The sequence below is a fragment of the Skermanella aerolata KACC 11604 genome, from assembly GCF_000936425.1.
GTDB classification, from domain to species: domain Bacteria; phylum Pseudomonadota; class Alphaproteobacteria; order Azospirillales; family Azospirillaceae; genus Skermanella; species Skermanella aerolata.
This window is the reverse complement of record NZ_AVFK01000024.1, coordinates 1-55,524: the sequence shown is the minus strand read 5'-3', so window position 1 is coordinate 55,524 and position 55,524 is coordinate 1. Positions and strand designations below refer to the sequence as shown.

Here is a 55,524-nt window from a genome sequence, read left to right as displayed (position 1 = left end):
CCGCCGAGGCGGAGGTCGCCGACGCTCTCTACGGTTCCACCCGCGACGCCCTGCTCTCGGCCAATTCGTGGAGTTTCGCGACCACCCAGGCGACGCTGGCGTTGCTGGCCGATCCGCCGCTGGGCGATTACGACTACGCCCATGCCCTGCCGGTCGATTTCCTGCGGGCGCTGTCCGCCGGATCGCCCGGCCATGGCCGCGGGCTGGGCTACCGCATCGTCGGCACGACGCTTCAGACCGATGCCGATCAGGTCACGCTGACCTATGTCTATCGCCCGGCGGAGGCGGCGTTCCCGCCGTTCTTCGACCAGGTGGTGATCGCCCGGCTCGCGGCGGAGTTCTGCCTGCCGCTGACCGAGAACAGCAGCCGGGCGGAAGCTCTAACGAAGCTGGCCGAACTGGAGTTCCGCCGGGCACGGCTGATCGACAACCAGCAGGACAGCCAACTCGGGTTCGAGGACTTCACCCTGATCGAGGCGCGCGCCTGATGACCCGCGTCCGCATCCTGACCACCAACTTCACCAGCGGCGAAATCTCGCGCCTACTGCTGGGGCGCGGCGATCTCCGCGCCTACGACAATGGCGCGCTGACCCTGCGCAACCTGCTGATCCACCCGACCGGCGGGATCACCCGGCGGCCAGGGATGGCGTATTCGGCCAGTGCGCGCGGTCCCGGCCGGCTGGTCGCGTTCGAGTTCAGCATCGAGCAGACCTACCTGCTGGCGTTTTCCGAATACCGGGTCGACGTCCATCACGGCGACGATCTGGTCGCGACGGTGAATACGCCGTGGACGGCGGATCAACTGGGCCAGATCACCTGGACCCAGAGCGGCGACACGCTGCTGGTCTGTCATCCCGACGTCGCGCCGCGCAAGCTCAAGCGGACCGGGGAGACGGCTTGGTCGCTGGAGGAATGGGCGTTCCTGGTCGAGGGCAACGCGATCCGGCAACCCTGGTACCGCTTCGCGCCCGTCGGCGTCACCGTCACACCGAGCGCCGTGACCGGGACCGTCACCTTGACGGCGTCGTCGGCGGTGTTCGTCGCCGGCCATGCCGGCGTCAGGCTGCGGGTGGCGGGGAAGCAATGCACCGTCACCGAATATGTGTCGGGCACTCAGGTCAAGGTCCTGGTCAACGAGGACTTCGCCAATACCGACGCGGCGGCGGTCTGGGACGAGCAGGCGTTCTCGCCGCTGCGGGGCTACCCGGTCTCGGCGGCGTTCCACCAGGACAGGCTGGTGATCGGCGGATCGCGGGAGCTGCCGAACCGGCTTTGGCTGTCGCGGTCCGCCGATATCTGGAACTTCGATCTCGGCACCGGCCAGGACGACGAGGCGATCGAGTTCGGTATCCTGTCGGACCAGATCAATGCGATCCGGGCGGTGTTCTCCGGCCGGCACCTTCAGGTCTTCACGTCGGGCGCCGAGTGGATGGTTACGGGGGAGCCGCTGACGCCTCAGACGATCCAGCTCAACCGGCAGACCCGGATCGGCTCGCCGACGGATCGGTCGGTGGCGCCGCGCGACGTCGATGGCGCCACGTTGTTCGTGTCGCGTAACGGGCGGGAAGTCCGCGAGTTCCTGTATGCCGATACCGAGCAGGCCTATCAGGCGACCGATCTGGCGCTGCTGGCCCGGCATCTGGTGGTGCGGCCGCTCGACCAGGATTACGACCAGGGCCGCCGGCTGATGCTGGTGGTGATGGACGACGGGACCCTCGGGGCGCTGACCGTCTACCGGACCGAGCAGGTCACCGCCTGGACCCGGATCGATACCACCGGGACGATCCACTCGGTCGCCGTGGTCGGCGACGACGTCTATCTGCTGGTCCAGCGGCCGGAAGGCTTTTCGACCCGCTGGAACATCGAGCGGCTGGACGACGCGCTTCATCTGGACGCCGGCCTCTATGGCGAAAGCGAAACGCCGGTCGCCGTCTGGTCCGGTCTGGACCACCTGAACGGCAAGACCATCGCCATCGTCGCCGACGGGGTGCTGCGGCCCGATGTCACCGTATCGGGCGGGTCGATCACGCTCGACCCGCCGGCTTCCACGGTCGAGGCCGGGTTGCCGTTCACCCATGTCGTCGAGCCGCTGCCGCCCAACCCGCTGAATTCCGGCGGCGGCAGGGGGCTGGCGATGCGGCTGGTCGAGGTGGTCTTCCAACTGGAGGATACCGCAGCATTGCGCGCCGATGTCGGGGCCGGACTGACCGACTATCCGCTCCGGCGGCTGGGCGGGCAGGCGCTGGGCGACGGGGCACCGCCGCGAGTCAGCGGCCTGCGGCGGCTGCGCTCGCTCGGCTGGGCGCGGGATCGAACGCAGCCGCTCTGGCGGGTCGAGCAGTCCGCTCCCCTGCCTTTCACGCTGTTATCCGTCACAACTGAATTGAAGGTGAACGACTGATGGGTGGTGTTGCAAACCTGGCCCTACAGGCCATACCGGTGATCGCCAGCGCGCAGAAGACGGTCAGCGGTTTCCAGAGTGCCGGCGATGCCCGGTATGCGGTTCAGCTCGAAGCTCAGCAAAGAGCCGACGCGCTCGCCTTCGAAAAACAGAAGGCGGCCGACGCGCTGGCGCTGGAGCGCGAGAAGATCGCCGCCAGCCAGAAGGAAGCGGCCGACCAGAAGAAGCACGCCGAGGACGTGCTGCGGGAAACCCAGTCCTTGCAGCGGCGCCAGTTGCTGGAGGGGCAGGCGAAGTCCGATCAGGCGCAGCAGGAGGACGTGGCGCTCCGGCGGGCACAGATCGACTCCAGCGCCGCCAGCGACGAGGCCGCCCGCCTGAAGGCCCTGCGCAAGACGGTCGGCCGCACCAGGGCAAGCCTGGGCACGCGAGGCGGCGGAACGTCCGATGGCTCGGGCGAAGCGGTCTTGCTGGGGATGGTGGCGGATACCCACCGAAACCAGCAGGAGGCGGACGCCACCGACCGGCTGCGGACGCAGGCGCTCGCCCAGGAAGTCACCGCGACGCAGAAGAGCAACCTGCTGGAGCGGTCGCAACTGGCGGAGAAGCAACGGCTGGAGCTGTTCAGCAACGCCTACTGAACCGACTGATGAAACAGGAGGCTCGTCCGGGATTGGATACATCATGACCGAACACATCAAGATCGGTGCGGTCCCTCCGCGCCGGCATTACATCGCCGACGGCGCCCAGCGGGCCTTCGCCTATCCGTTCCCGATCTTCGCGTCGGAGGACATGCAGGTCCATCTGGACGCGGCCCTTCAGACCGGCGGTTATACCGTGTCCGGCAGCGGGCAGACGGCGGGCGGAACGGTGACCTTCGATCAGCCGCCCGACGAAGGAGTCCAAATAACGCTGCTTCGACGGCTGCCCTATGAGCGGGTGACCGACTTCCTGGAGAGCGGGGCCTTGCCGGCCCGCTCGCTGAACGACGAGTACGACTACCTGACGGCCTGCGTGCAGCAGCTTGCCGACGACGCGCTGACGGCGCTGCACTACGCCCCGACCGACCTGCCGGCATCGTCCCTGCTGCCCGGAAGGGCGGCGCGGGCGAACCAGTTGCTCGCGTTCGACGGCGGCGGCAACCCGACCGTGACGCCAGCGGTCGACAGCGAGGGGCTGAGCAGCTTCGTCGGACCGGGAGCGGGCGCCGTCAGGCGGTCGATCCGCGACAAGCTGGCGGATGTCGCCTCGGTCAAGGACTTCGGCGCGGTCGGCGACGGCATTGCCGACGACACGCTGGCGATCCAGGCGGCGCTGACCGCCGCGACGGCCGTTTTCGTGCCGCCCGGCATCTACCGGGTCACCGCGACCCTGCCGGTCGGCTACGGCCAGAGCTTCCATGGATCGGGGGCGGGATCGATCATCCGGGCGGATGGTAACGACTTCCCGGTGATCCTGCTGCCGGACAGCTACGCCAGCCTGCATCACCTGCGGATCGAACAGGGAATGGTCGGAATCAAGCTGACCGGGCGGGATGGGCCATGCGTCCAGAACGCCGTCCACGACATCGTCGTCTGGGACACCGCGACCGGCGTCGTGCTGGACGGCGGCGACAACCCCGACCGGCCCTGCTACTGGAACAACTTCGCCCGCGTGCTGGTGGTCCGGCATACCCTGCACGGCGTCCATCTCGTGCGGACCGGAGCGGGGGATACGCCCAACGCCAACAAGTTCCACTGCGTCCGGGTCTATTCGCTGGGGGTGCCCAGCACCGGATCGGGCTTCTACGTCCAGCACGGGCGGTTCAACAACGCCTTCGTCGATTGCGAGGCCAACCTATCGACCACGGCCCATACCTGCTTCCGGATCGGGCCGGACACCGACAAGAACCTGCTGATCAACCTCTACACCGAGTCGGTTGGCGGCGTGCCGAACGTCTACCTGGAGGCCGGCTCGCAGGAGACCTCGATCACCAACCTGTTCTCCGCCAGCGGCGGGCCGGCGATCTGGGACCAGTCGGGCGGCCAGTTCACTGCCTACAACGCCGGCTACCCGGCCAAGAACTACCTGAAGCCTACACGAGTCACCGACCTGACGGTGGAGGCGATGCGGTACGAGACCCGCTTCGTCGATCCCGTGGCCGGTGGCGTGGTCGTGCCCGACATGACCCGGTCGGTCCATCTGGTCAGCGCCTTCAACGGGCCGGTCGAGTTCCGGCTGCCTGCTCCCGGCAATGCCGAGGGCCGGGCGCTGACGATCAAGAAGATGGACCTGAGCGGCAATGCCGTAACCGTCACCGACGCCTCCGGCTCGGGGCCGGACGGCAGGCCGTTCCCGCTGGGCAGCCGCTACGACTTCGTCACCGTCGTTTCCAACGGGGCGTCGTGGTGGATCACGGCCGCCCACATGCTGCCCGGCAATGCCGGCTTCTTCGAGGGCGGCGCCCTCTTCGAGCCGGACCTGAGCCGCACCTTCTATCTGGTCAGCGCCTATGGCGGGGCGACCGAAGTGAGGCTGCCCAGTCCGTCCGCCATGCTGGCGATCGGCCGGACGGTGACGATCAAGAAATCCGATGTCAGCGCCAACGCGGTGACCGTCACCCAGAGCGGTGGCGGCGGTCCCGACGGCGAGGCCATCGTGCTGAGCGAGAAGGGCCACGCGGTCACGGCCCTGTCCAACGGTGCGGCTTGGCACATCCTGGCCCGAAATCCATGACGACCCAACCTACTGCAAAAAGGAATTTACCATGTCTGAATGCGAGCGGGAGGTGTCTGCCGACCTGCTGTCGGTGATCCTGCCGACGGCGGCGCGGCGCGCCATCGGGGCTTACGAAATCTTCTCCAGCATCCCGCCGGACGGGGGAGACGCCAAGGAGTTCGGGGCTTTCCAGACCGCCTGCAAGGCGGCTGTCGGCCATCTGACGGCCCTCTACCAGCTTCAGCGGCTGGTGGCCGCGGCCGTGGCGCCGAAACCGGGGACGGGAGCCACGTCGAAGGCCGACGAGTATGCCGAGATCTACGACCGCGCCCGTGCCCGGATCGCCCTGCTCGACGGCCCCGATCCCCTGGACGAGGCCAATCCTTCGGAAGAGGACTAGGAGGTGGAAGGCGAATTCGGAAGCTTCAGAAACTTCCTCGTTCTCTGGAACACCGTGCAGGACCTGAAGGACCCCGTTCACCATCTGGAAATCGCCGACTGGCTGTCCGCCGGCTGGCTTGGCCGGGACCGGCGGCTCCTGCTGATGGCCTTCCGGAACAGCGGCAAATCGACCGTGGTCGGGCTGTTCGCCGCCTGGCTGCTGAAGACCAACCCCTCGCTCCGGATCATGGTGCTGTCGGCCGATCTGGCATTGGCGAAGAAGATGGTCCGCACCGTCAAGCGGATCATCGAGCGCCACCCGGAAACCCAGGGCCTGAAGCCCGACCGCGCCGACCAGTGGGCTGCCGAGCAGTTCACCGTCAACCGGCAGATGGAACTGCGCGATCCCAGCATGCTGGCGCGCGGGATGGGGGCCAATCTGACCGGCAGCCGCGCCGACGTCGTGATCTGCGACGACGTGGAAGTGCCGAGGACCTGCGATACTGCGCCGAAACGGGAGGACCTTCGGGCACGGCTGAGCGAGATCGACTACATCATCGTGCCCAGCGGCATGCAGCTCTACGTCGGGACGCCGCACACCTACTACACCATCTATGCCGACGAGGCGCGCCGCGAGGTCGGCGAGAGCGCTCCCTTCCTCTCCGGGTTCCAGCGTCTGGTCAAGCCGATCCTGGACGATCAGGGGCGGAGCGCCTGGGGCGAGCGTTTCCCGCTGGACGCCATCGAGCGGATCAGGCGGGCGACGGGGCCGAACAAGTTCAACAGCCAGATGATGCTGCGGCCGGTCAGCATCGCCGACGGCAGGCTCGACCCCGACCGCCTGCGCCCCTACGAGCAGGAGTTGGAATACCGCGAGGCGCGCGGCATGCCGGTGCTGACGCTGGGGGGCCGGCGGATGGTGTCCGCGACCTGCTGGTGGGACCCGGCCTACGGCGTCAATGCCCGACAGGGGCTGGCGTCAGAGGGCAAGACCGGCGACGGTAGCGTCGTGGCCGCCCTGTTCTCCGACGGGGAGGGCGGCTACTGGCTGCACCGGCTGCGCTACCTGTCGGCGATCCAGGGAGAGGACGAGGACGAGGCGTCGCAGCAATGCCGCCAGGTGGCCGAGTTCCTGCGGGACTTCCACCTGCCGGCGGTGACCCTGGAAGTGAATGGTCTTGGCCGCTTCCTGCCGGCACTGCTGCGCCGCGAGCTTGCCCGGACCGGCGTATCCGCGACGGTGCTGGAGGCGCATTCGACCGTACCCAAGGACCGGCGCATCATGGAAGCCTTCGACGCCGTGCTGGCCGCCGGCGCGCTGCACGCCCATCGCAGCGTTTGGGACACCCCCTTCGTCCGCGAAATGCGGGAATGGCGGCCGGAGGGCCGGCACAAGGGCCACGACGACGGCCTCGACGCCGTGGCAGGGTGCCTGAGCGCCGAACCGGTCCGCTTCGGCTCATGGCCGCGAGCGGTGCGGCACACCGACTGGCGCGGCGCGCAGGCAGCGCGGGCAGTCACCGACTTCGCTGTTTAGACCACCTTACGACATCGATCGTTTCGAAGGCCGTCCCAGTATCCGGGGCGGCTTTTTCTTTGCCATTTATTCTAGGAGAAAACCAATGTCTGACGCTTCCGGGATCAATCTTTCCTGGTGGATCACCGTTGTCGAACTGCCGATGCTGGCCGCCCTGTTCTGGCTGATCTGGCATGTCCGCCAGGAATCGGAGGAGGCGCTGGACCGCCTGCACCACCTGTCCGAGACGGCGCTGACCCAGATGCGGGAAAGCCTGTCGGCCTACAAGCTGGAAGTCGCCAAGACCTATGTGTCCGTCGGCTACCTCAAGGATATCGAGCGCCGGCTGACCGATCATCTGCTTCGGATCGACGCCAAGCTGGACGGCGCCGCCCTGATCCAGTCCGAGCGGATGGGGGACCGGCGATGAGCGGGCGCAGGCTGACGCCTCAGCCCGATGCCGAGGCTACGGGCGGTGCCGGACCTGCCGGACCGGGTGCCGACATCGAGCTGTTCGCCCGGACTCTGTGGAGCGAAGCGGCGGGAGAGTCCCTGCGCGGGATCGAAGCCGTGGCCGCCGTCGTGATGAACCGGGCCGCAACGCTGACCGAGGGGGCGATCGACGATGCCTGCCGGAGCTTTGCCTGCTGGAGCCCCGACAATCCCGATCTGGCGCGGATCGCCGATCTGAAGGCCGGTGCCGGTTCGGCGGCGGAACTGCTGTTCACCACCTGCCTGCGCATCGCACGCCGGGCCGTGGCGGGCCTGCTGGAGGACTTGACGGGAGGCGCCACGCATTATCATGACCGCTCGACCCTGCCGGACTGGACGACAGGACGGGAGATGGCGGCGGAGATCGGAAGCCGGCTGTTCTACAAGGGTCTCCCCGACAAGGGGCTCCCCGACGATGAAGGCGGCAAGGATAAGGGCGGCGGGCCGAGGGTGCCGTCATGACCGCGCCGGAGAGAACGTCCGAAGATGCCTATGTCAGCCGGATGAGGCCGACCTTCGGCTATGTCATGGCGCTGACATGGCTGGCTCAGATGGGGGCTATCGCCTGGGTCATCGTGGCCGATCCGGTCCAGGCCAACCTGATCATCACGGCGATGGCATCGCTCGGTACGATCTGGTCGGTCGGGCTCAGCGTGCTCGGCATCTATGTCTACAGGCGCTCTGGGGACAAGCGTACGTCGGCTCGCAGACCGGAGCGCTGACAAGTAAAACCGGACTATAAATAGAAGTTGAGAAAATTTCCCGTCCCCGGCCGTCACGCCGCCGGGGGCGGGAAATACATTCTGCATGTCTTGCGGAGCGAGTAGCCGGCGTGCCCGGCATCGGCCGCTCAGTTCTCCTCGTTGATCATCGCCTGGTAGATCTTCCAGGCAGTCTCGACGCTGACATGGCCGGAGCGCGCGCCGGCGGTCAGCATCGCAGTCGTCGGCTTGATCGGAACCGTAGTCAGTCCCTGTTCGCCCATCGTCTCCACTACCGTCAGCGCATAGTCCATGGCGTTGCTCGTGGGGCGCTTATCTTCGACCGGTAACCTCAGTACTGAATCCATAGTGTCCTCCGTTGGTTTGATATCCAATAGGCAAGATCAATGCCAACTTTCGGGGAAATTTAGTTACCGAGGCTGCGACTGGAAAAAGCCCTGCCGATCAGCCACTTATTGAGACATTCAGCCTTTTGGTTTAGATCGTATGTCATATAAGAAGATGCCGCCGCTAAATTAGCGTCTCGCATCGATTTGCAAATTGCCGATGGCTCGGCACGTTGCTTCTCGCATTCTGCGAAAAATTGCCTTCGCAACGAATTTGGGACGCCCTTCGCGTAACGAATGGCCGCAGGTGCTTCATCAAGCTGTCGCGGCCTTTAATGCGGGAGCGGTTTCGGCTAGTGTCCCGGCCATGATCAGCGACACCGTCATCCATCATATGTGCCGGGAGGAGGAGTGGGCGGCAGCCCGGCTTTCCGGCAGCTATCCCGGCTCCTCACAGGATGCCGCCGACGGCTTCATCCATTTCTCGACAGCGTCCCAGATCGTCGAAAGCGCCGCGAAGCATCGTGCCGGCCAGACCGGCCTCGTGCTGCTGAGCGTCGACGCGGCCCGGCTCGGCGCTGCCCTGAAGTGGGAGCCGTCGCGCGGCGGCGAGCTTTTCCCCCATCTTTACGGACCGCTTGCCGTCGGCGCGGTGACGGCGGTGGACCCGCTGCCGCTCGGCCCCGACGGCAGGCACGTCTTCCCCCCATCAATCCAAGGCCGTCCCGATTGATCGACCTTTACCCGATCGCGGGCCCGCTGCTGCGCCGGCTGGACCCGGAAACCGCCCATGGCGTCACCGTTGCGGCATTGAAGAGCGGCTTGGCGCCGCGTTCCCGGATGCCCGACGACCCGATCCTGCGATCCACGCTCTGGGGGCTGGACTTCGCCAACCCGGTCGGTCTGGCCGCCGGGTTCGACAAGAACGCGGAAGTGGCCGACGCCATGCTGGCGCAGGGCTTCGGCTTTGTCGAGATCGGCAGCGTGACGCCGCGTCCGCAGGCCGGCAATCCGCGTCCGCGCGTCTTCCGCGTGCCGGAAGCGGGAGCGCTGATCAACCGCTACGGTTTCAACAACGACGGACTGGATGCCATCGCCGGACGGCTGGAGGCTCGGCGCGGACGGCCGGGACTGGTCGGCGCCAATGTCGGCAAGAACAAGGAAACGGCGGATGCCGCCGCCGACTACGTCATCGGCATCCGCCGGCTGGCTCCCCTGGCGTCGTATCTGGTGATCAACGTCTCCTCTCCCAATACGCCGGGCTTGCGCACCCTTCAGGGGCGGGAGCCTTTGGCCGAACTGCTCGGCAGGTCGCTGGACGCGCGGGAGGAGGCGGTTCCGGCACCGGCCAAGGCGCCGCCGCTGCTGCTCAAGATAGCGCCCGACCTGACCGAGGAAGACAAGCGCGACATCGCCGAGGTGGCCCTGTCCAGCGGCATCGACGGGCTGATCGTATCCAATACGACCCTTGCCCGCCCGCCCGAACTGCCGGCAGCCGTTGCCGGCCAAGCCGGGGGGCTCAGCGGCATTCCCGTCCGGACCGCATCGACTGCCGTGCTGAAGGACATGTACCGCCTGACCGGCGGCAGGATACCGCTGATCGGCTGCGGCGGAATCTCGTCCGGGCGGGACGCCTATGACAAGGTCCGCGCCGGTGCATCGCTGGTCCAGCTCTATACGGCGCTGGTCTACCATGGTCCGCGCTTGGTCGAGGAGATCAGGCGCGATCTCGCAACACTGCTGCGCGCCGATGGTTTTACCTGCTTGCGGGATGCCGTGGGGGCCGACCACCGCCAGGGATGAGCCCAAGCTTTTCCCCAGATCAAGGGACGACATGACTTCGCAGGACACTCCTAAAACGCTTCCGGTATTCAACGGCATTTCCGGGCTGGCGGATCGCTACGACGGCTACATCCTCGACTTGTGGGGCGTTCTGCATAACGGTGTCGAGCCGTATCCGGGTGTCATTGACTGCCTGGATCGGCTCCGGGCCGCCGGCAAGCGCGTTTGCCTGCTGTCCAATGCGCCGCGCCGCTGCGCCTCGGTCACGGAAAAGCTTTCCGGCATGGGCATCACGCCGGATCACTACGATCACTTGATGACGTCGGGCGAGGCCACCCACGAGGCTCTGATCGATCCGCCGGACGGTTGGCATGCGGCACTGGGCAAGCGATGCCTGCATATCGGGCCGCCGCGCGACAAGGACGTGTTCGAGGATATCGGGCTGGAGATGGTCGAAGACCCCGCCGATGCGACCTTCGTGGTGAACACCGGGATCGACGATTTCGACGAGACGATCGCCGACTACGATCCGGTCCTGAAGGCCTGCGCCGCCCGGTCGCTGCCGATGGTCTGCGCCAATCCAGATCTGGTCGTGGTCGTCGGCACGAAGATGGCGATCTGCGCCGGAATGCTGGCGCAGCGCTACGAGGAATTGGGCGGATCTGTCCGTTACCATGGCAAGCCGCATGCCCCGGTCTACCGGCGCTGCTTCGACCTGCTCGACATCCATGACCGGCAGCGGATCGTCGCCGTCGGCGACAGTTTCCGTACCGATGTCGCGGGGGCAAATGCCGCCGGAATCGACGCTGTGCTGGTCACCAGCGGCATCCACCTGGAAGAACTGGCGACGGCTTGGGGCGAGCATCCGGACCCCCGGAAGCTCGCAGCGGCAGCGGCAGCCAGCGGCCATATCCCAGTCGCGGCGATCCCCCACTTCCGCTGGTAAGTGAGGGGCGCCGGTAAGTGAGGGATGCCGGTAAGTCACGGCCAGCCGGTCATGCCTCCACTTGCATGACCTGCCGGCCCCGAGGCGGTTGCCGGAACGGCAACCTTTCAGCGGCTATTGCTTGAGGGCACCGACGGTGTCCAGAGCGGCGCTCATCAGGGAACTGGGTTCGATCGTCTCCAGGGCCCTCGGCTCGGCCAATGCGTCGAAATCCGACTCCTCGGCAAAACCGCATTTGGCGACGTTGTTCTGCGCTGCGTCGCGATAGTAGCAGATGATGAACACGCGGATGGCTGCGGTCAGGTTGGTGTCCGCCCGCTTTTCGTCAATGATCGTAATGATCTCATTGATCGTATGGTCTTCGCGACGGCAGATGTCCGTCAAGGAAGTCCACATGACCTGTTCCATTCGGATGCTTGTCCGGCGTCCTGACACCGTAACATTGCGGCATATCAATGCCGTATTCAAATTAGCTTCATGCATTGGTACCACCACCGCCTCGTTGACGACTATACATACGGCAACATCGATATTCCTTTGGTACTATGCACACGTCCGTATGGCAATCCGGAAAGTTCTATGCGGAAGCAATATCCCTAAAAATGACACAGGTAGATCGCCATCAGGATAGTTGACGAAGCACGTAAACGGATCTGCCGGGCGACTCACTCTCGGAGTGCCCGGTTCATCTGCTGCTTATTCCGACTTCGGCCGATGCGGGTGCCGGTGACATAGACGGCGGAGCCGGTTCGGACGTCGAGAAGCCGGATCAGGGTTCCAGAACGGGAGAAGGCGATCGGGGATGGATGAAGCCGTTGGTCGCGTAAGGCTTCCCGAAGCTCATGCTCGGCCTGTGCATGACGCGGACGGAGGTCCAATCGTTGTTCGCGGAGATGTCCTCGACCAGATCGGTCGATATGCGCCCTTTCATGCCGTCGCGGGGAGCCCAGTTGGCATGTTCGATCCGAATGGTCCGGCGGTCGACGACATCCCGCACGACGGCGACATGGCCGGCCGGCATCGCCTTGGTCCGCTGGAACACCAGAACGGAACTCCGCTGGGGTCGGTGGCCCATGTTGTAGCGGCCCTTGGCGTTGTTCCACCACATCCAGGCATTGCCTGAAATAGCGATCGAACTGACCTGTTTGACGTACTGAACGCAATTCACATAGCTGGCGAAAGCGGCAGGTGTCGGCAGTACGAACAGAAGCAATAAAGCCGCTGAAACCATGCGTGCAATCCGGCTCATGCGCGTCGTCACTCCGTCCCTTGTCTTCGCGGCGAAGTTAAAATGAAAGCGGGCCGATATCCAATCAAAAAGTCACAGCAGCGACGATTTTCATGTGGATAACTTTAGTTAATTAGAATTTTGGAGATACAAGTAATTTTGCCGCACATATACATACTGATCTGTATATGGATCTACTGATTGTTCGTATTGCTATACTAAGTTTTTCCGATCCAGCTTTGTCTAGTCTGCCGAGAAAATCGGGTTTTGCTATAAACGGCGAATGCGGGAGGATTGCATCGGAACCTTTGCGCACGGCCCCGCGTTGATGCCCCGCCCGCGCCCTTTCGGGTTCAGGTTCCAAGGTGTGAATATCATGACTGTCCTCAAGGTCAACCACGTGACCGTCTACCGCTATGCCAAGCCGGTCCGGCTGGGAGACCACAGGCTCATGTTCAGGCCAAGGGACAGCCACGACATGCGGTTGCTCGATACCCGCATGGTGATCAGTCCGCCGGCGAAGAAGATCCGCTGGATGCACGATGTCTTCGGCAACTCCATCGCGATCTGCTCGTTCGACCGTTCCACTACGGAACTGCGGTTCGAAAGCCGGATACGACTCGACCATTTCGGACTGTCCAACCCGGATTTTCCGATCGAGGAATATGCGCGGACATACCCGTTCTCCTACTCCTCGGACGAAATCCCGGACCTGGGCCGGACGACAGAGCGTCATTTTCCCGATCCCGACCACAAGGTCGACGAATGGGCCAAGCAGTTCATCCGTACCGACGGGCCGACCGAGACCCAGGAAATGCTGGTCGCAATGACCCGCACGATCAAGGACAGCTTCGAGTACAAGGGGAGGACCGCCGCCGGCACCCAGTCGCCGGTCGAGACGCTGGAGAAGAACACCGGGTCGTGCCGCGACTTCGCCCTGCTGATGATGGAGGCCGCCCGCACGCTGGGTTTCGCGGCGCGGTTCGTTTCCGGCTATCTCTACGACCCCGCCGTCGACGGCGATCCGGAAAGCAGGGTTGGCGGCGGCGCCACCCATGCCTGGGTGCAGATCTACCTCCCCGGCGCCGGCTGGGTCGAGTTCGATCCGACCAACGGGATCGTCGGCGGCGCCGGCTTGATCCGAGTCGCCGTCACCCGCGACCCGGCGCAGGCCGTCCCGCTCAGCGGCGACTGGTTCGGCGCCGCCGAGGACTTCCTGGGCATGGACGTCGAGGTGATGGTTACTTCGGAGTGACCTGCGGCTCGACCTGCGGAGCGAGCAGCGGCTGAAACTCCGCGACCACCGCTTCGTAGATCTCGCGCTTGAACGGGACGATCCGTTCGACGAGCTGGCCGGGTTCGACCCATTGCCACGCGTCGAACTCCGGGTGGTCGGTTGCGAGGTCGATATCGGCGTCGGTGCCGGTGAAGCGGGCCAGCACCCATTTCTGTTTCTGGCCGCGGTACTTGCCTTTCCAGACCTTGCCGATCAGGTGGGCCGGCAGGTCGTAGCGCAGCCAGCCCTCCGTCTCGCCGACGATCTCGGCGGAATTGGTGCCGATCTCCTCCAGCAGCTCCCGCAGGGCCGCCTGACGCGGCGATTCGCCGTCGTCGATGCCGCCCTGCGGCATCTGCCACGCGTCCGGCGTGTCCAGCCTGCGGCCGACGAAGACGCGGCCTTGGCCGTCCGTCAGCATGATCCCGACGCAGGGCCGGTAGGGAAGCTTGTCCGCTTTGCTCATTGGTTCTTCCTTACCGGTCCGCCTGCTTGTTGACGAGGGCCGTTATGGGGGCCAGCACGATGCCTTTGGCCTCCAGGGTTGCGATCCATTGGCTCAGTTGATCCAGCGTGACGGGATAGGCCGAGGCGATGCCGACGGCGGCGCCGTCCAGCCTTGCCGCTTCTTCCAGATTGCGAAGCTGAGCCTCGATCGCCGCCTTCGACGGGACTTCGTCGATGAAGCCGTCCCCGATCGCCCTGGGCAGGCCGATCTTGGTCGCTTCGCGCGCCGCCGGGCTGCGGGCTCCGGCTTGGGCGTCCAGGAACATCAGCCCGCGCCGGTTGATCTCATTCAGGATGGGGCGGATGCTGTCGGGCGTTCCGCCGAAGCGCGATCCCGACAGCGAGGTCACGCCGACATACCCGGATACACGGCCCAGCGTGCTCAACAGCCGCTGCTGGTTACGGTCGGGGTCGAGCGATACCAGCATGGTGTTGGGACCGGGGTCGTTGCGTGGGAAGTCCGCCGGTTCCATCGGCAGTTCCAGCATGACCTCGTGTCCAAGCCGGCGCGCCTGATCGACCCAGACGCCGAGCTGGTCCGCCGACGGCGAGAAGGCCAGCGTCACGGCACCGGGAAGCCCTTCTATCGCGCGGGATGTCGCATTGGCGGAAATACCCATGGGGCCGACCACCATGGCGATGCGCGGCCGCTTGTCGTCGTGGAAGAACGGCCGGGCATAGGTCTGCCACGGCGTCCGTCCGTCGGCGCCGATGCGGGGCAGCGGGCCGCGCGGCGAGTCCTCGATCAGGCCGGCCGCCGGGGCCGGGACCATCGGCACCGGATCATAGGGGGAGTTGACGCTGGGCGCCGCCGCCTTCGCCGTATCGTTGTGGACGATGCCGCCGCTGTCGGGAGAGAGCACCGGGACGACGATCCGGGGGATCGCCGCCTCGAGCTCCCGTTCCGTCTCCTCGGCGCCGGTATATAGCCAGGCGGCGATGCCCGCCATGCCGAACAGCGGCAGGACCATGGCCACCGCCATAGCCGCCTTGCGCAGTCGCTGCGATTTCGCTCCGGCCTTGGCCTTTCCCACGGCGGAGCCCATGACGGTCTTGATCCGCCGGGTGACCAGATTGCGCTCGACCCCGGTGTCGATTTCGGTCGACAACGTCCGCTCGCCGTCGATCGGTGCCGCCAGACCTTTCTTCCGCTTGGGCTTCAGCTTTTGGAAAGCCTGCACCACGGAGCGGCGGATGGCGGCGACGTCGATGGCGAACTTGGCTTTCGAAGGAGCCTTCTTTGCGGCTGCGGTTGCCATCGACGCTCTTCGGGCCTCAGTTGGCGGCGCGCGTGTTGAACAGGGAAACGCCCCGGATCAGGTCGAGCGCGCGGGCGAGCTGGTAGTCGAACTGATCGGCTGCCGCCGCCGTCGCGGGATCGCCTTCCTGTCCCTGCGGAGCCTGGGCGCCGGGAGCGGGCGCAGGAGTGGGAGCCGCACCGGGAGCGGCGCCCGGAGCAGGGGCGGGCGGCACGGCCTGCGGGGCAGGACGGGTGGGCTGGCTGTTCACCGTGTCGTTGCGAAGGGCGCCGCGCAGATCGGCTTCGCGGCGCCGTATCCCCTGTGCGATCTCCTCGACCTTGGCCGGCTGGACCTCGATATCCGGGCTGATGCCGAGCGCTTGGATCGAGCGGCCCGACGGCGTGTAGTAGCGCGCCGTCGTCAGGCGCATGGCGCCGTGGCCGGGCAGCGGGATGATGGTCTGGACGGAGCCCTTGCCGAAGCTCTGGGTGCCCAGCACGATGGCGCGGTGGTGGTCCTGGAGCGCTCCGGCGACGATTTCCGAGGCGGAGGCCGAGCCGCCGTTGATCAGCACGACCATCGGCTTGCCCTTGGCGAGGTCGCCGGCCTTGGCGTTGTAGCGCTGGCCGTCTTCCGGCTTGCGGCCGCGGGTGGAGACGATCTCCCCCTTGTCCAGGAAGGTATCGGACACCGAGATCGCCTGATCGAGCAGGCCGCCGGGGTTGTTGCGCAGGTCCAGCACATAGCCGGTCAGCTTATCGCTGCCGATTTCCTTCTGGAGCCGGTCGACCGCCCGTTCCAGGCCGGTCTGGGTCTGTTCGTTGAAGGTGGTGACCCGGATATAGCCGACATCGCCTTCCTGGCGGTAGCGGACGGACTGGATCTTGATGGTGTCGCGGGTGATCGCGACGTCGAACGGCTCAGACGCCTCGCCGCGCCGGATCGTGACCTTGATGTCGCTGCCGACAGGCCCGCGCATCTTCTCGACGGCATCGGCGAGGCTCATGCCGGAGATCGCTTCGCCGTCCAGATGGGTGATCAGGTCGCCGGGCTGGAGACCGGCGCGGAAGGCCGGGGTGTCGTCGATCGGCGACACGACCTTGATCAGGCCGTTTTCCATCGTGACCTCGATCCCCAGGCCGCCGAACTCGCCGCGCGTCTGGACCTGCATGTCCTGGAAGCTCTTGCGGTTCAGGTAGCTGGAATGCGGGTCGAGCGCCGTCAGCATGCCGTTGATGGCGGTTTCGATCAGTTGCTCGTCGGTCACCGGCTCGACATATTCGGACCGGACGCGTTCGAACACATCGCCGAACAGGTTGAGCTGCCGATAGGTTTCCGAAGTGTTGGTTTCGGCAATGGCGCAGGCCGGCGCTAGGAACAGAACGCCCGCGAGGGCGGCAGCACTGATCGTCTTCATCATCTAACCTTGTCCTTTGCCATCGGAAGCGGGGAGACCGCGCTGCGGATTGATGGGCTGACCGTTCCGTCGCAGCTCGAAATAGAGATCCGGGTTACCGTCCGCCGGGGTTCCCATGATTCCAAGGGGCTCCCCCGCCAGTACGCGTTGACCAACCTTGGTGTCGATACGGCCAAGTCCTGCGATAAGACTATGATATCCATTGGGATGTTCAACGATCAAGATCAGCCCGTAGCCGCGGAACGGCCCGGCGAACATGACCGAACCGGCCGATGGCGCCACGACCTGGGCGCCCGGACGTGAGGTGACCGTCAGTCCCCGGCTGGTGACGCCGAACTTGTCGGCCTCGCCGTAGCGGGTGGTGACCTGTCCCGCCACCGGCAGGCGCTGAACCTCGTCCTTGGAGTCGGGTGGGGCTGGAGGACGGGCGGCGGCTGCAAGTTCCCGCTCCCGCGCTTCAGCCGCGGCGGCTTCGCGCGCCGCTTTCTCCCGCTCGGCCTTTTCGGTGGCGGCTTTCTCGCGGGCGAGTGCGGCCGCCTTGGCGGCGGCTTCGGCCTTGCGGCGCTCCTCCGCCTTGCGGCGTTCCTCGGCCTCGCGCTTCTCGCGCTCGATCCGCTCCCGCTCCATCTTTTCCAGCAAGGTGCGCAGGTCCTTGGCCTCGTTGCCGAGGCTTGCCATGCGGTCCGCCACCTGCTCGCGCTCGGCCTGGGTCCGTTCCTGAAGCTCCTGCCGCCGCTCGACCAGCTTGGCGATGTCGCCCTGGCGCGACCCAAGGTCCGCGCGGGCCTTCTCGGCCTGGGCGCGGCGCTCGGCCAGATGGGTACGGAGATCGGCGAACTGCTGGAGCGCGCCGGCCAGCGCTTCGGCGCGGTCGCGCAGGATAGGGACTGCGGAGCGGAGCAGCAGCGCGCTGCGCAGCGTGTCGACCGGCGACTCCGGCCGTGCGATCATCGCTTCGGGGGGAATGCGGGACAGCCGCTGAAGTGCTCCCAGCAGCTCTGAGATCTGCGCCTTGTCGGCGTCCAGCTTGGCGGCCTGAACGCGCTCCTCCGCTTCCATCGCGCGGAGCGTTTCTTCCAGGCCGGACAATTCGTTTTCCAGCCTGGTCGCCTCGTCGGCGGTCTGGACCAGACGGGTACGGAGCGAAACCAGTTCCTGCTCCAGCGCCTCGGACGAGCGGGCCAGTTCCGCGTCGCGCTTGCGGCTGGCTTCGAGCTGGCGCTCGACCTCCGTCAGGGCGTTCTGGGATTGCTGCTGGGCCTGCGGCTGCTTCTGGGATTGAGCCCAGGCCGGCTGAGCCCATGCCGCAGGGGCCGCCAGGGCGCCGAGGAGGGCAGCCGTTGCCAATGCTGCCCTCCTCATGCGCCTATTCCGCGGCGCGCCGCGCGGAATCGCGGCGGATCAGGGTTTGGCCGGTCATTTCCACCGGCTTGGGCAGGCCCATCAGGTCGAGCATGGTCGGTGCTATGTCGGCCAGCTTGCCGTCGTTGATCGCGACCACATCCGCCGGGCCGTTGACGAGCATCAGCGGCACGAGGTTGAGGGTATGGGCGGTGTGCGGGCCGCCGGTGACGGGATCGCGCATCATCTCGCAGTTGCCATGGTCGGCGGTGACCAGCAGCACACCGCCCTGGTGGGTGACCGCCTCGACCAGCCGGCCCAGACATGCGTCCACCGCTTCCACCGCCTTGATCGCGGCGGACAGGATGCCGGAATGGCCGACCATGTCGGGGTTGGCGAAGTTGATCACCAGCATGTCGAACTTGCCGGTCTCGACGGCGGCGACCGCCTTGTCCGCCAGTTCGGGCGCCGACATCTCGGGCTGGAGGTCGTAAGTCGCGACCTTGGGGGAGGGCACCATGATGCGCTCCTCGCCCGGATAGACCTTTTCCTCGCCGCCGTTGAAGAAGAAGGTGACGTGCGGGTACTTCTCCGTCTCCGCCATGCGGAGCTGAGTCAGGCCGGCATCCGACACCACCTTGCCCAGCACGTTGGTCAGTTCCTTGGGCGGGAAGATCGCGGTCAGGTACTCGTTCAGGGCGGTCGAGTATTCGACCATGCCGGTCGCGGCGGCGAAGCGGATCGGGTTGCGCCGGTCGAAGCCCTTGAAGGCGGGATCGAGCAGGGCCGTCAGGATCTCCCGCGCGCGGTCGGCTCGGAAGTTGACCATCAGGAGGCCGTCGCCGTCCTTGGCGCCGGTGTAGGCGCCGATCACGGTCGGCAGGACGAACTCGTCGCCGGTATCGGCCGCATAGGCCTGGTCGATCGCGGCGATCGGGTCGGGCGCTTCCAGGCCCTGGGCGGCCACCATGGCATTGTAGGCGCGTTCAACCCGTTCCCAGCGCTTGTCGCGATCCATCGCGTAGTAGCGGCCGTCGATCGTGCCGAAGCTGACGCCCGGCAACCCTTCGATGTCCTTCAGGAAAGCCGAAACCTGCTCGCGGGCGCTGCGCGGCGGCACATCGCGGCCGTCCAGGAAGCCGTGGATGACGACTGGCACCTGGGCGGCGCTGAGCGCCTTCGCCAATGCTGCGAAATGGGACTGGTGGCTATGGACGCCGCCGGGCGACAGCAGGCCCATCAGGTGCGCCGAGCCGCCGGACTGCTTCAACGCGGCGATGAAGCCGTTCATGGCCGGGTTGTGGTTCAGTTCGCCTTCGGCGAAGGCCCTGTCGATCATCGGCAAGTCCTGGAACACGACCCGGCCGGCGCCCAGGTTCATGTGCCCGACTTCGGAGTTGCCGATCTGACCATGGGGCAGGCCGACATCCTCTTCCGAGGCGTGCAGGAAAGCATGGGGGCCGGCCGCCCAGAGACGATCGAAAACGGGGGTGTTGCCCTGAGCCACGGCGTTGTCGGCCGGGTCCTCGCGATAGCCCCAGCCATCGAGAACGCAGAGAACGACGGGACGGGGGCGTTTTTTATCGATCATGGCGGCCATAGCACTATCCCAGTTTGGTAAACGTTCCGTTTCAGCGGCGGAAGCCCTGGCTAGTTTATGCCCGATGATAGGGGTGTCCCGCCAGAATCTGTTGAGCCCGATATAGTTGTTCCGCGATCATGGCACGGACCATCAGGTGCGGCCATGTCATGGGACCCAGCGCCAGCATCAGGTCGGCCCGCTTGCCGACCGCGTCGCCGTGGCCGTCGGCTCCGCCGATCAGGAAGGCGACGTCGCCCACTCCCTGGTCGCGCCAGACACCCAGGCGTTCGGCAAACCGTTCGCTGGACAGGGTGGTCCCGCGTTCATCGAGCGCCACGATCATGGCAGCATTGGGGACGGCTGCCAGGAGGAGGTCCGCCTCCAGGCGCTTGAGTTCGTCCGGCGGCGCGCGTTTCTTCGATTCGACCTCTTTCAGCGTAAGAGGCCAAGTCATGCGCCGGGCATATTCATCGTAAAGGTCGCGCGCCGCCCCGGCCCGCGCCCGCCCGACGGCGGCGAGCCAGATCTTCATAAGGCTTCGGATCCCGTCAGGCGTACAGGGCAGCCTGTTGGGACGCTGCCGGCGGCTCGACGCCCCACATCTTCTCCAGATTGTAGAAGGTCCGGACCTCCGGGCGGAACAGGTGGATGATGACGTCTCCGGCATCGATCAGCACCCAGTCGGCCTGCGCCATGCCTTCGACCTCGACCGCCGGAGCGCCGGCGACCTTCAGCTTCTCGCGCAGGTGTTCGGCCATGGCGCCGACCTGCCGCGAGGAGCGGCCCGACGCTACGACCATGTAGTCCGCGATGGAGGTTTTACCGGCCAGGTCGATAACGACGATATCTTCGGCCTTATCGTCGTCCAGCGACTTGACGGCGAGTTCGCTGAGTTGCTTCGGCAATTCCTCAGAGAACTGTTTGGAGAGCTTCCCGGCGATTGCAGTTGCTTCGGGAGCGTGTTGGGTTTGCGTGGTTATGGCTCTCACCTCTGTTAAACCGGTTGACCGCCGGAAGCCGCCGCCGCTGCCTGCGCGCGTCGTTTCCGGATTTCCGTCGCCGATGCCGGATGCAGCGGGTTCTGGAAAAATACCCAGGCTGGCGGCTCCATCGCTGGAAGCCCCCGCGCCCGGTTTTGGCCGACCCGGCGACACCTGTAGCGTTGCGCGGCTTTGCCATGCAACGCACTTAAAGAATATGGAGGCCGGCTGAAGACTGCAACGGGTGTGCTGGCAAAGATTCGCGTCCAGTTCTGCCAGCGCGGTATTTGCGTCAGGTTGTCCGCCCCCATCAGCCAGACGAAACGGGTCTGCGGGAAGTGCCCGTGGAGCCCGGCAAGTGTCTGTGCCGTAAAGCGCGTGTCCAGTTCGCACTCGATATCGGTGACGACGATCCGGGGATGACGGGCGACCAGTTGGCCGCTGACCAGCCGCTCTTCCAGCGACGCCATGTCGCGTGTCGATTTGAGCGGATTCTGCGGGCTGACCAGCCACCAGACGTAATCGAGGCCGAGCAGCTTCAGCGCCAGCAGACTGATGTGGCGGTGGCCGTCATGGGCCGGGTTGAAGGAGCCGCCGAGCAGGCCGACCTTGCGGCCGGCCCAGAAACGGCCGCTGTAGAGATGGACCCGCTTCACTCTGCCGCCGTGCTCCCGGCCGCCTGCAAGGCGGGAGTCATGGGCGGATCTGCCCGGAGCCGCGCACCTGATACTTGTAGCTGGTGAGCTGTTCCGCCCCGACTGGGCCGCGCGCGTGCAGCTTGCCGGTGGAAATGCCGATCTCCGCGCCCATGCCGAATTCGCCGCCGTCGGCGAACTGGGTCGAGGCGTTCCACAGCACGATGCCGCTGTCCACGTGGTTGAGGAAGGTTTCCGCCGTGGCGGCGTCCTCTGTCACGATGCTGTCGGTGTGGTGCGAGCCGTGACGGTTGATGTGCTCGACGGCGGCGTCGATGCCGTCCACCACGCGTACGGAGATGATGGCGTCGAGGTACTCGGTATCCCAGTCGGCCGGTGTGGCCGGGACGACGCGGTCGTTCAGCGCCCGGACCGTCTGGTCGCCGCGAACCTCGCAGCCGGCCTCGATCAGGGCCTCGACCAGTCCGGGAAGCTGAGCCTGGGCGATGCTACGGTCCACCAGCAGAGTTTCGGCGGCGCCGCAGACGGAGGTCCGGCGCATCTTGGCGTTGAGGACGATGTCGCGCGCCTTCCTGGGATCGGCGGCGGCATCGACATAGACATGGCAGATGCCGTCCAAGTGCTTGATGACCGGGATGCGACTTTCGGCGGCGACGCGCTGGATCAGCGACTTGCCGCCACGCGGGATGATCACGTCGATGTCGTCGGTCATCGTCAGCATGATGCCGACGGCGGCGCGGTCGGTGGTGGGGACCAGCTGGATCGACGCTTCGGGCAATCCTGCGGCCTTCAGGCCGGCCTGCATGCAGGCGGTGATGGCGCGTGAGGATTCGAAGCTGTCGGAACCGCCGCGCAGGATGCAGGCGTTGCCGGACTTCAGGCAAAGTCCGCCGGCGTCGGCGGTCACGTTGGGGCGGCTCTCGTAGATGATGCCGATGACGCCCAGCGGCACGCGGACGCGGGCGATCTTCAGGCCGTTGGGGCGTTCCCACTCCGCCATGACGGCGCCGATTGGGTCGGGCAGGTCCGCCACGTCTTCCAGGCCCTTGGCAATGCCTTCGACACGCGTCTCGTCCAGCTTCAGCCTGTCCATCAGGGAGGCGGCGGTGCCGCGCGCCACGGCTGCGGCGAGATCGCGGGCGTTGGCGGCCAGGATCTCCGGCACGCGGGAGCGCAGTGCGGCTGCCGCCGCGCGCAGCGCTTCGTTCTTCTGGGTCGTCGGCGCCAGGGCAAGCACTGCTGCTGCGGCGCGCGCTGCGCTCCCCAACTGCTGCATCTCCCCCTGCAAGGGATCAACGGTGTGCTTGACGGCGGTCACGGCGGGCGCTCCCAATCGAGTTTTATGTAAGTTGCGGGACCTTATGCGATTTTTCCGGTCCGGAGAAGACCGCAGAACGCGCATCGGCCATCTCCAGACCTGTTTGCCCCGGAGCTATCCGCCGGTCAGCGGAAGAAGGCCGGCCAGTCCAGGTCGTGCAGGTCGGCGATCAGGTGATCGACCGGGTCGAACTCCAGCGTCGCGTGCTGCGGCCAAGCGATCGTGACCATGCCGGCGGCCTTGCCGGAGCGGGCGCCGATCGGGCTGTCCTCCACCACGAGGCAGGCGGAGGGGTGGACGCCCAGCCGCTCGGCGGCGCGCAGATAGGGTTCCGGGTGCGGCTTGCCGTGGGCGACATCGTCGCGCGACAGGGCGAAGCGCAGGGCGTCCGGCATCGCGATCGTATCCTCGATGGCGCTGAAATTGGCTTCGACGACCCGGCGTCCGCTGTTGGAGACGCAGGCCTGAAGGATGCCGCGCTCCGCCAGTTCGGCCACCTTCTCCAAGGCGCCGGCGCGAGCCGGCACGTCGGCGACATTGGCGACGTAATAGTCGGAGCAGGCCGCCGCAAGCTGCGGCAGGTCGAGCGGCATCGGCTGAGCCGCGTTCAGCATGGCGTAGACTTCCGCCATGGAGCGGCCGAGCAGGCGGTCGTAATCGGACTTGGGCACCGTCTGGCCATGGGCCTCGCAGACGGCGACGATCGACTTGAAGTGAAAGGGCTCGCTGTCCAGCAACGTGCCGTCGATGTCCCAGAGGACGGCTTCAATCATAATGTATTCCGGATAAGGCGGGTCAGGATAGGACCAGATCGTCCCGATGGATCATTTCCGCCCGGCCGCGATAGCCTAGGATGTCGGCGGTATCCTGGCTGTGGTGGCCCATGATCCGGCGCGCGTCCTCTACGGCGTATGCCGACAGGCCGCGCGCCAGTTCGCGGCCGTCGCGGGCGCGGACGACCAGCACGTCGCCGCGCTGGAAATCGCCGTCGATCGACACGACGCCGGCCGGCAGCAGGCTGCTGCCCCGGCTGAGGGCGGCGGCGGCGCCGTCGTCCACCACCAGGGTGCCGCGCGCGTTGATGTGGCCGGCGATCCAGCGCTTGCGCGCGGTGCGCGGTTCGGCGCCGGGCAGGAACCATGTGCAGGGAGCGCCGCCGTCGCTGAACGGACGGTCGAGCGCCGACAGCGCGTTCATCCGCTTGCCCTTGGCGATCACCATGCGGCAACCGCCCGACATGGCGATGCGGGCAGCGGCGATCTTGGTCACCATCCCGCCGGAGCTGTAGCCGGGGGGCGGCTCGCCGGCCATGCCCTCGATATCGGGGGTCAGTTCGCGGACCTCCGGGATCAGGGTGGCGCTGGGGTCGCGCTTGGGGTCGGCGGTGTAGAGGCCATCGATGTCGGACAGCAGCACCAGCGTATCGGCGCTGACCATCTGGGCGACGCGCGCGGCCAGCCGGTCGTTGTCGCCGAAGCGGATTTCCGACGTGGCGACCGTGTCGTTCTCGTTGATGACCGGGACGGCGCCCAGCTTCAGCAGGGTGTCGATGGTCGCGCGGGCGTTGAGGTGGCGGCGGCGTTCCTCGGTATCGTCCAGCGTCAGGAGGATCTGCGCCACGGTGACGTCGTGGCGGGCCAGCGTTTCCTGGTAGGCATGGGCGAGGCGGATCTGGCCGGTCGCGGCAGCGGCCTGCTTCTCTTCCAGCCGCAGGGGCCGGCCGATCAGGCCCAGATGCTCCCGCCCGACGGCGATGGCGCCGGACGACACGATGATGACTTCCTGCCCGCGCGAGCGGCAGAGCGCCACGTCGTCGGCCATGGCGTCGAGCCATTCGCGCCGGATCTGGCCGGTGGTCTCGTCCACCAGCAGCGCCGACCCGATCTTGACGATCAGCCGCCGCGCATCGCGCAGGCAGGCGGTTGCGTCTTCCGAACTGCTTTCAGAGCCCGTCGCATCAGCGGGCATTGTCGTCTTCGTCATCTTCGTCGTCCGCGGGGTGGTCCTGGTCGAGATGGTCGTTGCCGAGTTGCAGTTCCTTGCCCGGCTCGGCCATCGTGCGCTCGCCGAGATGCACCGGGACCGGATGGCGGCGGCCGGGGGCGGAATCCTCCGCCTCCTCGACCTTGGCGTCCTTGATGCGGCGGAGCAGTTCGAACAGGACGGGCGGGACGCCGATACCGGTGGCACCGGACAGCACCATGACGGGAGCGTCGGCCAGTTCCTCGAGGATCGCCTTCTTCTCGGCGATTTCCTCGTCGTCCAGGCTGTCGCACTTGTTCAGGCCGATGATTTCCTGCTTCTCGTCCAGGCCGTTGCCGTACGCTTCCAACTCGCCCCGGATGATGGTGTACGCTTCCGCCACGTCTTCCTGGGTGCCGTCGATCAGGTGGAGCAGTACGCGGGTGCGCTCGACATGGCCGAGGAAGCGGTCGCCCAGGCCGGAGCCTTCGTGCGCGCCCTCGATCAGGCCGGGGATATCGGCCAGCACGAATTCCTCTTCGCCGACATAGACGACGCCCAGGTTGGGCTGAAGGGTCGTGAAGGGATAATCGGCGATCTTGGGCTTGGCGCGTGAGGATGCCGCCAGGAAGGTCGATTTGCCGGCGTTGGGCAGGCCCACCAGACCGGCGTCGGCGATCAGCTTCAAGCGCAACCAGACCCAGCGCTCCTCACCCGGCCAGCCCGGATGGGACTGGCGCGGCGCGCGGTTGGTCGCGGATTTGTAGTGGGCGTTGCCGAACCCGCCGTCGCCGCCGCGCAGCAGCACGACGCGCTGGCCGACTTCGACCATGTCGGCAAGCACGGTTTCCTGGTCGTCGTCCAGCACCTGGGTGCCGACGGGGACCTTCAGGACGATGTCCTCGCCCTTGGCGCCCGAGCGGTCCTTGCCCATGCCGTGGCCACCGCGAGGCGCTTTGAAATGCTGCTGGTAGCGGTAGTCGATCAGGGTATTGAGACCGTCCACCGCCTCGATCACCACGTCGCCGCCCTTGCCGCCGTCGCCGCCGTCCGGTCCGCCGAACTCGATGAACTTCTCCCGCCGGAAGGCGACGATGCCGGGGCCGCCGTCACCGCTCTTGAGGAATACCTTGGCCTGATCGAGGAATTTCATGGCTTCAACGTCAACAAATGTCAGCAGATGTCATCATCTGCGGGAGGTGGGGACCAGGATGGAACGCGGGTAGAGGGGGCACGGACGATGGATGCCGAAAACGAAAATCGGGGGGACGGTAGAACCGACCCCCCGATGATCCAAGTCCGGAATGCAGGATGCTGGGGCGCCGTTATTCGGCGGCCGCCGGCACGCTTTCCGCTTCGGTAACCGACACGCCCTGAACCGAGACAAAGGTCCGGCCGAGCATGGACTTGCGGAACTTCACCTGACCCTCGACGAGAGCGAACAGGGTGTGGTCCTTGCCGATGCCGACATTGGCGCCGGGATGGAACTCAGTGCCGCGCTGACGGACGATGATGTTGCCGGGGATGACGTTCTCACCACCGAACTTCTTGACGCCAAGACGACGGCCGGCGCTGTCGCGACCGTTGCGGGAGCTACCGCCTGCCTTTTTATGTGCCATTGCTCTGAACTCCTATTAGCCAGGGTCTACCGGACGGGATTATGGGCGCGTTTGAATTACGCGCTGATCCCGGTGATGCGCAGCACGGTCAGGTCCTGACGGTGCCCGTTCTTACGCCGGTAGTTCTGGCGACGCTTCTTCTTGAAGACGATGATCTTCGGCCCACGATCCTGGGCGATGACTTCGGCGGTAACCGCAGCCCCTGCGACCAGGGGGGTGCCGACCGTCGTGCTGCCTTCGTCGCTGACCATCAGAACTTCATCGAAGTTGATGGAAGCGCCAGCTTCGCCAGCCAGTTTCTCGACCTTGATCACGTCGCCGTTGGCGACTTTGTACTGCTTGCCGCCGGTGCGGATCACTGCGAACATGTTTGCCACTGCCGTATCTGAAAACAAACTACGGGCACGACAAACCCCGTCGGAGATTTGAGCCCGCTGGTAAGGAGCGGCGACTATACTCAGCGGTGTTGGAGAGTCAACAGCATGATTCAAACGATTCTGAGTGCGAGGCCGCATTGTGCCCTTGCGCGCGTCTTTTCCATGAGCTAATTTCCCGCCGCTTCGCCACCGGACGGTGGTTGAAGTCGATAGGACGGACGGGTGGTCGAGTGGTTGAAGGCACCGCACTCGAAATGCGGCGTACCTGCAAGGGTACCGTGAGTTCGAATCTCACCCCGTCCGCCATATCTTTAGCTCATATACTGAGCTTCCTAATATAGCGAAACCTTCCATTCAGCCTTTTTTAAACGCACGGTTGTGCGTTCATGACCTGTGTGAAGCAAGTTAAATATGGGCTTCCGACCCTGTCCACCGGCCTTCAGCACGCTTCCTTGGTGTCGTTGTTATTGTCGTTAAATGCTTAAAGTGTCGTGATGCCGCACCCCCTCCGATCTCAATCCATTTTGGTGCTTCAGGCGTCGGATTTCTGATAAATGCATTAGAGAATGGGAAAATTTAAAATGCGAGCTTTTCAGATATGAAAGGCGGCGCAACTTTAGTGATGAGCTAATGGATACGATTACGACGGCGACGACCGATATCCAGGAGAGGCTCTCCGTAGCTTATATTGCCGCAGTTGCTGCACGAGCAGGGTGCCAAGTAAGTGAGCCGAAAGTTGATAGGAATGGCATTGATGTTACGATCAGGCCAGTTTCGGGTGCTCCCGTACAAATTGATATTCAGTTGAAGGCCGTGTCTTCGAATATCCGTATCAATGACGGATCAGTCTTATCTTTTCAGCTTGATGTCTCGACATATGACAAGCTCCGACGCACCGACGTTCAGTCGCCGCAGCTTCTTGTCATCTATGAAATGCCACCCGATCAGTCGATCTGGCTCGAGGTAGAGCCGCCGATCACGACACTGAGACATGCGGCATACTGGGTAGACCTTCGAGGTAGGGACGCCGTGCAAACAGCAAGTACTGCTGTACACCTCCCTGAAACCCAATTGTTCGATCATAATGCTATCGTGGCCATTCTGGCCCGCGCGCACAGCAGGGCGCTTGAGGGACTCTCGTGGGCCTGACAATGCCATATCGCTATGAAGCCAAATCGATTGCAGCACTGTCCCCGACCCATGTCGCAGGATACTTGCGCAGTCGCGGCTGGAAGGACGAGGGTAGGTTCGGTCCATACGGGCAGCTTTATACGATTGAGCAAGGGGGGCGGACCGAAACGGTCGTACTGCCACGTCTCGCGACGATCGGGGACTTTCCGCGGCGGATGACAGAGGTTCTTGGCGCGCTTTCGAAAGCCGAGGACCGGGATGCATCGGCAGTCCTGTTTGATCTGACGCTTGCACCGTTCGATGTCATCCGTGTCCGCTCGAAGGATGCGGACGATTATGGTTCCATCCGCTTTGATGCTGGACTTCAATTGCACGAAGAGGCCAAGCGGTTAGTGGTTTCAGCCGCTCTTGCTGAGGCTTCGGAAGTTCCCCGGCGGGCATGGAAAGGAAGGCGCCCCGACAGCGTCAGCCAATATCTGGAACGCATCAGGTTGGGGCAGACTGAGAATGCCAGTTTTTCACTGACGGTTCTGTCACCGTATAGCTTCGATCCTGCCGAGCAAGCTTCGCTATTCCAAGACAATGCTTTCGGCCGCCGTGTCACCCTGAAGTTCGGAGCAGCGCTTGCAGCGATCCAGGACGCTCTCGCGGAATCGGTGGCGGACCCACTGCCGGCGTTCGAAAGTATCGTGGATGTTGGGGTGAGCGCTGATATGTGCCAAGCCCTTGCTAAGCTGGCGGACTCTGATGCTGGAGTAGACGTTTCCATTAGCTGGAGTCCCGCGAAACCTGTGCAGGAACCGATACATCTCGGTTTGACCAGGCAAGACGCAGCAGTCCTTCAAGAGGTCGCGCATTCTTTTTCGCGACGGGAGCCGGAACCTGATTTCGTCATTGAAGGACTGGTTGAGGAAATCAAGGAGAAGCCGGAACGTTTTGACGGATCAGTAGTCATCCAAGCTCCTCTACCGAATCAACTTGGCGTGAGGAAGATCAGAGTTCGTTTTGATCAGAGGTATCGCGATATCGTATACGATGCAGCACGCAACAAGAAGTGGGTTAGGGTTATCGGTGATCTTGGGCGTGATGGCAAATCGCTGACGCTGTTTGATCCGCGTGATTTTTCAATTGTTGAACCGGATGATCAGGACTGAATTAGGAAAAATTACTCTCTTTAGTTTAGGGTTGTACGTTTTTGTGTTTTTGCGTCAATCAGGATACGAATTTGTATTTTGGCGGATCTTCTCAGTTTTTGCCTAAGGAGGTGCATTGAGTTAGGGTGAGAAGAAACACCAGCGGCATCTCCTAAGCCGGCGCCACCGCCAGCGGTCGCGCGGTTTCCCGGATTGGCAGGTGGATGAGCGCGCTGAAGGCGCCGATGCCGACGCCGATCCACCATACGCCGTCGTAGCTGCCGTAGGCGTCGTAGAGCCGTCCGCCGAGCCAGACGCCCATGAAGCTTCCCAACTGATGGCTCAGGAAGATGATGCCGTAGAGCGTGCCCATGTAGCGCAGGCCGTAGAGGTGCGCCACTAGGCCCGACGTGAGGGGCACGGTGGCGAGCCATAGGCTGCCCATCAAGGCCGAGAACACCAGCACGGTGGTCGGCGTCATCGGCGTCAGGATGAACCAGGCCGCGATCAGGGTGCGCCCGGTGTAGACCCCTGCCAGCAGGTATTTCTTGGTATAGCGCTTGCCGGCCCAGCCCGCCGCCAGCGTACCCGCGATGTTGCCGAGGCCGATGATCGAGATCGCGACGGCGCCCAGGGCACCGGTCGTCGTGATTCCCATCGAATGCAGCACGCTGCCGAGCATGATCGGTCCACAGACCTCGGCCACGAAAGCCGGAAAGTGCGCCGTGATGAAGGCAAGCTGATAGCCGCAGGAGAAGAAGCCTAAGAAGATCAGCGCGAAGCTGGGGTCGCGCAGCGCGCCAAGCACTACCGTCCCCATGCTTTCCTGAAGCTCCGCCCTGGAAGCGGGGACGGGCGAGCGCATCCAGGGCAGCACCGCAAGCACCGCCAGGATCAGCGCCGCAAAGGCCAGGAACACGCCTTGCCACGGCATGAGCGCCAGCAGCCCTTCGGCCAGCGGCGGCCCCAACACCTGCCCGGCGGACCCGGCGGCGGTCACGATGGCGAGCGACATGGAGCGGTTCTCGTCGGACGAGGCCCTGCCCACGACGGCCAGGACCACGCCGAATCCCGTGCCCGCGATGCCCAGCCCGACCAGCACTTCATACAGGTGGTGCTGGATCGGCAGCGTAGCGCCCGCCGACAGCACGAGGCCCAGCGCATAGGCCACCGCCCCGATGACGATGGCCTTGCGGTCCCCGATCTTCTCGGCGACGGCGCCGAACAGCGGCTGGCCGAAGCCCCAGGCCAGGTTCTGGATCGCGATGGCGAGGGAGAACTCTGCCCGCGGCCAGTTGAACTCCATGGCGATGGGAAGCTGGAAGACGCCGAAGGAGGCGCGGATGGCGAAGCCCACCAGCACCACGAGGCTGCCGGCGAGGAGGACGGGTGTGATGAGGGGGGCGCGCTGGATCATTCAACTTCTCTGCGCCTGGGGAGAAATCCTGTCAACCGACGGAACCGCGCGATCTGCCATGCGCCGGACGAGGCGGCGGCGCCGCTTCGATCCGGCAATTGGTCCGGCAGTCGATCTCCGCTAGTTGGAGCTTGATTTCACCTTAGATACCGATTGCAGGAACGCTTGCAGTTCCTTCGTGTAGAACTTCGCCATTGCCGTCGTGCCGTGGCCGCGCGTGTCTTCGCTGGCGGGGATCAGGAACAGGCGGCCGTTCTTCACGTGCTTCATCGCCGCTTCCGTAACGCCCGTTTCCGGCGGGTTGCGCTCGTCGTCGGCGGCGTTGATGAACAGCAGCGGGGCCTTGATGCGGTCCAGCAGCGGCGTCGGGTTGTATTCGCCCGAGGACTCCCACGCGTAGATGAAGTCGTTGGCGTCGGCGTTAAACTTCACCGCCAAGCGATCTTCGATCATCTTGTCCGCCTTTTCGCGGGTCGGGGCCAGCTTCTGGTACGCCAGCGTGCCGCCGCTGGTGGCCGTGGCGTAGAAGACGTTGGCCAGTCTCATGGCGTTCGGCTGCTCGGTGTAGTCGCCGTCCTTGTAGCCGGGGTCCTGGCGGATCATCTCGACCATCAGGCGGCGCAGCATCCAGTTGCGGGCCGCCATCTCGGTCGGCTGCGAGGCCATCGGAACCAGCGCGTCCATGTAGTCGGGATACTTGCCGCCCCAGATCCAGGTGTGCATGCCGCCCATCGAGTTGCCCATGACGAGATGCACGTGGTTCAGCTTGAGACCTTCGGTGAGAAGCCGATGCTGTGCATCGACCATGTCTTCGGAACTGTATTTGGGGAACTTCGCCCGCAGACCGTCGGACGGCTTGGTCGATTTGCCGTGGCCGAGGGCGTCCGGCAGGATGATGAAATACTTCTTGGCATCCAGGGGCTGACCTTCGCCGAACAGTTCTCCGGCAAAGTCGGGCGTCAGCATGCTGGCCCCGGACCCTCCCGTGCCGTGCAGCATCACGACCGGCTCGCCGGACGGTTCCCCGACCGTCCGGTAGTGCAGGCGCAGTTCCGGCAGGACGTCACCGGTATGGAACCGGAAGTCCTTGGCGACGAAGGTACCTTCCTTCGGCGCGGGATAATCCGCAGCACCGGCATCGGCGGCGAAGACGGCAAGCGACAGCGCCGCTCCGGCGGCGGCATGCATCAACGATCTCAGGACCCGCATGGGGTGTCCTCCCTTATTTTTTTATGATGCGGGGAGGGACATGGCGAAGCCCGTCCCCGCAAGGGAGCATCATCGCTGCATGCGGGAAGCTGCACAAGGCGCGCTCACGATCACGTGATCGACCCTGTCTTGGGCATATTCAGTCATGCAGCGGAAGATCGCGCCGACCCGTTCCTTACGGCGGAGCCGACACGACGTAGCTAATATTTCCCGGCCATCTTCTCCAGCAGGTCCTGTGCTTCCTTGCGGCGGCCCGTATCGGCGAGTTCCCGACCCGGACGGGCGGGTGCCGCCATTGCCTTCTTCAGGTATTGGCGGGCAAGGTCGTACTGGCCCTGTTCGTACTCGTAGTCGCCATAGAAGAAGTTCGGGTCGATACCCTCCGGGTTCACGCTCAGCGCCTTCTTCAGGTAAGCTTCCGCCTTTTCATTGTTGCCGAACCCGATCGGCCAGCCGGGGACCTTGTAATAGAGCGAGGCAAGACTGGTGTAGACTGATCCGTTCAGCACGTCGGGCGCGGCACCCTCCACCTGTTCCAGCAGGGCCTTGGCCTGCTTGGCGTCGCTAAGCGCACCGACGCCGCCGTTTATGCTTGCTCTGGTGGCAATGATGATCGCCTGCCAAACCTTGATCTCGGGCGAGGACGGGTAGGCTTTGGCGGTCTCCGCCGCCCGCTGGCTCAACTGCTCGATCGCACGCTCCTGCGCGGACTGATCGGGCGTCCGGTATTTGATCCGCGCCCATTCGTCCTGAAGGCCGTCCAAGGCCTGCATGTCCGGCGATACGGCGGGCACTGGTGCTGGTGCGGGCGCAGGTGCAGCGGGCATCGCCGCCAGGGTCGCGGGACGCCGCTGGTGATCCTGCGTCTGAGCCTGTGCCTGCACGGCGGTTGAAAGCAGCAGGGCGACGGCGAAATATCCCAGTTTCATGATGCTATTCTCCAGACCGCATGATCATGGGTTGGTAAAGAGGGCGCGCGCCGCCGGGACGTTCTTGCGCAAGGCGCGGTCGACGACGCGCGGCAGCAGGGCGTTGAGACGTACGAACAGCGATTCCGGGAAGCCGATATAGGTTTCGGGTGTCTCCCGCCGCAGGGCTTGAAGGATGTGACCGGCGACGGCCCTGGGGGAGTCCATCCTGGAACCCGACAGCTTCATGATCTCGCGCGCGGCCGTTCCGTTCATCGCCGTGTCCACGCCGCGCGGCGCTATATGGATCACCGGCACCACCTCCGGCGGCAGTTCGCGGCGCAGCGCTTCGGCATAAGCCTGGATGCCGGCCTTGGTCGCGGAATAAGCCGAGAAATGCGGGAAGGGGATTGCGCCGAAGCTGGAACTGACGAACACCAGCGCACCCGTGCTTTTCCTGAAATGCGGCAGGACCGCCTGCGACAGCCGCATCGGCGCGTAGAGGTTGACGTGCAGGAGTGCTGCCAGAGACGCGGCGTCCTGCCCTTCCGCCGGCCCGGCATATTGCAGACCCGCGAGATGGATCAGCACGTCCGGAGCGGCAGCGGCAAGCCGCGACGCGGCATCGTCGCATCCTTCGACGGTCGAAAGATCGCACGGCAGATGAGTGGTGCCCAGCGGCGCCTGCGAACGGCAGAGCGCCAGCACCGAGGCTCCCTGCTCGACCAGCATGGAGCATAGCTCGCGCCCGATACCCCCGGTGGCGCCGGTTATCGCAACGGTGCGGCCCTGGACGTTCATGCCGCCCTCCCCAGCGCGCCGGCATCGTGCGGTATGGAGCGGAAGACATCGGCGAACAGCTTGAACATCATTTTCGCCATGTGGACGATGGCCGCCCGGTCGATCGGATCGTCGACGCGGTTCACCAGCTCCTCGAAGAAGGCCATGTGCTTGACGTCCAGGCTGCCGTGGCTGAGCAGGTAGCTGAAGGCCTCGACCGGCAGGCCTAGCGACTGGCGGATGGCATCGGCCGCCTGGGTCGCCAGGTTGATCGAGGTGCCCTCCAGGACGAACACCATCCCAAGGAACGCGACCGGGTTGCGCCGGCTGACCATGTCGTAGGCGAAGGCGACCATCAGTTCGGTGGCGGCGTTGGGATTGGAAGACGCAGCCGCCTCGGCATCGCCGCCTGATTTGGCGATGTCGCCCAGGATCCATTCCTCGTGGCCGATTTCCTCCTCGATGTACTCGGCATAGGCCTTGCGTATCCAGTTCTTCTCATCCGGCAAGCGGGACGCGGCGGTCATCAGCAGCGGCACGGTGTGCTTGACGTGATGATAGGCCTGGGTGAGGTAGGCGATGTAGGTCTCGCGGCCGATGTTGCCGTGAACGCCGTCCCGGATCAGGGGCACGGCATAAAGCGCCATCCGCTCTTCGGTCGTAGCGGCGGTGAGGTCATCAAAGAACGCCATGCCGACGGTCTCCTGTTTCATTCGTGAGTTTGGCTTCGTTCGGGAAGCGGGATTGGTAGCGGGCGGCGATGGCGTCGCGTTTGGGCCTGCCCGTGCCGGTCAACTGGCCGTTTTGCGGCGTGAAAGGCTCGTCGGCCAGAAGCCAGCGTCCTACGCGCGCATAATCCGGCAAGCGAAGATTGGCCTGTTCGACCGCCCGACCGGCCTCGGCGGCGGACCGGGCGACGATCACGGCCATCAGTGCTGCTTCGCCGTCTCCAAACACCATCGCCTGCGCGATCGCCGGCTCGGCCAGCAGTTCGCTCTCCACCCATTCCGGGAATACGTTGCGGCCGAAGCCGGTGATCAGCACGTTCTTGGCGCGGCCGGTCAGGTACAGGAAACCGTCGCCGTCTATCCGGCCGAGGTCGCCGGTCGGGTAGGGGTTCGGCACGCAACCGGCTTCGCCAGACCCTTCCGCTCCGAGATAGCCGAGCATGCGCGGATGCTCGATCATGATCTCGCCGTCCGAGGCCGGATGGAGCCGCACATGCGGCAGCAGCCGTCCCACGCTGCCACGGCGTGAAGCCTCCGGCGTGTTCACCGCGATGACCGAACCGGCTTCGCTCAGGCCGTAGCCTTCGAACACCGGTATGCCGCGCGCATGCGCTTCCTCCAGCAGGGCAGGCGCCACCTTGGCGCCTCCCACGGCGGCGAAGCGCAGATGCGGCAGAGGCTTCCGGACCGAAAGCAGCCGCTTCAGCATCTCCGGCACCAGGATGCAGGTCGTGGCTTGCGAGGACTCCAGCGCCTGCCAGATGGAGGGGCCGTCCTGCGCCACCGGCGCCACATGGCAGCAGGCTCCGGCCAGCAGCGAGACATGGACGCCGGCGATATTCTCCAGCAGGACGGCCAGGGGCAGCAGCGTGCGGTGCTTGCCCGCCTGGGCGCCCAGCAGTTCGACCAGCGACGACGCCACGGTTTCCAGGTGATCGGCGCCGAGGCAGACTCCCTTGGGCGTGCGCGTGCTGCCGGACGTATAGGTGATCAGGGATGTTCCAGCCGGAAAGGGCCGAGGCGAGATGCCGGTGGCGACAGGTGCGGCTTGTCCATCGTCCAAAAGCCAGGCCGCGCCTGCATCCTGCAGGGCGTGACGGCGCTGCGCTTCCGTGAAGAACGGGGGGATGGGGAGCAGCGGAACCTCGGCTAGCAAACATCCCAGCTGGGTCACGATCCAGGCAGGCGAATCGATCATGGTTATCGCCATGACGCCGCCGGTCCGGGCATGCAGGCCGCGCAGGCTGTCCGCCTTCCGCTTGACCTGCTCGCACAACTCGCCATAGCCCAGCAGCATGCCCATGCCTTCCAGCGCCGGCCTGGACGCGGGATGCGAGCCGATGATGTCGAGCAGGCCGCTCATGCGCGGCACGGAAGGTCGTGCAGCGCCAGGCGAAGGCCATGCACGTCGGTATATTCCGCCTTGAAGTGGTCGAGCAGCGCCTTCAGCCCCTGGGGGATCGTGTTTGCCAGCACGCGTGGGCGCATTTCGTAGTATGTGCCCCATTTGGACGAAGTATCGCCCATGCGGTCGGACGTCGCATCGGCCAGCTTGCGCGTTTCGATTCCGAGCGAATTGAAATAGCGATGCAGGACGGCCGTGGCGGTCACCGCGACCCAGTCATAGTCGCGCGCCGCGGCGACGGCATGGAAAGCCAGGAACAGGAACTTGGCGGCGCCGCTGCTCTGGGAAGCGAGATTGCCGACCTCCAGAATTTTCAGCCGGTCGGCGGTTCGGCCGGCAGCCTGTCCGATGGCGATCTCCAGGGGTTCATCGAGATATCGTTCCAGGAAGAAGCCGCCCCGCAGCACGTCTTGAATGCCCATCGCCGCGAGAAGGCGTCCGTCGGCATCGCGCACGCTCATCAATATGGGATAGCTGACGATGATCTCTGCCCGGTAGGTCTTGGCATAAGTGTCCCGGATGAAGGCTTCCACCCGAAGCCGTTCCTGCATGTCGTGTTCGGTGAAGGTGATCAGCGACGGCACCGCTTCGCCGATCAGGGGAAGCAGTTGTTCGCGGTTGAAATGGAGCCAGCCGAAACAAGGACTGGCGTCATGCCTCAGTTCGATTTGCAGCATGGGCAGTGTCTCCTGTGATGGAGACGATTATGCATGCCAAGCTGACGGCAAGCTGACAGGCACCGGGCGACTGACGGATGACGCGATAGATTTTTCCGGCGGTAGGCGGACAGGGTATTCCGGTCTGAACTGGGCCGGGACTTGCCGCCGCATGGGATCACGAAGGAAGGCCATGACGACGGGAGCTGCGCCGGCGTCCGGGACTGTCATCCCGGTGCTTGCGGTACTTCCAGCAGGTCGAAGAGCATCCCGCGTCCGCGTTAGGGACGGTGCAGGGAAACCACCTCTCCGCCGAAGAAGCGCTGGAGCAGGCCGGTCAGCCGGTCGTGGCCGGCCTGGACGTCGGCCGGCGAGGTGGCGGCGTTGCCCTGGACGATCAGGAAGACGTCGCGGGTGGCGGGGGTGACCTTGGTCTTTTCCGACTGGCGGACCTCCAGCCGGCAGATCACCTCGGGGCTGCCGGTACCGTCACCGTCGATATAGCCGTACTCGCCGGGCCGCACCGGCTCGGGCTCGGCGGCTCCGACCGGGTGGTAGCGCTCGGCTCCCGTGGTCAGGCGGACGGAGATGCCGCCCGCGACGGCAGCCAAATCGTGGGCGCCCAGCGACAGCTTCGTTTCGAGCGAGACGGCATTGTAGACGTCGACCAGCGGGCCGATGCGCGGGATATCGCCGCGCTTCTCGACGTAGCGGATCAGCGTCTCGGAGGCGGAGAACAGCTTGCGGGTCGGCACCTCGAAGGTCTTGTGAAGCTCGCGGAAGCCGGCGTAGACGGGGTCCGACGCGATCAGGTCGCGGACGGCCCTCTGCCGCACTCCCGCCACCACTCCATCGACGAAGGAGGATATCTCCTCCGGCGGCGTCCTGCCCTGGTCGGCGCCCAACAGCAGGGAGTAGGCGCCGGTCACGCCGCGCTTGCGCAGGGCCTCATCGAAATGGAAGTCGAATTCCTTACCCGCCGCCATGCCTGCGTTTCTCCCTTCATCCTTCTTTCCGGCGTATCGCGAGATGCCGTGGAATGCAAGCGCGTCACATGTTGAGCTTTCCGGCTACCCGTTTTGGTCCATTGCCCCGGTCCCCGCTCCATGCTCCAACACCGGGCATGGCAGGTTCCTTCAATCCCAAGGCCTTGATCAAGGCCGCAGCCGACGCCGTTTGCCTGTTGATCGCGGCGGTGCCGGCCGGTCTTTGCCGGGTGGAGGCGCGCTTCAGCGAGCGGGGCGACCTGTTCGTCTTGTTCGGGCAGGCCTTTTCCCTGGTCCCAGGGCTGCCCGGCAACTGGCTGCGGCGGGCATTCGGGCGGCTGACGCTGGATGGCTGCGCGGCCGACTGCGAGATCGGCTTCCTGAGTTGGTTTTCCAGCCGCCACGCCCGGATCGGCGCCCGTGTCTATATCGGGCCGCTGTCGGTGATCGGCGATGCGGTGATCGGCGACGGGTCGCTGATCGCCACCCGCGTCAGCATCCTGAGCGGCAGGAACCAGCATGCCCATAGGCCTGATGGCAGCCTGATCCCGTTCAGCCGGGACCGCGCGGCACTGGTGACGATCGGGCGTAATACCTGGATCGGGGAGGGAGCCATCGTCATGGCCGATGTCGGGGACCGCTGCATCGTCGCGTCCGGAGCGGTAGTGACGGCGCCGGTCGAGAGCGGGTACGTGGTGGGCGGCAATCCCGCGCGAGTCATCCGGCCAATACCGGCACACACTGCCGAACTTGCCGGCAGCGGCAATGCAGCAATCGGCGCGAATGCAATTCACCAGGAAGAAAAAGGCAAATCCATGGCTTAATCAGGGTAACCTGAAGATATTAGTTTCGGTTAAATCTATCAATCAGCCGTATGGCTTTGGGACGTTTTTCCGTGTTATAGAACCCATCGGTATTACTGTAACCAACTTGCGGCACGGATTCCGCCCAGTCAACGGCGGCCTGCCCGAGGGGCATTCGAGAACATGTCGTCTCAGGACACAGTGTCGTCGGTCGTAGCGCAATTCGAGCCGCGTCCGGTCCAGCCCGACCACGGCGCCCGCAAGCTGCTGTCGGTCGTCATTCCCTGCTACAACGAGTCCGCCAACATCGAGCCGCTGTTCGCCCGGCTGTTCCCGGTGCTCGACACCCTGCCGATGGACTGGGAAGTGGTCTGCGTCAATGACGGCAGCAGCGACGATACCTTGGACAAGCTGGTTGCGGTCCATGCGCGGGAGCCGCGCGTGCGGGTGGTCGACCTGTCGCGCAACTTCGGCAAGGAAGCGGCGCTGTCGGCCGGCCTTTCCACAGCCGAGGGCGACGCGGTGATCCCGATGGATGCGGATCTCCAGCATCCGCCGGAACTGCTGCCCGATCTCGTCGCCAGATGGCGGGAAGGCTTCGACGTGGTGATCGCGATCCGGCAGGCGCGGACGGGACAGTCGACCGGCAACCGGCTTGGCGCCAGAATCTTCTACTGGCTGTTCGACCGAATGTCCGAAGTGCCGCTGCCGCGTGAGGCCGGTGACTTCCGGCTGCTCGACCGGATCGTCGTCGACGTCATCAACCGCATGCCGGAACGAACCCGCTTCATGAAGGGCATCTTCGCCTGGGTCGGGTTCCGCCAGACGACCATCCCATATGTCCAGGGCGAACGGGCGAGCGGCGACACCAAGTGGGGCTTCTTCAAGCTGCTGCGCTTCTCGCTGGTCGGACTGACGGCCTTTTCGACCTTCCCGCTGCGGGTCTGGAGCCTGGTCGGCGGCGCCGTGTCGGCATTGGCCTTCTGCTACATCGTCATCCGCCTGATGCGGACCGCCGTCTACGGCGTCGATGTCCCCGGCTATGAATCGATCATCGTCACCGTGCTCTTCCTGGGCGGAGTCCAACTGCTGACCCTCGGCATCATCGGCGATTATCTGGGCCGGGTCTTCGACGAGGTGAAAGGCCGGCCTCTGTTCATCGTGCGCTCCGTCCACGGGGCCTCGGCCCCGGCGGCCGCTCCGGTCAATATGCGACGCGGGACGGATCAGGCCGTCGCGTGGCGCAACGAGGCCTGACGGACGATCCCCGCATGACCGTTATCGACCCAAGATACCCCGACGCCGGTCTGGACAGGCTGGTTGCAGGAGTGCTGCCGCATAGCCTTTTCTACGACCTTTCGCTTAGATTGCTGCTCTCTATCGGCGTCCTGATCGTCCTGTCCTTCCCGGAATACGGAATCATCTGGGACGAGGAGGTGCAGCGGCAGTATGGATTGCTGCTGCTGAATTATTACGCTTCCGGTCTGACCGACCTGTCGGCCTTCGGCTTCGATAACCTGTACCTTTACGGCGGCGGCTTCGACATGGCGGGCGCGCTGCTGGAGCGGGTATCGCCCTATGGTCCTTATGAGACTCGGCATCTGCTGGGGGGGATGATCGGGCTGCTCGGCATGACGGGGGCATGGCGGCTGGCGCGGCTGCTGGGCGGCGAGCGAACCGGGTTCTTCGCGGTGCTGCTGCTGGCGCTGCTGCCGGCCTATTACGGCCATATGTTCTCGAACCCCAAAGACGTTCCTTTCGCCTGCGGAATGATTTGGTGCGTCCACCTGTCCGCCCGGATCATCGGCGAGTTGCCGCGTCCGCGCTGGGGCTTGGTGGCGGGGTACGGCGCCGTCCTGGGCCTGACGCTCGGCACCCGGATCGGCGGTATCCTCGCCGTGTTCTTCCTGGGGCTGGCCGTGCTGGGCTGGCTGTGGAGCGAGGCGGAGGACCGCCGGGACTTCGGCGCGATCGCCCGGCAGACGTTCTCCGTGGCCTTGCGGCTGCTGCCGGCCCTGCCGGTCGCCTGGGCGGTGATGGTCCTGATCTGGCCCTGGGCGCATCTGGACCTGCTGAACCCGGTCCGGGCATTCCTGAAGTTCTCGGCTTTCCCGTGGCCGAACGAGGTGCTTTACGGCGGCCGGTGGATCTCCGCCGACGACCTGCCGGTGACGTATCTGCCGACCATGCTGGCGCTGCAACTGCCGGAACTCGTGCTGGCAGGGCTGGGGCTGGCCGGCTGGTTCGGCGTCCGCGCCGTGATTCGGCCTCCTCTGATGGTGGATCGGGTCCGCCGGGTCCAGGTGGCGCTGGTGGCCCTGGCGGCGCTTTTTCCCGTCGTCTACGTCCTGATCACCCATCCCGTCATCTACAACGGCTTCCGGCACTTCCTGTTCGTGCTGCCGCCGATGGCCGTGCTGGCGGCGGTCGGCTTCGACCGGCTCTGGGCCGCGGTGGCCGACAACCGGTCCAGGATTCGCGCCCGCCTGCTGGCGCTGCCCTTCACCGCCGCCGTCGTGGCGCAGTTCTGGGTCATGGCGATGCTGCATCCGTACGAATACATTTACTACAACCGTCTGGTCGGCGGCATCGCCGGGGCGGAGTGGCACTACGAGCTGGATTACTGGGGGGCGGCGCTGCACAAGGCGGCGGACGAACTGCAAGAGTACGTAGCGAACGAGCGCGGCGGCCGGCTAGGCCCCGATCCCGTCAACATCTTCGTCTGCGGTCACCCGACTTCCGTGATGTATTTCCTGCCCCGTCAGTTCCATCTGGTGAGCGAGCCGGAAAAGGCCGACTTCCTGGTGTCCTGGACCCAGGCGGGCTGCAATTTCACCATGTTCGGTCAGGTCGTTGCGGACGTGCAACGATTCGGCGTCGTGCTTGCGGTGGTCAAGGATCTGCGAGAATAGGTCATCCCTGGTCCAGAACGGCCTTCAGCCCGAGGAAGGCCGGCAGTTCGTGGGTCACGACATAGGTCGGGATCGGGCCTAGATAGTCGCACAGCCGGCCTTTCTCCACGAAACGGTCGCGAAACGCCGAGCGGGCAAAGAAATCGCCCAGACGGGGCACGATGCCGCCCGCGATATAGACGCCGCCCCGGGCACCCAGCGTCAGCGCCAGATTGCCGGCGACCGTGCCGAGCATGGCGCAGAACATCCCCAGCGCCTCGGCGCAGGCCGAATCGCTGCCGTCCACTCCGTGCGTCGCGACATCCGCCGGAGTGACGGACCGGGGCTCGCGGCCTTCCAGCCGGGTCAGCGCGGCGTAGAGGTTCACCAGCCCTTGGCCGGAGATCACGCGTTCGGCCGAGACATGGCTGAACTGCCGGCGGAGCAGCGACAGGACGGCGCTTTCCCGGTCGTCCACTGCCGCCATGGTGGTGTGCCCGCCCTCGCCGGCAAGGGCGGTCCAGCCGGCGGCGCCGTGGACGAGACCCGAGACACCCAGCCCGGTGCCGGGGCCGATCACGCCGATCACTTCACCGGCGACCGACTCACCGTCGCCTACCTTGAGGCGATCGGCTTCGGTCAGCAGCGGGATCGCCATGGCGGCGGCGGTGAAGTCGTTGACCACCACCAGCCGCTCCAGCCCCAGCGAGTCGCGGGTTCCCCTGACCGAAAAGGTCCAGGGATGGTTGGTCATCGTCAGGAGATCGCCGGTGATGGGGCCGGCGATGGCGATGGCGCCTTCGACCGGATGATCGTCGGGTTGCGCCAGCTCCAGATAGGCCCGCGCCGCCTCCTCTAGGGTCGTATGGCCGGTGCAGGGCAGTGTCCTGGTATGGAGCAGGCGGCCCGACGCGTCCAGCAGCCCGAAGCGGGCGTTGGTGGCGCCGATATCCGCCACGAGGGAGCGTGTTCCGGTCATGCTGCCATTCCTTGCGGTTGAGCTTCCTGTTGCGCGGTCCTCAGCTATCGTACGGCGCACCCGCCAGCGCGGTCACGAAATTCTCTCGCCATACCGAGATATCGTTGCGGCGCAGAACCTCCATCATGGCGTTGTATCGCGCCTTGCGCTCGTCCAGCGGCATGGTCAGGGCACGCTGAAGCGCGTCGGCGACCGACTCGATATCGTAAGGATTGACGATCAGGGCATCGCCCAGTTCCTCCGCCGCCCCAGCGAATCGTGACAGCACCAGGACGCCGGGGTCTTCCGGGTCCTGGCAGGCGACGTATTCCTTGGCGACCAGGTTCATGCCGTCGCGCAGCGGCGTCACCAGTCCCACCGCGCTGACGCGGAAGAAACCGGCCAGCGAGCGGCGGGTGAAGCTCTTGTTGAGATAGCGGATCGGCACCCAGTCGAACTCCGCGAAGCGGCCGTTGATATGGCCGCTCAGCGTTTCCAGCTCCTTCCGGATCGCGATGTATTCCGGCACGTCCGAGCGCGACGGCGGCGCTATCTGGAGGAAGGAGACATGGCCCCGGTTGGCCGGGTAGTTCTCCAGCAGGCAGTGGAACGACTCGAACCGCTGGGGCAGACCCTTGGAATAGTCGAGCCGGTCGACGCCGATGATCAGGTCGCGGCCGACCAGGCTTTCCCGCAGCCGTTCGGTCTGCCGGGTCCGCGCCGCCTGCTTGGCCAGGGTCACCAGCGGTTCGGTATCGATGCTGATGGGGAAGGAGCGGGCGACCAGGGTGCGGCCGAAGGCGTTGATGAAATAGCCTTCGCCGTCCGGCCGCTCGGTCACCGTGCCGCGCGCCTCGAATCGGATATAGTTGATGAAGCAGCGCAGGTCGGTCGTCGTGTGGAAGCCGACCACGTCATAGGCGCACAGCGCCCGCACGATGTCGGCGTGGTTGGGCAGCGCCACCAGCAGTTCGGGGGCCGGGAAGGGGGTATGGAGGAAGAAGCCCATCCGGTGGCCCATCCCGATCAGCCGCAACTGCTCGCCGAATGGGATCAGGTGGTAGTCGTGGACCCAGACCATGTCGTCGGGCTGGAGCAGCGGCGCCAGCTTGGAGGCGAACAGGGCGTTGACCCGCTGATATCCCGCATAGTTGCGCCGGTTGAAGTTGGTCAGGCCCAGACGAAAATGGAACAGCGGCCACAATGTCGAGTTGGCGTAGCCGTTGTAGTATTCCTCGTAGTCACGCTTGGCCAGATCCAGCGTCGCGTAGGTCAGCTTGCCGACGGGGGTCAGGCTGGGCGCCGAAGGCGGGGCCGCGACGACATCGCCGCTCCAGCCGAACCAGATCCCGCCTGTCTTCTTGAGGGCCGCCAGGACGGCGACCGCAAGGCCGCCGGCCGACTGCTTGCCCTCGTCGATCGGCGCGACCCGGTTCGACACAACGACCAGTCTGCTCAAAACGCTTCCTCCCAAGGTTTGCTCAGCCTCATGGCCGAGTTGATCAGTCCGACCATCGAGTAGGTCTGGGGGAAGTTGCCCCATAGCTCGCCGGTGGCCGGGTCGATGTCTTCGGACAGCAGTCCGACATGGTTCCGGTAGGTCAGCATCCGCTCGAACAGCGATCTCGCCTCGTCCTTCCGCCCGATCGCGGCGAGCGCGTCGATGTACCAGAAGGTGCAGATCGTGAAGGCGGTCTCGGGATAGCCGAAGTCGTCCTTGTGGACGTAGCGGTACAGCATGGTGCCGCGCTTCAGCGTCTTCTCGATCGCGGCCAGCGTGCCGAGGAAGCGGGGATCGTGCGGCTTGATGAAGCGCAGCTCGTGCATCAGCAGCAGGCTGGCGTCGATCTTGCCGACCGGCTCGCCGCCGGGGTTGTCATCCGTGCGATAGGCATCGACGAAGCTGTTGAGTTCGGGATTCCAGGCGCGCGACAGGACGGTTTCCCGGATCCTTTCAGCATGGCCGCTCCAGTACTCGGCCCGTTCGTCCAGGCGGAGCTGGACCGAGATGCGGGCGAGCCGGTCGCAGGCGGCCCAGCACATCACGGACGAGAAGGTGTGGATGTGCTCGGTCGTGCGCAGTTCCCACAAACCGGCATCGGGCTTGTCGTAAAGCAGGATCGCCTGCTCGCCCAGACGCTCCAGCCGGTGGAACAGGTCGGCCCCGCCGGGACGGACCAGCCGCTGGTCGAAGAAGGCCTGGGCGGAGGCCAGGACCACGGCGCCGTAGCTGTCGTTCTGGATCTGGGCATAGGCTTCGTTGCCGATCCGGACCGGCCCCATGCCCCGATAGCCCGCAAGGCCGGCGGCGACGCGCTCGACCAGCTTCATTTCCTGGGCGATGCCGTAGACCGGCTGTAACGCTCCCTTGCCGGCTCCGGCCACGATGTTGGTGATGTAGTGGAGATAGTCTTCCATCGTGGTCGTGGCGCCGAGGCTGTTGAGCGCCTGGATTACGAAGTAGGCGTCGCGCACCCAGCAGAACCGGTAGTCCCAGTTGCGCGCCGTGCCCGGCGCCTCGGGGATCGAGGTGGTGACCGCCGCGATGACCGCCCCCGTCTCCTCGAAGGTGCACATTTTCAGGGTGATGGCGGCGCGGATCACGGCTTCCTGCCACTCGAACGGCAAGGCGAGCGAGCGCGAGAACTCCCGCCAGTAGTCGCGCGTCAGGTTGAGCAGGTTACGGCCGCTCTCGTCCACCGGAGCACGCAACGGCTCATCGGGACCGAGCAGCAGCGTCACCGGGTCGTCCAGGACGAACGGCGTCTCGTCCAGCACATAGGCGATCGGCGCATCGGTCGTCAGCCGCAGCACCTTGTCGGCGGAGACGTAGCGGATATGGTTGCTGCCGCGCGTGAGGGTCGGCGTGACCGAACCATAGGCGAAACTGGGGCGGACGCGGATGACGATGCGCGGCGTGCCGCGCAGGTTGCGGATCTGGCGGATGATCGTGGTCGGGCGGTACGACCGGCCGTGATGGCGGTGGCGCGGCGCGAAATCGATGATTTCGATGGCGGAACCATTGCCGTCATGAAGGATCGTTTCGACGACGGCCGAATTGGGCAGGTAACGCTGGTCGGCGCCGGCGCAGCCCAGCAGTTCGATCTCGTAGAAGCCGGATTCGGGCTCCGCGTGCCCGTTGCCGCCGTTCAGCAGGCTGCAGAAGACCGGATCGCCGTCCGGGCGGGGCAGGCATGACCAGACGATGCGCGCCCGTTGGTCGAGCAAGGCCGTGAAGCTGCCGTTGCCGATCAGGGCAAGGTTGAGATCGCTCATCGCGTCAGGCACCCGCCTTGCCGTCCAGACCGTCGGCCATTCGGGAGAGCCAGCGGTGGAGATCGCCGACCGAGGCGATGCGGCAGGTGGCATCGGTCGGCAGCCGCGTTCCCACCTGGATGGAGAGTCCGCCGTGCCGGTTGACAACGCGGAAGCCATCCTCGTCGGTCACGTCGTCGCCGATGAAGACGGGCGTGCGGCCGGCGAAGGGCGGTTCGGTCAGGAACTGCTCGACCACGGTCCCCTTGGTCGAGCCCTTCGGCTTCACCTCCAGCACCATCTTGCCTTCCTGGACGTGGAAGCCGGCGCCGTGGCGCTCCATCAGCCTTGCCACGATGGCCCGGGCATCGCCCTCCGCTTCCGGCGCATTCCGGTAGTGGAGAGCCACCGTCATGCCTTTCGGCTCCAGCCGGGTGCCGGGATGGTCCGCCACGAAGGGGCGGAGGCTGCCGACGATCTCGTCGAGAGCGCCGCGGTCGATCGTCGCGGTGATCCGCCGGCCGGTCGGGTCGCGCCGTTCCAGGCCGTGCTGGCCGGCCGCCGCCAATTTCGGCGTTCCCAGCATGCTGTCGATGTCGTCCAGGCCGCGTCCGCTCACCAGCGCCACGGCTCCCCCGAGCGCCTTGTGCAGGCGGAGCAGCAGGCCGGGCAGTTCCGGGGCTACCTCGACACCGTCCGGCTGGTCGGCGATCTCCACCAGCGTGCCGTCGAAATCCAGGAAGAGCGCCCAGTCCGGCGACGGCTGCGGCAGATCGGTCGCTGGGGGAGGGACGTTGATGGTCATGCTGAGGCCTGTACTATCGAACCGGAGAGGACGGACCGGAATGGGCTTGCGGCCCGCCCGATCCATCGACACCAAGCTAAACGCATGAAAAGGCTGGGCGGGCCGCCGCGGGACCTAAGAAAATGCTGAGCCTGTGCCCAGCGGTGGCTTGGCCATGGATCGAGCGAGGTTCGGCAGCCGGAAGGTGAGGCGTCCTGCCGCACCGCAAACAGTCGGATTTTTCGCACCGCACCCTTGAGGACATGCAAAGTGGTCATACCTTTGATTTCCGAATCCTCGGAACACGGCACCCCGGCAAGGGCCTCCTTCTGGCCGGCGCAAAGACCCGGTTTCCGCGCCGGAAGCGGCTTTCCAGCCGCGGGCATGTCACCCAATCCAATGCTGCGATGCAGCATAAATGGTTCAGACTGCTGATAGTTGCTGATGACTACTATTGGCTAAGCGGTTGCGACAATGAGGGATTCTTTTTTCTCTTGATTTCCGATTGCCTCATCGGCATATTGTGCAGTGCGGGATCGGTGGCGTCTCCGATGCGGTCGATCCTGTAACGCACTTCTTGGGCGTTTCCTCCCTAGACTCGGGCCGTGGCTTTCGCCACGGCCTTTTTTTGTCTGAACGGCAGGCCGGTACAGCCGATTACGTCTGGCGGTCAGATTAGGCTGCCAGGTTGGCCGACTATTCGGAGAGGGGAGTGCGGATGCGCGACAGGGCGCCGACAAGCTCTTCCATGTGGCTGGCGAGTTCGCCGATATAGGGCTTCTTCGTGATGGTCCGCTCTTCCATGTAGAGAGCACGGTTGATCTCGATCTGAAGGCACTGGACGCCCATGCGGGGCCGGCCGTAGTGCCGGGTCGTGAAGCCGCCGGCATAGGGCGTGTTGCGGATGACGATATAGCCTTGCTGCCTCAGCGTTCGCTCCGCCGTTTCCATCACGATGGGCGAGCATGCGCTGCCGTAGCAGTCGCCCAGCACGAAATCGACCTTCGACCGCGAGGACGCCGTTTCCGGCGGATTTCCGCTCGACGGCATCGAATGGCAATCGATCAGCAGGCAGTAGCCGAAGCGGTGGCGCGTCTGGTCGACCAGGCGCTTCAGGGCCGCATGGTAGGGGTGGTAGAACCGGTTGACACGCCCCAGGGCTTCGGCGAACCGCAGCTTGCCGCGATAGATCTCCTCCCCATTGGCGACGACCTTGGCGATGGTGCCCAGGCCGGCCGCGACCCTTGGCGAGCGGGTGTTGACATAGGCTGGAAGGGCGTCGGCGAACATGTCGGGGTCCAGTTCGAACGCTTCCCGGTTGGCATCGAGGAAGGCGCGCGGAAACAACGCCCGTATCAGCGGTGCCCCAAGCTTCGGGGCCGCCATGAAGATCTCGTCGACGAAGCTGTCCTCCGACTTGCGGAGCGAGAAGGCGTCCAGCTTGGATGAGGCCAGGAAATCCGGCGGGTATGCCGTGCCGCTATGCGGCGAGGCCAATACCAGCGGCAGCGTCTGTACCGGTGGGGCCAGGATCTCGAAGACCTGGGTCCGGTCGGCTTCGGCGTCGAAATATCGATCCATGGCCAATCTTGTGTAGCCGAATCAGGTCGTTCTGTCATCTGGCGATAGTGAACACGCCACATGGACACAGCGCTCCCTCCATGGAGTGCCAAAAGTTTTTGCTTTTTCGTGAATCTGGGGGTTGCCACCCGCCGCACGGTTTGCTAATCACCCGTCCACCGCAGCGGGGCACCAAGCGCCCCGCAAAATTCTGGGATGGGCGTGTAGCTCAGCGGGAGAGCACTACGTTGACATCGTAGGGGTCACAGGTTCAATCCCTGTCACGCCCACCATCCTTTTTAAAGCAAAATCAAAGACTTGACAGGTCCGCTGCAACGGACCTTCGCGGCAGCGGGTCGGCCTAGCAACTGGCTAGCAACTTATCGGATCGGTCCTCCGGCCGTTGGTGAACCCAAAGAAGGTTCCGCCACTACACACCTAGCCCGTAATTCATGACGGCTTCCGACCATGCGCGTTTTCTGAGCTGCTTTGGCGCTGCCAGTTTCAGACGCCTCCGCTCGCGAGCAGCGTGGCGTGTACGCCACGGAATGCATCCCGCAGCGCCTTGTGGCTATCGAGGCCTTCGAGAGCGTAGCTGTTGAGAAACTGGCGCCCGGCGAACAGCTTGCGGTCGACTGGGCTCAGGTCTGCTTCGTCGCAGACCTGTTGCCAGTGTTCGGCGATGGTCTTGATCTGGTGTTCGATCAGTGCGGCGGCTTCCGCCTCTTTCAGGTGATAATCCGGCGCGGCGGCGAGTACTGTGGCGAGCGTGCTGGCGCGGCCATTGCCCTTGATCAGCATGGCCTGCGTGGCTTCGTTGCCTGGGCGGCTTTGCGGGCAGATGTCATAGGCGGGCGTCAGCGTCAGCATCCTGCCGTCCCAGAAAGCTGCATGGTTGCGGGCATGGTCGTCGGTATTGCCGCACAGCACGTTGAAACAAATCCGCCTATAGAGATCTTTGAGCGTGTTCTTTGAATCGGTGAAGCGGTGGCGGATGAGTTCGGCCAAGTCTTCGTAGGAGGCATAGCGAGCCATCATCTCATCAAGGCCCAGCATGGTCAGGGCTGAGACCATGGCGTGGCGCGTCCAGCCATCCCTTGTGTGCGTGCGGTCGAAGCGTTCGATAAGCAGCACATCCTTATGGGCGGCACGGGTCATCGACACGGACGCTGCGTTGAGTCCGCAGGCGCGTGCCAGCTTCATCGCGATGAATTCGGCCTTCACGACGCTGTAAGAGTCGTTGGTTGCTGTGAATTTGGCGATGAATTTCTTCGCGCCGTCATCGATAAGCGCCTTGGGACGCGCGCCGCCGATCGACGTGCCATGATTGAGAGCCTGATCGAGCGCCGGGGGCAGAGGGACGCCTTTTTCGATAAAGGCGGCTGCTTCCATCAGTTCGTCCAGCGATGCTTGTGCGGCAAGGCGGGGGACATACTCTGTGGCCGATGCCTGAAAATCGAGGGCGCCAATCCGGTCGGACCCTGACTGGAGAAGGAAGGTCAGCTCGCTTATCTCGGGCATGTCGGCAGCGTCGGGCTTTTTGCCCGTCAGCCTGTTGATGATGACCCGGCGACCCCAAGCATCCGGCGAGCCGTCGCGAATGCAACTCGCGATCCGCAGGCCGTCAATAGGCGCGATGACTCCTTTCTGAAGCGGCAGCTCCGGCTCATAGATGGAGATGGCGTTGTTCCGGCGGCGGTAGCTGGCGCCATAGGTAAAGAGCAGGCGCTCCCTATCCTGGTCGAGGCGGCCAGCCACCACCGGTTCCGTTGCCCCCGGCAGCCACGTCCAGACAAAGGCTTTAGTAGCGTCCGCCTTAGAAATTATCATCGACCTCCTTCACCGTGTGGCGGACGCTCTTGGGCAGCAGGGCCAGTTTTTCGTCAAGGTGGGCATTGTGCATCTGGAGAGTGCGCTCGTCATAGTCGAACAGGCGCACGCCGACGATCGAAGCAACCTCGAAGACGATGCCGATCTCAGGGCTCGGCGTGCCCTTTTCGATGCTGGAGAGCGTTGTACGGCTTATGCCGGCGCGGTCCGCCAGTTCCTGCGCAGTCATGCCGCGCTCGGCCCGGCCGACGCGGATCAGCTTGCCGAGCATGGCGAGCGCTTGGTGCGTGACTCTGGAGTAGCTTCTCTGACGGGGCACGGTTATTGCCGGATTTGTTCATTTAAGTGGACATGAAATCTCTTCAAGTCCAGAATTTTGTACATTGTGCCATGAAATTAACGTTTGGTCAAGTTTTGTCCACTGAATTGGTCACAAAAGTGTTTCGTGTACATAATTGTGTACATCATGCCGATATCCGAGTGCTGGACGCGGCAGTTGACGCGATAGAGTGAAAGAGGGATTGAGCTGTTATGAAGGTTGGGCATACAGAATTTTCCTTTGGCCTATGCCTTCACGGAAAATCTGATTCGTGGTTTGGCCCCGGCCCCCGTCGGCGCGCCGATCTTTCCCAACCTCGTGCAGGAGGCGACGCTGGGCTATGACGTTCAGATCAACTTCCCCGCGGTGCCACTTTTCTTTCAGTACAAGCTCCCGGAGATCATGACCCGCGCCAGCGCCTCTGAGATCGCCAACGGCAAGTGTCCCGGTCTGACGCTTGAGTTCTTCAGGATTGCGCTCATGCGCCAGGATGTGTCGGATCAGCATCGGCTGCTCATTGACTGGGAGGGGCGATATCCGGGCCAAGTGTTCTATGCGGCACCATGCCTGCGCGACTCTCCGGCATTCAATAGCGCTTACAACACGGCGAGCGTAGTGAGCCGTTCAATTCTGTTCTCTCCCGCAGAGGATCGGTCCGCTTCCGGATGACGAGGTCCATACGATCGCGTACAAGCCCGGCTTGCCCTACGGGTATTTCTGTTCGGAGCCCCGGCGGATCGAGGCCGAGATGTTTGAGAGTGTGACCAGAAACCTGACTCGCAAGTTCAACGACAAGAACGTCCGGGATTTCGAAGCCACAGCGCAGGAGGTCCGTCAGGCCGTGCTCAAAGCCGCGTCGCCGGTCTGGCGACAGGAGGAGAATGCCGTTGCCAGCAGGTTGCGGCAGGCGCTGCCGCCGCTTGCCGCAGATGGTTTAGGTTTGCAGCCTGTTCGCGAGCAGGCGATTCTCGACGTTCTGGTTGCCCAGGAGATCGCGCGCATCGACATGGGGATTGACCTCGTGATCGCGCAGCCGCATTGACGGGTTTTCAATGTTCGGGCTAGTTCGGCCAGGCTAGGCCAAGCCGGGCTCTAGAGCTTTGAGCCTTTGATCTGACGCATATGCGGCGTGTCTAAGATAATTCCAGCACTCGCCTGGAGTGTACAGGTCGCAGATCGATCCGACGGCCTTCCAGAGTTCCTCGATGGTGCGGGCGCCGATGCGTCGGAGATGAGCCTTGAGCTTGGCAAAGGCCATTTCGATCGGATTGAGGTCTGGACTCAGGATATGGGCACAGCCGACCGGACGAAAAGGCACGCACGTATTGCCTCATCGAACAACGCTCCCTTTCAATCAATGCCTATGGCATTGATTCGTCGGGCTTTCTCGACTGCCAGTCGGGCTGACCCTCCAGGTCGGTTCCGTGGCAAGACATGCAGTTGCCGGCATGGATGGCCTTGCCCAGCGCCAAATGGGCGGCATCGGCCTAATCGCCGCCCGGCATTAGATCCAGGCAGGTGCGCCTCGGACGGCGAGGAGCGCTGGTGCGGCTCTTCCCATCCACATCATAGTTCGATGCCGCATCCCCAGACCACGGATACCTGCGGTTTGCCAGTCTCCGCTCGGCTTGAAACGAGATCTTGCTGAATGCGCCGGCCATTTGACATTATGTCCGCCGATGCAACCAAGTTGGAGAATTCCCGAGCCTGACGGCCGGGATCAAGATGAACGAATGCATCAGCGGCCTTGATTTGCCGCCCAGTCGCCGTCAGGGATTGCGTGCTCTGCAGCATTTGACATCCCGCACGAAGCGTAAGCGCGTCCTGCTCAAAGCCGTCAGTTTGACAGCGATGAGCTGGTCACCAGCATCTCCCACCTGGCATGTTGCAAGCGCTCCTGTTTCAGGCCTTTATCGCCACAGGCACATCACCAGGGTCCAACGCTCCCGGCTGCAGACATCCAGCCGGCGGCATGGAAGGCGCTATTCGCCCATCTGCAAACCCACAGGAACCAGATCCAATGTTTGAGATCGTCATCATCGTCGCGCTGACGTTGCTGAACGGCGTGTTCGCCATGTCGGAACTGGCCGTGGTGTCATCCCGCAAGGCCAGGCTTCAGGGCATGGCCGATCAGGGCGTCCGTGGCGCCCGCGCCGCATTGCGCCTGATCGACGATCCGAGCCGGTTCCTCAGCACGGTTCAGATCGGCATCACCATGGTCGGCGTGATTGCGGGCGCCTATGGCGGCGCCACTCTCGGCCAGCGGTTCGGGACTTGGCTGGACAGCTTCCCTATTTTCGGCGGTTACGGAGAAGCGGGCGGCTACGTCGCCGTGATCGTCGCGATCACCTACCTGTCGATCGTGCTCGGCGAACTCATCCCCAAGCGCATCGCGCTGCGGGCGCCCGAGCGCACCGCCTCGATCGTCGCCGGCCCCATGAAGACCCTGTCGCGCATCACGGCGCCGTTCGTCTGGCTACTCGGAACGACGACCGATCTCCTGCTGCGGCTGCTCGGCCTCCAGGGCGTTCGGGAGGAAACCGTGACCGAGGAGGAGATCCGATCCATGATCAGCGAGGGAACCGAGACCGGCGTCTTCGATCCGCGCGAGAAGGAAATGATCGACGGCGTGCTGCGCCTGGCCGACCGGACGGTTCGGACGATCATGACCCCGCGTCCGGACGTCGTCTGGCTCGACGTCGGCGACAGCCAGGAAGTCGTGATCAATGAGATCCGCACCTCCGGTCACTCGCGCTTTCCGGTCTGCCGGGGCGAACTGGACGAGGTCGTCGGCATCCTCCACAACAAGGACCTGCTCGAACTCGCCTTCCAGGGCAAGGTCATGGATCTCGCCGGAGTGGCGGCCAAGCCGCTGGTGGTCCATGACGGCACGCCGATCCTGAAGCTGCTCGACATGATGAAGAAGTCCGGTCTGCACATGGCGATCGTGGTGGACGAGTATGGCAGCGTCGAAGGTCTCGTCACCATCACCGACATCCTGGAGACAATAGCCGGCGACCTGCCCGAGCCGGGCGAGGATGAGGAAATGGATGCGGTCCAGCGCGACGACGGTTCCTGGCTGGTCAACGGCTCCATGCCGGTCGACGAGTTCGAGGACGTGGTCGGCCTGCGCGGCCTGAATGAGATCGGCGATTACCACACGATCGCCGGCTTCGTTCTCCACGGCATCGGGCATGTCCCCAATGCCGGAGAAGCCTTCGAGCATCAGGGTGTCCGCTTCGAGGTCGTGGACATGGACGGACGCCGGATCGACAAGATCCTGGTCGTGCCGCGTGCGCCGGAGGTCGAGGAAATCGTCGAATGATGAAGGATCTCGGCTAGCCATCTCCATGACCTGCTCCACCGCCGAGTATTGGGCGGCGAGGCCGATCCGGCAATGGGATCGGCCTCCTCGACAAGGTTTGGCCGCAGTGGCCGCAAGTAGAATTATCTACATCAACTTGCCGATCAGGAAGCCGACGCCGAGGGCGATGAGCACGCTGCCGATCGGTTTATCCTCGATCCTGCCGCTGACGTTTTCGACACCCTTCCGACCATGGTGCCGTACCTCCCGGTAGCCATCCCTGACCGCCTCTCTCACTTGACGGCTACCCTCGTCCACCTGACGGGCGATACCGCGCGAGCCGTCTTCCCAGTTCCGGGCAACCGTTTCCTTGACGTCTTCAACGATATGGCGTCCTTGCCTGCTTACGTCGTTGCCGACATCCCTGGCGATCGTGCGCCCGTCCTTGACGGTGTCGGATGCAGCTTCGGCTGCATTTCCAGCTGTATTCTGGAGTTGCCGCGCCAGTTCGTCGAAACGTTCCGTCAGGGCGGCGATGGCTTCCTTCACGGATCGCTCGGATTCGACGCTGAGTGTTCTTTGATCAGCCATGGGACTACTCGGTCCTTTGATATTTTCCGTTGCGGGAGCGTAACGACGGAGTTGCTCATGTCGTTCCTGCCCAATGCTCTCTACATGCGGTCACAGGGCGAGTTTTCGAGGGTATTCGACGGCTGCCGATATCGGCGTTGCCTCAAGCCGACCTCGATATTCCACCCGCATGATGCCGGCCGCAAGTCGAGTCGGGACCGGGTTCCCCAGTCCCGGTGGTGAAGTTCAGCCGCTTGCCGGATCCGACGGTTGGGCCATTGCGGCCTTCTTTCTTTGGCCGGCGCGCCGGGTCAGCATGTTCAACCCTTCGATCAGGGCGGAGAAAGCCATGGCGGCGTAGATGTAGCCTTTGGGCACATGGGCGCCGAACCCCTCGGCGATCAGCGTCATGCCGATCATCAGCAGGAATCCCAGGGCCAGCATGACGATGGTTGGGTTGGCGGAGATGAAATTGGCGAGCGGCGTGGCGGCGAGCAGCATCACGGCCACGGTGACCACGACCGCGATGACCATGATCGGGATGTGCTCGGTCATGCCGACCGCAGTGATGATGCTGTCCACGGAGAAGACCAGGTCGAGCAGCAGGATCTGTCCGATCGCGGCGGCAAAACCAAGCTGCCCCGCACCCTTGTTGTCGAACATATCCGGACCCGGATCGGGATCGACGTTGTGGTGGATCTCCTTGGTCGCTTTCCAGACCAGGAACAGACCACCCGCGATCAGGATCAGGTCGCGCCACGAGAAGCCGTGGCCGAAGGCGGTGAACACCGGATCGGTCAACTGGACGATGATGGCGATCGTTCCCAGCAAGCCGAGGCGCAACAGCATGGCGGCGCCGATGCCGATACGACGGGCTCTTTCGCGCTGATGCTCCGGCAATTTGTTGGTCAGGATCGAGATGAAGATAAGGTTGTCGATGCCGAGCACCACCTCCATCGCGATCAGCGTCGCCAGAGCAACCCAGGCCGCGGGGTCCGCAGCCAGGGATAACAGGTAGTCCGTCACGGGGGTTATCTCCGGTGGTTATTTCCAATGGGCGGCTAGTTGGGCGGATCGTGGCATTGCACCAGTATCAGGCCGCCTTAACTGTTCGCGTTTCCGACAGTGGGCCGCCGCAGGCGCTCGGATCCACCGCCTCATTCAGCAGAAGATCGCCATGTACCAGATCGCAGCCGAAACCGCCGAGCCGGCTTCGGACCAGCCGACATCGACAATCCTCGCGCAATTACTGGCCAACCTGAATGGCGAGAGGGTAACCGTAGGCGAGATCATGGATGCCGCCGGGTCCAGGGCTTATGCGCTGGCGCTTCTCCTGTTCGCGCTGCCCGAGGCGCTGCCGCTGCCGGTCGCCGGAATGTCGGCCATCATCGGTTTGCCGCTCATGCTGATATCGGCGCAGGTAGCCATTCTCGGTACCGAATCCCGGCTGCCGGAATGGGTCCGGCGCCGGTCGGTCAGCGCTTCGGTGTTCAGAATGGTCGTCACCAAGGCGGTTCCCGTCTTCCGCCGGATCGAACGGTTCTCACGCCCGCGCTGGGTGGGGCTGGCCGGAGCCAGCCGGGCGCTCGGCTTGATGTGCCTGATCCTGGCCCTGGTCATCGCGCTGCCGATCCCGCTGGGCAACCTGCCCCCGGCGGTCTGCGTCGTCGCCCTCGCCTTCGGCATGCTCCAGCGCGACGGGTTCATCGTCGCCGGGGCGCTCGCCGCCAGCGCGGCTGTGGTGACCGGCATGGCGGCAGCCATCGTGCTGGCCGCGGACTTCATGGTGGAAACCATCGGCAACCTTGGGGCTGTCTAATCGCGCTTGCTGAAGCTCCGGGCTTTGCCATCGCGGCAAAGGTCTTCAGGCCGCATGAGTTTTTTCCGTTTTCCGGGATTAAAGCGGCCTGTCGCGAAAATATGCAGGGAATGCGATGACCATGACGCACCGCCCTAGAGACAGGATCAAGCGTTTGCCACGCCAATGCCCCGCCACGCGCGCTCCCTGATGGACTCCGGCTTGCACGTTCAATCAGGGCTGAAACAAAGCAGGTAATCAGACATGTTCAACCAGTACCCGGACCGGTCCGGCGCCTTCGGGCGGGCCGTGGACAGCGCGGCCTTCGACGA

Annotated in this window: 57 protein-coding genes, 2 tRNA genes and 1 pseudogene (1 of these 60 only partly in view); 24 read left to right on the top strand and 36 right to left on the bottom strand. The window is 64.6% G+C overall.

The window, feature by feature from the left end:
* The 9 genes from N826_RS24555 to N826_RS24515 form a co-directional block, all read left to right on the top strand.
* Window positions 1-488: the 3' portion of a phage connector family protein gene (locus N826_RS24555; RefSeq protein ID WP_044433046.1), read on the top strand. 82 nt of this gene lie to the left of the window's left edge; only the last 488 of its 570 coding nucleotides appear in the window; its start codon lies off the left edge, out of view; it ends in the stop codon at window positions 486-488.
* Window positions 488-2,401 carry a phage tail protein gene (locus N826_RS24550; protein ID WP_044433045.1) on the top strand — a complete coding sequence of 638 codons (1,914 nt, stop codon included), beginning with the start codon at window positions 488-490 and terminating at the stop codon, window positions 2,399-2,401. Before N826_RS24555 ends, N826_RS24550 begins: the two co-directional genes overlap by 1 nt.
* Window positions 2,401-3,042, top strand: a complete 642-nt coding sequence (locus tag N826_RS40470) for a hypothetical protein (protein WP_052831976.1) — start codon at window positions 2,401-2,403, stop codon at window positions 3,040-3,042. The genes N826_RS24550 and N826_RS40470 overlap by 1 nt, the downstream gene beginning before the upstream one ends.
* 43 nt (window positions 3,043-3,085) lie before the next feature.
* The gene (locus tag N826_RS24540; protein ID WP_052831975.1) at window positions 3,086-5,116 is read left to right on the top strand and encodes a glycosyl hydrolase family 28-related protein; all 2,031 of its coding nucleotides are present in this window, start codon (window positions 3,086-3,088) and stop codon (window positions 5,114-5,116) included.
* A gap of 31 nt (window positions 5,117-5,147) precedes the next feature.
* Window positions 5,148-5,498 (top strand): hypothetical protein, encoded by a 351-nt coding sequence (locus N826_RS24535; protein WP_044433044.1) that lies wholly within the window; start codon window positions 5,148-5,150, stop codon window positions 5,496-5,498.
* A gap of 3 nt (window positions 5,499-5,501) precedes the next feature.
* On the top strand, window positions 5,502-7,016 hold the full coding sequence (terL, locus tag N826_RS24530) for a phage terminase large subunit (RefSeq protein WP_044433043.1): 1,515 nt from the start codon (window positions 5,502-5,504) through the stop codon (window positions 7,014-7,016).
* An 85-nt stretch (window positions 7,017-7,101) separates the two neighbouring features.
* Window positions 7,102-7,425, top strand: a complete 324-nt coding sequence (locus tag N826_RS24525; protein WP_044433042.1) for a hypothetical protein — start codon at window positions 7,102-7,104, stop codon at window positions 7,423-7,425.
* On the top strand, window positions 7,422-7,949 hold the full coding sequence (locus N826_RS24520; protein ID WP_052831973.1) for a cell wall hydrolase: 528 nt from the start codon (window positions 7,422-7,424) through the stop codon (window positions 7,947-7,949). The genes N826_RS24525 and N826_RS24520 overlap by 4 nt, the downstream gene beginning before the upstream one ends.
* Window positions 7,946-8,209, top strand: a complete 264-nt coding sequence (locus N826_RS24515) for a 3TM-type holin (protein WP_052831972.1) — start codon at window positions 7,946-7,948, stop codon at window positions 8,207-8,209. Before N826_RS24520 ends, N826_RS24515 begins: the two co-directional genes overlap by 4 nt.
* 128 nt (window positions 8,210-8,337) lie before the next feature.
* On the opposite strand, the gene N826_RS43305 is transcribed toward N826_RS24515, so the two are convergent.
* Entirely contained in the window at window positions 8,338-8,556 is a 219-nt protein-coding gene (locus N826_RS43305) for a hypothetical protein (RefSeq protein ID WP_147040199.1), read from the bottom strand.
* A 349-nt stretch (window positions 8,557-8,905) separates the two neighbouring features.
* On the opposite strand from N826_RS43305, the gene N826_RS24510 reads away from it, so the two are divergent.
* Genes N826_RS24510 through N826_RS24500 form a run of 3 tightly spaced genes read left to right on the top strand, consistent with a single transcriptional unit; the run spans window position 8,906 to window position 11,263 of the window.
* The gene (locus N826_RS24510) at window positions 8,906-9,268 is read left to right on the top strand and encodes a DUF952 domain-containing protein (protein WP_044433106.1); all 363 of its coding nucleotides are present in this window, start codon (window positions 8,906-8,908) and stop codon (window positions 9,266-9,268) included.
* On the top strand, window positions 9,265-10,338 hold the full coding sequence (locus N826_RS24505) for a quinone-dependent dihydroorotate dehydrogenase (RefSeq protein WP_044433041.1): 1,074 nt from the start codon (window positions 9,265-9,267) through the stop codon (window positions 10,336-10,338). The genes N826_RS24510 and N826_RS24505 overlap by 4 nt, the downstream gene beginning before the upstream one ends.
* Window positions 10,339-10,369: 31 nt before the next feature.
* Window positions 10,370-11,263 (top strand): TIGR01459 family HAD-type hydrolase, encoded by an 894-nt coding sequence (locus tag N826_RS24500; RefSeq protein ID WP_044433040.1) that lies wholly within the window; start codon window positions 10,370-10,372, stop codon window positions 11,261-11,263.
* Window positions 11,264-11,377: 114 nt separating this feature from the next.
* Here N826_RS24500 and N826_RS41295 read toward each other — a convergent pair whose 3' ends face one another.
* Window positions 11,378-11,746, bottom strand: a complete 369-nt coding sequence (locus tag N826_RS41295) for a ribbon-helix-helix domain-containing protein (RefSeq protein WP_084721151.1) — start codon at window positions 11,744-11,746, stop codon at window positions 11,378-11,380.
* Between the two features lie 286 nt (window positions 11,747-12,032).
* Window positions 12,033-12,512, bottom strand: a complete 480-nt coding sequence (locus N826_RS24490; RefSeq protein WP_063772307.1) for a CHAP domain-containing protein — start codon at window positions 12,510-12,512, stop codon at window positions 12,033-12,035.
* A gap of 355 nt (window positions 12,513-12,867) precedes the next feature.
* On the opposite strand from N826_RS24490, the gene N826_RS24485 reads away from it, so the two are divergent.
* Window positions 12,868-13,746, top strand: coding sequence for a transglutaminase family protein (locus tag N826_RS24485; protein WP_044433037.1), 879 nt, complete (start codon window positions 12,868-12,870; stop codon window positions 13,744-13,746).
* Here N826_RS24485 and N826_RS24480 read toward each other — a convergent pair.
* The 14 genes from N826_RS24480 to rplU all read right to left on the bottom strand — a co-directional run bounded on the left by N826_RS24480 (window position 13,733) and on the right by rplU (window position 26,758).
* Complete coding sequence (locus N826_RS24480) at window positions 13,733-14,233, bottom strand: RNA pyrophosphohydrolase (protein WP_044433036.1); 501 nt, start codon at window positions 14,231-14,233, stop codon at window positions 13,733-13,735. The genes N826_RS24485 and N826_RS24480 overlap by 14 nt on opposite strands.
* 10 nt (window positions 14,234-14,243) lie before the next feature.
* The gene (locus N826_RS40465) at window positions 14,244-15,533 is read right to left on the bottom strand and encodes a divergent polysaccharide deacetylase family protein (protein ID WP_052831968.1); all 1,290 of its coding nucleotides are present in this window, start codon (window positions 15,531-15,533) and stop codon (window positions 14,244-14,246) included.
* A 16-nt stretch (window positions 15,534-15,549) separates the two neighbouring features.
* Window positions 15,550-16,935 carry a S41 family peptidase gene (locus tag N826_RS24470; protein ID WP_052831967.1) on the bottom strand — a complete coding sequence of 462 codons (1,386 nt, stop codon included), beginning with the start codon at window positions 16,933-16,935 and terminating at the stop codon, window positions 15,550-15,552.
* A complete protein-coding gene (locus N826_RS24465) occupies window positions 16,936-18,279 on the bottom strand; it encodes a murein hydrolase activator EnvC family protein (protein ID WP_244619450.1) in 1,344 nt (447 codons plus the stop codon).
* A gap of 19 nt (window positions 18,280-18,298) precedes the next feature.
* Entirely contained in the window at window positions 18,299-19,864 is a 1,566-nt protein-coding gene (gene gpmI / locus N826_RS24460) for a 2,3-bisphosphoglycerate-independent phosphoglycerate mutase (RefSeq protein ID WP_044433099.1), read from the bottom strand.
* A gap of 64 nt (window positions 19,865-19,928) precedes the next feature.
* The gene (gene rlmH / locus N826_RS24455; RefSeq protein WP_044433035.1) at window positions 19,929-20,387 is read right to left on the bottom strand and encodes a 23S rRNA (pseudouridine(1915)-N(3))-methyltransferase RlmH; all 459 of its coding nucleotides are present in this window, start codon (window positions 20,385-20,387) and stop codon (window positions 19,929-19,931) included.
* A gap of 16 nt (window positions 20,388-20,403) precedes the next feature.
* Window positions 20,404-20,760, bottom strand: a complete 357-nt coding sequence (rsfS, locus tag N826_RS24450; protein ID WP_244619451.1) for a ribosome silencing factor — start codon at window positions 20,758-20,760, stop codon at window positions 20,404-20,406.
* Window positions 20,761-20,849: 89 nt separating this feature from the next.
* Window positions 20,850-21,491, bottom strand: coding sequence for a nicotinate-nucleotide adenylyltransferase (locus N826_RS24445; protein WP_044433034.1), 642 nt, complete (start codon window positions 21,489-21,491; stop codon window positions 20,850-20,852).
* Between the two features lie 37 nt (window positions 21,492-21,528).
* Window positions 21,529-22,767: a glutamate-5-semialdehyde dehydrogenase gene (locus N826_RS24440; RefSeq protein WP_044433097.1), complete on the bottom strand. Its 1,239-nt coding sequence runs from the start codon at window positions 22,765-22,767 to the stop codon at window positions 21,529-21,531.
* A gap of 167 nt (window positions 22,768-22,934) precedes the next feature.
* Window positions 22,935-23,582 (bottom strand): HAD family hydrolase, encoded by a 648-nt coding sequence (locus N826_RS24435; protein WP_044433033.1) that lies wholly within the window; start codon window positions 23,580-23,582, stop codon window positions 22,935-22,937.
* 22 nt (window positions 23,583-23,604) lie between these two features.
* Window positions 23,605-24,777: a glutamate 5-kinase gene (gene proB, locus N826_RS24430; RefSeq protein ID WP_044433032.1), complete on the bottom strand. Its 1,173-nt coding sequence runs from the start codon at window positions 24,775-24,777 to the stop codon at window positions 23,605-23,607.
* Window positions 24,767-25,924 (bottom strand): GTPase ObgE, encoded by a 1,158-nt coding sequence (gene obgE / locus N826_RS24425; protein WP_044433031.1) that lies wholly within the window; start codon window positions 25,922-25,924, stop codon window positions 24,767-24,769. The genes proB and obgE overlap by 11 nt, the downstream gene beginning before the upstream one ends.
* A 172-nt stretch (window positions 25,925-26,096) precedes the next feature.
* On the bottom strand, window positions 26,097-26,390 hold the full coding sequence (gene rpmA / locus N826_RS24420) for a 50S ribosomal protein L27 (RefSeq protein WP_044433030.1): 294 nt from the start codon (window positions 26,388-26,390) through the stop codon (window positions 26,097-26,099).
* A 56-nt stretch (window positions 26,391-26,446) separates the two neighbouring features.
* A complete protein-coding gene (rplU, locus tag N826_RS24415; RefSeq protein ID WP_044433029.1) occupies window positions 26,447-26,758 on the bottom strand; it encodes a 50S ribosomal protein L21 in 312 nt (103 codons plus the stop codon).
* A gap of 225 nt (window positions 26,759-26,983) precedes the next feature.
* On the opposite strand from rplU, the gene N826_RS24410 reads away from it, so the two are divergent.
* The 3 genes from N826_RS24410 to N826_RS24400 all read left to right on the top strand — a co-directional run bounded on the left by N826_RS24410 (window position 26,984) and on the right by N826_RS24400 (window position 29,052).
* Window positions 26,984-27,073, top strand: a tRNA-Ser gene (locus N826_RS24410).
* Window positions 27,074-27,397: 324 nt separating this feature from the next.
* On the top strand, window positions 27,398-27,916 hold the full coding sequence (locus N826_RS24405) for a DUF4365 domain-containing protein (RefSeq protein WP_052831965.1): 519 nt from the start codon (window positions 27,398-27,400) through the stop codon (window positions 27,914-27,916).
* Window positions 27,907-29,052, top strand: a complete 1,146-nt coding sequence (locus tag N826_RS24400; RefSeq protein ID WP_169789413.1) for a hypothetical protein — start codon at window positions 27,907-27,909, stop codon at window positions 29,050-29,052. The genes N826_RS24405 and N826_RS24400 overlap by 10 nt, the downstream gene beginning before the upstream one ends.
* A 151-nt stretch (window positions 29,053-29,203) precedes the next feature.
* Here N826_RS24400 and N826_RS24395 read toward each other — a convergent pair whose 3' ends face one another.
* From N826_RS24395 to N826_RS24360, 8 genes are all read right to left on the bottom strand, one after another.
* Entirely contained in the window at window positions 29,204-30,448 is a 1,245-nt protein-coding gene (locus tag N826_RS24395; RefSeq protein WP_044433027.1) for an MFS transporter, read from the bottom strand.
* 120 nt (window positions 30,449-30,568) lie between these two features.
* Window positions 30,569-31,657, bottom strand: coding sequence for an alpha/beta fold hydrolase (locus N826_RS24390; RefSeq protein ID WP_211099374.1), 1,089 nt, complete (start codon window positions 31,655-31,657; stop codon window positions 30,569-30,571).
* Between the two features lie 200 nt (window positions 31,658-31,857).
* Window positions 31,858-32,586, bottom strand: coding sequence for a tetratricopeptide repeat protein (locus N826_RS24385; protein ID WP_211099373.1), 729 nt, complete (start codon window positions 32,584-32,586; stop codon window positions 31,858-31,860).
* A gap of 24 nt (window positions 32,587-32,610) precedes the next feature.
* The gene (locus N826_RS24380; protein WP_044433026.1) at window positions 32,611-33,366 is read right to left on the bottom strand and encodes an SDR family NAD(P)-dependent oxidoreductase; all 756 of its coding nucleotides are present in this window, start codon (window positions 33,364-33,366) and stop codon (window positions 32,611-32,613) included.
* A complete protein-coding gene (locus N826_RS24375; protein WP_044433025.1) occupies window positions 33,363-34,037 on the bottom strand; it encodes an iron-containing redox enzyme family protein in 675 nt (224 codons plus the stop codon). The genes N826_RS24380 and N826_RS24375 overlap by 4 nt, the downstream gene beginning before the upstream one ends.
* Window positions 34,024-35,436: an AMP-binding protein gene (locus tag N826_RS24370; protein WP_044433093.1), complete on the bottom strand. Its 1,413-nt coding sequence runs from the start codon at window positions 35,434-35,436 to the stop codon at window positions 34,024-34,026. The genes N826_RS24375 and N826_RS24370 overlap by 14 nt, the downstream gene beginning before the upstream one ends.
* Window positions 35,433-36,155, bottom strand: a complete 723-nt coding sequence (locus N826_RS24365) for a thermostable hemolysin (protein WP_052831961.1) — start codon at window positions 36,153-36,155, stop codon at window positions 35,433-35,435. Before N826_RS24365 ends, N826_RS24370 begins: the two co-directional genes overlap by 4 nt.
* A gap of 260 nt (window positions 36,156-36,415) precedes the next feature.
* A complete protein-coding gene (locus N826_RS24360; RefSeq protein ID WP_052831959.1) occupies window positions 36,416-37,120 on the bottom strand; it encodes a B3/B4 domain-containing protein in 705 nt (234 codons plus the stop codon).
* A 137-nt stretch (window positions 37,121-37,257) separates the two neighbouring features.
* Between N826_RS24360 and N826_RS24355 the strand changes: the two genes are divergently transcribed.
* The 3 genes from N826_RS24355 to N826_RS24345 all read left to right on the top strand — a co-directional run bounded on the left by N826_RS24355 (window position 37,258) and on the right by N826_RS24345 (window position 40,835).
* On the top strand, window positions 37,258-37,944 hold the full coding sequence (locus N826_RS24355; RefSeq protein WP_052831957.1) for an acyltransferase: 687 nt from the start codon (window positions 37,258-37,260) through the stop codon (window positions 37,942-37,944).
* 162 nt (window positions 37,945-38,106) lie between these two features.
* Window positions 38,107-39,180, top strand: coding sequence for a glycosyltransferase family 2 protein (locus tag N826_RS24350; RefSeq protein ID WP_084721141.1), 1,074 nt, complete (start codon window positions 38,107-38,109; stop codon window positions 39,178-39,180).
* Between the two features lie 14 nt (window positions 39,181-39,194).
* A complete protein-coding gene (locus N826_RS24345) occupies window positions 39,195-40,835 on the top strand; it encodes a glycosyltransferase family 39 protein (protein WP_147040205.1) in 1,641 nt (546 codons plus the stop codon).
* 1 nt (window position 40,836) lies between these two features.
* Here the strand turns inward: N826_RS24345 and N826_RS24340 are convergent, their stop codons facing one another.
* The 5 genes from N826_RS24340 to N826_RS24315 all read right to left on the bottom strand — a co-directional run bounded on the left by N826_RS24340 (window position 40,837) and on the right by N826_RS24315 (window position 47,392).
* Window positions 40,837-41,793 (bottom strand): glucokinase, encoded by a 957-nt coding sequence (locus N826_RS24340; protein ID WP_044433024.1) that lies wholly within the window; start codon window positions 41,791-41,793, stop codon window positions 40,837-40,839.
* Between the two features lie 40 nt (window positions 41,794-41,833).
* Window positions 41,834-43,231, bottom strand: a complete 1,398-nt coding sequence (gene otsA, locus N826_RS24335) for an alpha,alpha-trehalose-phosphate synthase (UDP-forming) (RefSeq protein ID WP_044433023.1) — start codon at window positions 43,229-43,231, stop codon at window positions 41,834-41,836.
* The gene (locus tag N826_RS24330) at window positions 43,228-45,048 is read right to left on the bottom strand and encodes a glycoside hydrolase family 15 protein (protein ID WP_044433022.1); all 1,821 of its coding nucleotides are present in this window, start codon (window positions 45,046-45,048) and stop codon (window positions 43,228-43,230) included. Before N826_RS24330 ends, otsA begins: the two co-directional genes overlap by 4 nt.
* Window positions 45,049-45,052: 4 nt before the next feature.
* Window positions 45,053-45,832: a trehalose-phosphatase gene (gene otsB, locus N826_RS24325; RefSeq protein ID WP_044433021.1), complete on the bottom strand. Its 780-nt coding sequence runs from the start codon at window positions 45,830-45,832 to the stop codon at window positions 45,053-45,055.
* Window positions 45,833-46,507: 675 nt separating this feature from the next.
* Entirely contained in the window at window positions 46,508-47,392 is an 885-nt protein-coding gene (locus tag N826_RS24315) for an N-formylglutamate amidohydrolase (RefSeq protein ID WP_044433019.1), read from the bottom strand.
* A gap of 197 nt (window positions 47,393-47,589) precedes the next feature.
* On the opposite strand from N826_RS24315, the gene N826_RS24310 reads away from it, so the two are divergent.
* Window positions 47,590-47,664 (top strand) — tRNA-Val (locus tag N826_RS24310).
* A 211-nt stretch (window positions 47,665-47,875) separates the two neighbouring features.
* Here N826_RS24310 and N826_RS24305 read toward each other — a convergent pair.
* Both N826_RS24305 and N826_RS24300 read right to left on the bottom strand, forming a co-directional pair.
* Window positions 47,876-49,201 (bottom strand): type II toxin-antitoxin system HipA family toxin, encoded by a 1,326-nt coding sequence (locus N826_RS24305; RefSeq protein ID WP_211099372.1) that lies wholly within the window; start codon window positions 49,199-49,201, stop codon window positions 47,876-47,878.
* Window positions 49,188-49,472, bottom strand: a complete 285-nt coding sequence (locus N826_RS24300; protein ID WP_044433018.1) for a helix-turn-helix transcriptional regulator — start codon at window positions 49,470-49,472, stop codon at window positions 49,188-49,190. Before N826_RS24300 ends, N826_RS24305 begins: the two co-directional genes overlap by 14 nt.
* 288 nt (window positions 49,473-49,760) lie before the next feature.
* Here N826_RS24300 and N826_RS24295 point away from each other — a divergent pair, with 288 nt between their 5' ends.
* On the top strand, window positions 49,761-50,189 hold the full coding sequence (locus tag N826_RS24295; RefSeq protein WP_147040209.1) for a hypothetical protein: 429 nt from the start codon (window positions 49,761-49,763) through the stop codon (window positions 50,187-50,189).
* A 79-nt stretch (window positions 50,190-50,268) separates the two neighbouring features.
* Window positions 50,269-50,562 carry a hypothetical protein gene (locus N826_RS24290; RefSeq protein ID WP_147040211.1) on the top strand — a complete coding sequence of 98 codons (294 nt, stop codon included), beginning with the start codon at window positions 50,269-50,271 and terminating at the stop codon, window positions 50,560-50,562.
* Window positions 50,563-50,595: 33 nt separating this feature from the next.
* Here the strand turns inward: N826_RS24290 and N826_RS45400 are convergent.
* Window positions 50,596-50,802 (bottom strand): annotated as a pseudogene (locus N826_RS45400) (hypothetical protein); the annotation flags it as partial.
* Window positions 50,803-50,881: 79 nt separating this feature from the next.
* Window positions 50,882-50,992, bottom strand: coding sequence for a c-type cytochrome (locus N826_RS45990; protein ID WP_373866622.1), 111 nt, complete (start codon window positions 50,990-50,992; stop codon window positions 50,882-50,884).
* Window positions 50,993-51,540: 548 nt separating this feature from the next.
* On the opposite strand from N826_RS45990, the gene N826_RS24285 reads away from it, so the two are divergent.
* Window positions 51,541-52,845 carry a hemolysin family protein gene (locus N826_RS24285; RefSeq protein WP_044433015.1) on the top strand — a complete coding sequence of 435 codons (1,305 nt, stop codon included), beginning with the start codon at window positions 51,541-51,543 and terminating at the stop codon, window positions 52,843-52,845.
* A 126-nt stretch (window positions 52,846-52,971) separates the two neighbouring features.
* Here the strand turns inward: N826_RS24285 and N826_RS24280 are convergent, their stop codons facing one another.
* Both N826_RS24280 and N826_RS24275 read right to left on the bottom strand, forming a co-directional pair.
* Window positions 52,972-53,415, bottom strand: coding sequence for a hypothetical protein (locus N826_RS24280; RefSeq protein WP_044433014.1), 444 nt, complete (start codon window positions 53,413-53,415; stop codon window positions 52,972-52,974).
* Window positions 53,416-53,640: 225 nt separating this feature from the next.
* Entirely contained in the window at window positions 53,641-54,420 is a 780-nt protein-coding gene (locus N826_RS24275; protein ID WP_044433013.1) for a TerC family protein, read from the bottom strand.
* A gap of 151 nt (window positions 54,421-54,571) precedes the next feature.
* Here N826_RS24275 and N826_RS24270 point away from each other — a divergent pair, with 151 nt between their 5' ends.
* Entirely contained in the window at window positions 54,572-55,213 is a 642-nt protein-coding gene (locus N826_RS24270; RefSeq protein WP_052831956.1) for an exopolysaccharide biosynthesis protein, read from the top strand.
* Window positions 55,214-55,524 lie beyond the last annotated feature (311 nt).

Coding starts and splice junctions, on each gene's coding strand:
- N826_RS24290 (WP_147040211.1), top strand. CDS start 50,269: ATGTTTGAGAGTGTGACCAGAAACCTGACTCGCAAGTTCAACGACAAG.
- N826_RS40465 (WP_052831968.1), bottom strand. CDS start 15,533: ATGGCAACCGCAGCCGCAAAGAAGGCTCCTTCGAAAGCCAAGTTCGCC.
- N826_RS24525 (WP_044433042.1), top strand. CDS start 7,102: ATGTCTGACGCTTCCGGGATCAATCTTTCCTGGTGGATCACCGTTGTC.
- N826_RS24515 (WP_052831972.1), top strand. CDS start 7,946: ATGACCGCGCCGGAGAGAACGTCCGAAGATGCCTATGTCAGCCGGATG.
- rplU (WP_044433029.1), bottom strand. CDS start 26,758: ATGTTCGCAGTGATCCGCACCGGCGGCAAGCAGTACAAAGTCGCCAAC.
- N826_RS24520 (WP_052831973.1), top strand. CDS start 7,422: ATGAGCGGGCGCAGGCTGACGCCTCAGCCCGATGCCGAGGCTACGGGC.
- N826_RS24480 (WP_044433036.1), bottom strand. CDS start 14,233: ATGAGCAAAGCGGACAAGCTTCCCTACCGGCCCTGCGTCGGGATCATG.
- N826_RS24405 (WP_052831965.1), top strand. CDS start 27,398: ATGGATACGATTACGACGGCGACGACCGATATCCAGGAGAGGCTCTCC.
- N826_RS24340 (WP_044433024.1), bottom strand. CDS start 41,793: ATGACCGGAACACGCTCCCTCGTGGCGGATATCGGCGCCACCAACGCC.
- N826_RS24360 (WP_052831959.1), bottom strand. CDS start 37,120: ATGGCGGCGGGTAAGGAATTCGACTTCCATTTCGATGAGGCCCTGCGC.
- gpmI (WP_044433099.1), bottom strand. CDS start 19,864: ATGATCGATAAAAAACGCCCCCGTCCCGTCGTTCTCTGCGTTCTCGAT.
- N826_RS40470 (WP_052831976.1), top strand. CDS start 2,401: ATGGGTGGTGTTGCAAACCTGGCCCTACAGGCCATACCGGTGATCGCC.
- N826_RS24500 (WP_044433040.1), top strand. CDS start 10,370: ATGACTTCGCAGGACACTCCTAAAACGCTTCCGGTATTCAACGGCATT.
- N826_RS24535 (WP_044433044.1), top strand. CDS start 5,148: ATGTCTGAATGCGAGCGGGAGGTGTCTGCCGACCTGCTGTCGGTGATC.
- N826_RS24385 (WP_211099373.1), bottom strand. CDS start 32,586: ATGAAACTGGGATATTTCGCCGTCGCCCTGCTGCTTTCAACCGCCGTG.
- N826_RS24485 (WP_044433037.1), top strand. CDS start 12,868: ATGACTGTCCTCAAGGTCAACCACGTGACCGTCTACCGCTATGCCAAG.
- N826_RS24540 (WP_052831975.1), top strand. CDS start 3,086: ATGACCGAACACATCAAGATCGGTGCGGTCCCTCCGCGCCGGCATTAC.
- N826_RS24365 (WP_052831961.1), bottom strand. CDS start 36,155: ATGCTGCAAATCGAACTGAGGCATGACGCCAGTCCTTGTTTCGGCTGG.
- obgE (WP_044433031.1), bottom strand. CDS start 25,924: ATGAAATTCCTCGATCAGGCCAAGGTATTCCTCAAGAGCGGTGACGGC.
- N826_RS24370 (WP_044433093.1), bottom strand. CDS start 35,436: ATGAGCGGCCTGCTCGACATCATCGGCTCGCATCCCGCGTCCAGGCCG.
- N826_RS24435 (WP_044433033.1), bottom strand. CDS start 23,582: ATGATTGAAGCCGTCCTCTGGGACATCGACGGCACGTTGCTGGACAGC.
- N826_RS24395 (WP_044433027.1), bottom strand. CDS start 30,448: ATGATCCAGCGCGCCCCCCTCATCACACCCGTCCTCCTCGCCGGCAGC.
- N826_RS24280 (WP_044433014.1), bottom strand. CDS start 53,415: ATGGCTGATCAAAGAACACTCAGCGTCGAATCCGAGCGATCCGTGAAG.
- N826_RS24380 (WP_044433026.1), bottom strand. CDS start 33,366: ATGAACGTCCAGGGCCGCACCGTTGCGATAACCGGCGCCACCGGGGGT.
- N826_RS41295 (WP_084721151.1), bottom strand. CDS start 11,746: ATGCATGAAGCTAATTTGAATACGGCATTGATATGCCGCAATGTTACG.
- N826_RS24330 (WP_044433022.1), bottom strand. CDS start 45,048: ATGAGCGATCTCAACCTTGCCCTGATCGGCAACGGCAGCTTCACGGCC.
- N826_RS24550 (WP_044433045.1), top strand. CDS start 488: ATGACCCGCGTCCGCATCCTGACCACCAACTTCACCAGCGGCGAAATC.
- N826_RS24355 (WP_052831957.1), top strand. CDS start 37,258: ATGGCAGGTTCCTTCAATCCCAAGGCCTTGATCAAGGCCGCAGCCGAC.
- N826_RS24315 (WP_044433019.1), bottom strand. CDS start 47,392: ATGGATCGATATTTCGACGCCGAAGCCGACCGGACCCAGGTCTTCGAG.
- N826_RS24490 (WP_063772307.1), bottom strand. CDS start 12,512: ATGAGCCGGATTGCACGCATGGTTTCAGCGGCTTTATTGCTTCTGTTC.
- N826_RS24390 (WP_211099374.1), bottom strand. CDS start 31,657: ATGCGGGTCCTGAGATCGTTGATGCATGCCGCCGCCGGAGCGGCGCTG.
- N826_RS24305 (WP_211099372.1), bottom strand. CDS start 49,201: ATGATAATTTCTAAGGCGGACGCTACTAAAGCCTTTGTCTGGACGTGG.
- otsB (WP_044433021.1), bottom strand. CDS start 45,832: ATGACCATCAACGTCCCTCCCCCAGCGACCGATCTGCCGCAGCCGTCG.
- proB (WP_044433032.1), bottom strand. CDS start 24,777: ATGCCCGCTGATGCGACGGGCTCTGAAAGCAGTTCGGAAGACGCAACC.
- N826_RS24440 (WP_044433097.1), bottom strand. CDS start 22,767: ATGCAGCAGTTGGGGAGCGCAGCGCGCGCCGCAGCAGCAGTGCTTGCC.
- N826_RS24470 (WP_052831967.1), bottom strand. CDS start 16,935: ATGATGAAGACGATCAGTGCTGCCGCCCTCGCGGGCGTTCTGTTCCTA.
- N826_RS24375 (WP_044433025.1), bottom strand. CDS start 34,037: ATGGCGTTCTTTGATGACCTCACCGCCGCTACGACCGAAGAGCGGATG.
- N826_RS24350 (WP_084721141.1), top strand. CDS start 38,107: ATGTCGTCTCAGGACACAGTGTCGTCGGTCGTAGCGCAATTCGAGCCG.
- N826_RS24285 (WP_044433015.1), top strand. CDS start 51,541: ATGTTTGAGATCGTCATCATCGTCGCGCTGACGTTGCTGAACGGCGTG.
- N826_RS43305 (WP_147040199.1), bottom strand. CDS start 8,556: ATGGATTCAGTACTGAGGTTACCGGTCGAAGATAAGCGCCCCACGAGC.
- N826_RS24345 (WP_147040205.1), top strand. CDS start 39,195: ATGACCGTTATCGACCCAAGATACCCCGACGCCGGTCTGGACAGGCTG.
- N826_RS24270 (WP_052831956.1), top strand. CDS start 54,572: ATGTACCAGATCGCAGCCGAAACCGCCGAGCCGGCTTCGGACCAGCCG.
- rlmH (WP_044433035.1), bottom strand. CDS start 20,387: ATGAAGATCTGGCTCGCCGCCGTCGGGCGGGCGCGGGCCGGGGCGGCG.
- rpmA (WP_044433030.1), bottom strand. CDS start 26,390: ATGGCACATAAAAAGGCAGGCGGTAGCTCCCGCAACGGTCGCGACAGC.
- N826_RS24300 (WP_044433018.1), bottom strand. CDS start 49,472: ATGCTCGGCAAGCTGATCCGCGTCGGCCGGGCCGAGCGCGGCATGACT.